Origin of the sequence: Pseudarthrobacter raffinosi, assembly GCF_023913735.1 — a bacterium.
Lineage (GTDB): Bacteria > Actinomycetota > Actinomycetes > Actinomycetales > Micrococcaceae > Arthrobacter > Arthrobacter raffinosi.
The window spans coordinates 1-57671 of sequence record NZ_JAMXBH010000024.1 but is presented as its reverse complement, the minus strand read 5'-3'; the positions used below and the strand labels follow the sequence as shown (position 1 = coordinate 57671).

The 57671-nt window shown below is 61.8% G+C and carries 55 protein-coding genes and 2 pseudogenes (1 of these 57 running past the window's edge); 28 read left to right on the top strand and 29 right to left on the bottom strand.

Annotation, left to right across the window (positions count from 1 at the left end):
* The 7 genes and pseudogenes from NG698_RS18885 to NG698_RS18855 all read right to left on the bottom strand — a co-directional run.
* Positions 1-532: the 5' portion of an SGNH/GDSL hydrolase family protein gene (locus tag NG698_RS18885; RefSeq protein WP_252611623.1), read on the bottom strand. 266 nt of this gene lie to the left of the window's left edge; only the first 532 of its 798 coding nucleotides appear in the window; it begins with the start codon at positions 530-532; the stop codon falls past the left edge of the window.
* A 317-nt stretch (positions 533-849) separates the two neighbouring features.
* Positions 850-2022: an acyltransferase family protein gene (locus NG698_RS18880; RefSeq protein ID WP_252611621.1), complete on the bottom strand. Its 1173-nt coding sequence runs from the start codon at positions 2020-2022 to the stop codon at positions 850-852.
* A 33-nt stretch (positions 2023-2055) separates the two neighbouring features.
* A pseudogene (locus tag NG698_RS18875) lies at positions 2056-2728 on the bottom strand (2-oxo acid dehydrogenase subunit E2).
* On the bottom strand, positions 2682-2780 hold the full coding sequence (locus NG698_RS18870; RefSeq protein ID WP_252611638.1) for a hypothetical protein: 99 nt from the start codon (positions 2778-2780) through the stop codon (positions 2682-2684). Before NG698_RS18870 ends, NG698_RS18875 begins: the two are co-directional and overlap by 47 nt.
* 118 nt (positions 2781-2898) lie before the next feature.
* Positions 2899-3210 (bottom strand): E3 binding domain-containing protein, encoded by a 312-nt coding sequence (locus NG698_RS21830; RefSeq protein WP_252611620.1) that lies wholly within the window; start codon positions 3208-3210, stop codon positions 2899-2901.
* 197 nt (positions 3211-3407) lie between these two features.
* Positions 3408-4820 (bottom strand): hypothetical protein, encoded by a 1413-nt coding sequence (locus NG698_RS18860; protein WP_252611618.1) that lies wholly within the window; start codon positions 4818-4820, stop codon positions 3408-3410.
* 624 nt (positions 4821-5444) lie between these two features.
* Positions 5445-6047, bottom strand: coding sequence for an acyltransferase (locus NG698_RS18855; protein ID WP_252611615.1), 603 nt, complete (start codon positions 6045-6047; stop codon positions 5445-5447).
* A 597-nt stretch (positions 6048-6644) separates the two neighbouring features.
* Here NG698_RS18855 and NG698_RS18850 point away from each other — a divergent pair.
* From NG698_RS18850 to NG698_RS18780, 15 genes are all read left to right on the top strand, one after another.
* The gene (locus tag NG698_RS18850; protein WP_374210105.1) at positions 6645-8177 is read left to right on the top strand and encodes a tyrosine-protein kinase domain-containing protein; all 1533 of its coding nucleotides are present in this window, start codon (positions 6645-6647) and stop codon (positions 8175-8177) included.
* Between the two features lie 74 nt (positions 8178-8251).
* On the top strand, positions 8252-9259 hold the full coding sequence (locus tag NG698_RS18845) for a glycosyltransferase family protein (protein WP_252611605.1): 1008 nt from the start codon (positions 8252-8254) through the stop codon (positions 9257-9259).
* Positions 9256-10539: a lipopolysaccharide biosynthesis protein gene (locus NG698_RS18840; RefSeq protein ID WP_256471252.1), complete on the top strand. Its 1284-nt coding sequence runs from the start codon at positions 9256-9258 to the stop codon at positions 10537-10539. The genes NG698_RS18845 and NG698_RS18840 overlap by 4 nt, the downstream gene beginning before the upstream one ends.
* A 182-nt stretch (positions 10540-10721) precedes the next feature.
* Positions 10722-11795 carry a glycosyltransferase family 4 protein gene (locus NG698_RS18835; RefSeq protein WP_252611601.1) on the top strand — a complete coding sequence of 358 codons (1074 nt, stop codon included), beginning with the start codon at positions 10722-10724 and terminating at the stop codon, positions 11793-11795.
* 20 nt (positions 11796-11815) lie between these two features.
* Positions 11816-12367, top strand: a complete 552-nt coding sequence (locus NG698_RS18830) for a DapH/DapD/GlmU-related protein (RefSeq protein ID WP_252611599.1) — start codon at positions 11816-11818, stop codon at positions 12365-12367.
* A complete protein-coding gene (locus NG698_RS18825; protein ID WP_252611597.1) occupies positions 12364-13500 on the top strand; it encodes a glycosyltransferase in 1137 nt (378 codons plus the stop codon). The genes NG698_RS18830 and NG698_RS18825 overlap by 4 nt, the downstream gene beginning before the upstream one ends.
* Complete coding sequence (locus NG698_RS18820) at positions 13481-14638, top strand: glycosyltransferase (RefSeq protein WP_252611595.1); 1158 nt, start codon at positions 13481-13483, stop codon at positions 14636-14638. Before NG698_RS18825 ends, NG698_RS18820 begins: the two co-directional genes overlap by 20 nt.
* 42 nt (positions 14639-14680) lie before the next feature.
* On the top strand, positions 14681-15922 hold the full coding sequence (locus NG698_RS18815; RefSeq protein ID WP_252611593.1) for a glycosyltransferase: 1242 nt from the start codon (positions 14681-14683) through the stop codon (positions 15920-15922).
* Positions 15923-15967: 45 nt separating this feature from the next.
* Entirely contained in the window at positions 15968-16996 is a 1029-nt protein-coding gene (gmd, locus tag NG698_RS18810; protein WP_252611591.1) for a GDP-mannose 4,6-dehydratase, read from the top strand.
* Entirely contained in the window at positions 16996-17970 is a 975-nt protein-coding gene (locus NG698_RS18805; RefSeq protein WP_252611589.1) for a GDP-L-fucose synthase family protein, read from the top strand. Before gmd ends, NG698_RS18805 begins: the two co-directional genes overlap by 1 nt.
* A gap of 14 nt (positions 17971-17984) precedes the next feature.
* Positions 17985-19433 carry a sugar transferase gene (locus NG698_RS18800; protein ID WP_509908527.1) on the top strand — a complete coding sequence of 483 codons (1449 nt, stop codon included), beginning with the start codon at positions 17985-17987 and terminating at the stop codon, positions 19431-19433.
* Between the two features lie 50 nt (positions 19434-19483).
* Entirely contained in the window at positions 19484-20797 is a 1314-nt protein-coding gene (locus NG698_RS18795; RefSeq protein WP_252611587.1) for a UDP-glucose dehydrogenase family protein, read from the top strand.
* 1 nt (position 20798) lies between these two features.
* The gene (locus NG698_RS18790; protein ID WP_252611585.1) at positions 20799-22670 is read left to right on the top strand and encodes a DUF4012 domain-containing protein; all 1872 of its coding nucleotides are present in this window, start codon (positions 20799-20801) and stop codon (positions 22668-22670) included.
* A 180-nt stretch (positions 22671-22850) separates the two neighbouring features.
* Entirely contained in the window at positions 22851-23465 is a 615-nt protein-coding gene (locus NG698_RS18785; protein ID WP_252611583.1) for an LPXTG cell wall anchor domain-containing protein, read from the top strand.
* Positions 23466-23758: 293 nt separating this feature from the next.
* Positions 23759-24163, top strand: a complete 405-nt coding sequence (locus NG698_RS18780; RefSeq protein WP_252611581.1) for a VanZ family protein — start codon at positions 23759-23761, stop codon at positions 24161-24163.
* Positions 24164-24185: 22 nt separating this feature from the next.
* On the opposite strand, the gene galU is transcribed toward NG698_RS18780, so the two are convergent.
* The 7 genes from galU to paaA form a co-directional block, all read right to left on the bottom strand.
* Complete coding sequence (gene galU, locus NG698_RS18775; protein WP_252611579.1) at positions 24186-25073, bottom strand: UTP--glucose-1-phosphate uridylyltransferase GalU; 888 nt, start codon at positions 25071-25073, stop codon at positions 24186-24188.
* A gap of 77 nt (positions 25074-25150) precedes the next feature.
* Positions 25151-25933, bottom strand: coding sequence for an enoyl-CoA hydratase/isomerase family protein (locus tag NG698_RS18770; protein WP_252611577.1), 783 nt, complete (start codon positions 25931-25933; stop codon positions 25151-25153).
* 7 nt (positions 25934-25940) lie between these two features.
* A complete protein-coding gene (gene paaE, locus NG698_RS18765) occupies positions 25941-27182 on the bottom strand; it encodes a 1,2-phenylacetyl-CoA epoxidase subunit PaaE (RefSeq protein ID WP_252611575.1) in 1242 nt (413 codons plus the stop codon).
* A gap of 9 nt (positions 27183-27191) precedes the next feature.
* The gene (gene paaD / locus NG698_RS18760; protein WP_252611573.1) at positions 27192-27725 is read right to left on the bottom strand and encodes a 1,2-phenylacetyl-CoA epoxidase subunit PaaD; all 534 of its coding nucleotides are present in this window, start codon (positions 27723-27725) and stop codon (positions 27192-27194) included.
* Positions 27722-28573 carry a 1,2-phenylacetyl-CoA epoxidase subunit PaaC gene (gene paaC, locus NG698_RS18755; RefSeq protein WP_252611571.1) on the bottom strand — a complete coding sequence of 284 codons (852 nt, stop codon included), beginning with the start codon at positions 28571-28573 and terminating at the stop codon, positions 27722-27724. Before paaC ends, paaD begins: the two co-directional genes overlap by 4 nt.
* A complete protein-coding gene (gene paaB, locus NG698_RS18750; RefSeq protein WP_252611569.1) occupies positions 28570-28887 on the bottom strand; it encodes a 1,2-phenylacetyl-CoA epoxidase subunit PaaB in 318 nt (105 codons plus the stop codon). Before paaB ends, paaC begins: the two co-directional genes overlap by 4 nt.
* Complete coding sequence (paaA, locus tag NG698_RS18745) at positions 28884-29891, bottom strand: 1,2-phenylacetyl-CoA epoxidase subunit PaaA (protein WP_252611561.1); 1008 nt, start codon at positions 29889-29891, stop codon at positions 28884-28886. Before paaA ends, paaB begins: the two co-directional genes overlap by 4 nt.
* A 324-nt stretch (positions 29892-30215) precedes the next feature.
* Here paaA and NG698_RS18740 point away from each other — a divergent pair, with 324 nt between their 5' ends.
* Positions 30216-31190, top strand: a complete 975-nt coding sequence (locus NG698_RS18740) for a hypothetical protein (protein WP_252611559.1) — start codon at positions 30216-30218, stop codon at positions 31188-31190.
* Between the two features lie 181 nt (positions 31191-31371).
* Here the strand turns inward: NG698_RS18740 and NG698_RS21825 are convergent, their stop codons facing one another.
* From NG698_RS21825 to NG698_RS18715, 5 genes are all read right to left on the bottom strand, one after another.
* Positions 31372-31812, bottom strand: a complete 441-nt coding sequence (locus NG698_RS21825) for a HepT-like ribonuclease domain-containing protein (RefSeq protein WP_252611557.1) — start codon at positions 31810-31812, stop codon at positions 31372-31374.
* Positions 31809-32255 (bottom strand): helix-turn-helix domain-containing protein, encoded by a 447-nt coding sequence (locus NG698_RS18730; protein WP_252611555.1) that lies wholly within the window; start codon positions 32253-32255, stop codon positions 31809-31811. The genes NG698_RS21825 and NG698_RS18730 overlap by 4 nt, the downstream gene beginning before the upstream one ends.
* Before the next feature lie 65 nt (positions 32256-32320).
* Positions 32321-34843, bottom strand: a complete 2523-nt coding sequence (locus tag NG698_RS18725; protein ID WP_252611552.1) for an AMP-binding protein — start codon at positions 34841-34843, stop codon at positions 32321-32323.
* Positions 34844-35284: 441 nt separating this feature from the next.
* The gene (locus tag NG698_RS18720) at positions 35285-36475 is read right to left on the bottom strand and encodes a type II toxin-antitoxin system HipA family toxin (RefSeq protein ID WP_252611550.1); all 1191 of its coding nucleotides are present in this window, start codon (positions 36473-36475) and stop codon (positions 35285-35287) included.
* Positions 36468-36671 carry a helix-turn-helix transcriptional regulator gene (locus NG698_RS18715; protein WP_252598615.1) on the bottom strand — a complete coding sequence of 68 codons (204 nt, stop codon included), beginning with the start codon at positions 36669-36671 and terminating at the stop codon, positions 36468-36470. The genes NG698_RS18720 and NG698_RS18715 overlap by 8 nt, the downstream gene beginning before the upstream one ends.
* Before the next feature lie 259 nt (positions 36672-36930).
* Here NG698_RS18715 and NG698_RS18710 point away from each other — a divergent pair, with 259 nt between their 5' ends.
* The 3 genes from NG698_RS18710 (at position 36931) to NG698_RS18700 (ending at position 38791) form a co-directional block, all read left to right on the top strand.
* Complete coding sequence (locus tag NG698_RS18710) at positions 36931-37356, top strand: helix-turn-helix transcriptional regulator (protein ID WP_252611548.1); 426 nt, start codon at positions 36931-36933, stop codon at positions 37354-37356.
* A 22-nt stretch (positions 37357-37378) separates the two neighbouring features.
* On the top strand, positions 37379-37786 hold the full coding sequence (locus tag NG698_RS18705; RefSeq protein WP_252611546.1) for a VOC family protein: 408 nt from the start codon (positions 37379-37381) through the stop codon (positions 37784-37786).
* Between the two features lie 222 nt (positions 37787-38008).
* Complete coding sequence (locus NG698_RS18700) at positions 38009-38791, top strand: hypothetical protein (protein WP_252611544.1); 783 nt, start codon at positions 38009-38011, stop codon at positions 38789-38791.
* Positions 38792-39150: 359 nt separating this feature from the next.
* On the opposite strand, the pseudogene NG698_RS18695 reads toward NG698_RS18700, so the two are convergent.
* The 6 genes and pseudogenes from NG698_RS18695 to NG698_RS18670 form a co-directional block, all read right to left on the bottom strand.
* Positions 39151-39240 (bottom strand): annotated as a pseudogene (locus NG698_RS18695) (low molecular weight phosphatase family protein); the annotation flags it as partial.
* A gap of 256 nt (positions 39241-39496) precedes the next feature.
* Positions 39497-39925, bottom strand: coding sequence for a pyridoxamine 5'-phosphate oxidase family protein (locus tag NG698_RS18690; protein WP_252611543.1), 429 nt, complete (start codon positions 39923-39925; stop codon positions 39497-39499).
* A gap of 248 nt (positions 39926-40173) precedes the next feature.
* Complete coding sequence (locus tag NG698_RS18685) at positions 40174-41394, bottom strand: NADP-dependent isocitrate dehydrogenase (protein WP_252611541.1); 1221 nt, start codon at positions 41392-41394, stop codon at positions 40174-40176.
* A gap of 123 nt (positions 41395-41517) precedes the next feature.
* The gene (locus NG698_RS18680) at positions 41518-43377 is read right to left on the bottom strand and encodes a phosphoenolpyruvate carboxykinase (GTP) (protein WP_252611539.1); all 1860 of its coding nucleotides are present in this window, start codon (positions 43375-43377) and stop codon (positions 41518-41520) included.
* Positions 43378-43722: 345 nt separating this feature from the next.
* Complete coding sequence (locus NG698_RS18675; RefSeq protein WP_252611537.1) at positions 43723-44154, bottom strand: DUF6278 family protein; 432 nt, start codon at positions 44152-44154, stop codon at positions 43723-43725.
* Complete coding sequence (locus NG698_RS18670; protein WP_252611535.1) at positions 44151-44609, bottom strand: hypothetical protein; 459 nt, start codon at positions 44607-44609, stop codon at positions 44151-44153. Before NG698_RS18670 ends, NG698_RS18675 begins: the two co-directional genes overlap by 4 nt.
* Before the next feature lie 258 nt (positions 44610-44867).
* On the opposite strand from NG698_RS18670, the gene NG698_RS18665 reads away from it, so the two are divergent.
* The 8 genes from NG698_RS18665 (at position 44868) to NG698_RS18630 (ending at position 51808) form a co-directional block, all read left to right on the top strand.
* Complete coding sequence (locus NG698_RS18665) at positions 44868-45245, top strand: ArsR/SmtB family transcription factor (RefSeq protein WP_252598623.1); 378 nt, start codon at positions 44868-44870, stop codon at positions 45243-45245.
* Positions 45245-46984, top strand: coding sequence for a SulP family inorganic anion transporter (locus NG698_RS18660; RefSeq protein ID WP_252611533.1), 1740 nt, complete (start codon positions 45245-45247; stop codon positions 46982-46984). The genes NG698_RS18665 and NG698_RS18660 overlap by 1 nt, the downstream gene beginning before the upstream one ends.
* A 17-nt stretch (positions 46985-47001) precedes the next feature.
* Positions 47002-47268 carry a hypothetical protein gene (locus NG698_RS18655; RefSeq protein ID WP_252611531.1) on the top strand — a complete coding sequence of 89 codons (267 nt, stop codon included), beginning with the start codon at positions 47002-47004 and terminating at the stop codon, positions 47266-47268.
* Positions 47265-48002, top strand: coding sequence for a class I SAM-dependent methyltransferase (locus NG698_RS18650; RefSeq protein ID WP_252611529.1), 738 nt, complete (start codon positions 47265-47267; stop codon positions 48000-48002). Before NG698_RS18655 ends, NG698_RS18650 begins: the two co-directional genes overlap by 4 nt.
* Positions 47999-49738: an aa3-type cytochrome oxidase subunit I gene (gene ctaD / locus NG698_RS18645; protein WP_252598627.1), complete on the top strand. Its 1740-nt coding sequence runs from the start codon at positions 47999-48001 to the stop codon at positions 49736-49738. The genes NG698_RS18650 and ctaD overlap by 4 nt, the downstream gene beginning before the upstream one ends.
* 48 nt (positions 49739-49786) lie before the next feature.
* A complete protein-coding gene (locus tag NG698_RS18640; protein ID WP_252598628.1) occupies positions 49787-50026 on the top strand; it encodes a hypothetical protein in 240 nt (79 codons plus the stop codon).
* Positions 50027-50265: 239 nt separating this feature from the next.
* Positions 50266-51285: a beta-ketoacyl-ACP synthase III gene (locus tag NG698_RS18635; RefSeq protein WP_252611527.1), complete on the top strand. Its 1020-nt coding sequence runs from the start codon at positions 50266-50268 to the stop codon at positions 51283-51285.
* Between the two features lie 106 nt (positions 51286-51391).
* Entirely contained in the window at positions 51392-51808 is a 417-nt protein-coding gene (locus NG698_RS18630; protein WP_252611525.1) for a hypothetical protein, read from the top strand.
* 29 nt (positions 51809-51837) lie between these two features.
* Here the strand turns inward: NG698_RS18630 and NG698_RS21820 are convergent, their stop codons facing one another.
* The 3 genes from NG698_RS21820 to NG698_RS18615 form a co-directional block, all read right to left on the bottom strand.
* The gene (locus NG698_RS21820) at positions 51838-51996 is read right to left on the bottom strand and encodes a hypothetical protein (protein ID WP_252611523.1); all 159 of its coding nucleotides are present in this window, start codon (positions 51994-51996) and stop codon (positions 51838-51840) included.
* Between the two features lie 432 nt (positions 51997-52428).
* Positions 52429-54828 carry a phosphoenolpyruvate synthase gene (ppsA, locus tag NG698_RS18620; RefSeq protein ID WP_252611521.1) on the bottom strand — a complete coding sequence of 800 codons (2400 nt, stop codon included), beginning with the start codon at positions 54826-54828 and terminating at the stop codon, positions 52429-52431.
* Between the two features lie 153 nt (positions 54829-54981).
* Positions 54982-55800 carry a pyruvate, water dikinase regulatory protein gene (locus NG698_RS18615; RefSeq protein WP_252611519.1) on the bottom strand — a complete coding sequence of 273 codons (819 nt, stop codon included), beginning with the start codon at positions 55798-55800 and terminating at the stop codon, positions 54982-54984.
* A 122-nt stretch (positions 55801-55922) separates the two neighbouring features.
* Between NG698_RS18615 and NG698_RS18610 the strand changes: the two genes are divergently transcribed.
* A complete protein-coding gene (locus NG698_RS18610) occupies positions 55923-56138 on the top strand; it encodes a hypothetical protein (protein WP_252598633.1) in 216 nt (71 codons plus the stop codon).
* A 28-nt stretch (positions 56139-56166) separates the two neighbouring features.
* Here the strand turns inward: NG698_RS18610 and NG698_RS18605 are convergent, their stop codons facing one another.
* Entirely contained in the window at positions 56167-57357 is a 1191-nt protein-coding gene (locus NG698_RS18605) for a DUF8462 domain-containing protein (protein WP_308293054.1), read from the bottom strand.
* Positions 57358-57671: the final 314 nt, after the last annotated feature.

Below are 57671 nucleotides of genomic sequence, written 5' to 3'. Positions count from 1 at the left end.
CCGCCTCGATTGTCTGCGCCGTGGCGGTTTGAATTTCATCAGGGCTGGTGATCAGGGCGTCGTTCTGGCCGCCTTGCAGTATGAGGACGTTGGGGACGAAGCGCGGATCCTCAGCGATTTCCCGCAACCGGACTTCGTACTCACGAGCCTGGTTGTCCTGCGGACCACCGCCCCACGCGAAGCCGGTTCCGCCCACACCGTCGATGTTGGTGGGGTATCCGAGCGAGCCGGCAACAAGGTACGCCCACCCCTGGCCCGGCTGGTCCGCGCCCACACCGACAGTGTACGAGTCGCCAAGAATCAGGAGGACGGGCTGGGCGGGAAGCTGAATTTTCAGCTGTTGGGCCGTTGCAGTGGCTGTGGGTGCCGGTGTCGCCGTAGCAGTCGGCGTGGCCACCGGAGAGCTTGCCGTCACTGGGCTTACGGCTTCGCCTGGGCCGCGCGGATTCGTCAGGGCGATTCCTGCTACCCCGAAGGCAACGGCGGCCAGCAGAAAGAGTGCACCGTACTTGATCCATTCCTGCTTGGTCATGTTAAGTCCACCACCGTTTCTCGTCACCCGGCACATCATACCGGCGGCGTCGCGGAGAACCTCAGCACGTTCAGGTAAGAGGTGATCCGTCTCGGCGGTGGCTGGCGCGATCCACGTGTGCGGGCACGATGTGCACGTCAGTATGCTGCTGGGCGCCACCAACCTGATGGCGGACATCCGCGGAGAATGGTCCGGGGGCAGGGGCCCGGGTAATGGTCGACGACGGCCTGGTCACCAAAGCGCCCGATCCCGACGGTGGCGCTGGCCTCCTCGATCGTGCTCAGGCTGCAGACCGTCGTGTCGGCGCGAAGGAGCGCCTAGGTCCGTCCGGCTAGCTCCAGCTCCCGGGCGGGCTGCGGGACGGGACGGACGACGGCGGGCTCCAACCTTCTGGAGGCCCATCGGCGGATGGGCCGCTCCACAAAACGGAATGATCCGTAAGCCATCAGCACGGTCAGGGCTGCGGTCAGCGGTACGCGGACGGCGAGCGATGGGACTAGGGGAATCAGCAGGATAAAGACCGGCAAGTGCCAGAGGTAGATTCCATAGGACAGGTCCCGGCCCGGGCGGGAAAGCCAGCGGTGGCCCAGGACCCTTGAGATGAGGCCATCCGGCAGCAGGACAAGCCATCCAATGACGAGCCCGGCCAATAGTGCCAAGAAAGTGGGACCGACGGTCCAGAAGATATCGAACCAGGCTCCGGGTGCGGTCGGCTCTTTGAGTGTGAACACGGTCAGCACCAGGGCGAGTCCCGCCAACGGACCGCTCCGGCGGACACCGGCCTGCAGTTGGACATGGAGCCGCGAGCCCGGGCTGATGGACGTCAACACCAGAGCCACGGCGCACCCCAGCAGCAACTCGTCAGCCCTTGTATCCGGCCCGTTGTACAGCCGGGCCAGCGATGCCCCGCCTGAGACCAGGAAGAACCGTGAAACGAGGAACGCCGCCGCCAGGACGGCGGTTATCCAGGCGACTGTGCGGACCTTCCAGAACCGCAGCATCAACAGAAGGAGCACTGGCCAGATCAGGTAGAACTGCTCCTCGACGGCGAGGGTCCACGTTGGGCTCAGAGCGCCGCCGCCGGTCGAGGAACCGAAGGCTCCGAAGTTGGACAGATTCATCACGTAGACAGCCGCCGGTATGGCATCGGCTGCCTGGCCGCCCCACCCCGACGACGGGAAGCCCAGACCACCGATAACGATGACAGCGCAAAGAACCAGCAGCGCAGGCCAGAGCCGCACGAGCCGTTTGGCGTAGAAAACTCCCACGCGCAGCCGGCCCGTGGAGCGGTACTCCTTCATGATCAGGAGAGTGATGACAAAGCCACTGAGCGTGAAGAAAACGTCCACGCCAATGGATCCACCGGGGGCGAACCCAGTGACGGTGTGGAAGAGAAATACCCCCGCTACCGCGACGGTTCGCAGGCCATCGAGTGCGTGCTGCCGACCGGACAGCAGCCCGGTTTCGGGCGCCAACGGGCGTTCCTTCATGTTCGGGATTCCACTACTTGACCAAAAATTCACTCAACAAGCATAGGGAAGAGTCCATAAGCCCAGCTGACTGCCGGCTGGGCGCCAGCTGGACGTGGCCAACAACGTGACTCGCTGCCCACGGGAGGACGGCACCGATCCCGGGTTCTCAATAGCATCAACTGCAAACCGAAGGAACCCGGCCGCCGTGCCGCCGTCGCATGCGCGGTGGTCGAAGGTCAGGGTCAGTTCGGTGACTTTGCGGACGGCGAGTTCGCCGTCCACCACCCACGGCTTGTCGATGATGCGGCCAACTCCGAGGATTGCCACCTCGGGGTGGTTGATGATGGCTGCGGAACCGTCCACCCCGAAGACGCCGTAGTTGTTCAGGGTGAAGGTGCCGCTGACCAGTTGCTCCGGCGTCGCTTTTCCGTCGCGCACGACGGCAGATCTCCGCGTACAGTTCGCGGGCGATGAGTTTGTCCGCGTTAGGGATGGACGGAACCATCAGTCCGTGGTCCGTCTGGGCCGCGATACCGAGGTTGATTCCGGCGAAGCCAATGATCTCCTGGGAGCCGTCGGCAGCAGTTTCGATGCTGGTGTTCAGGTCCGGGAATCGTTTGAACCCAGCGGTGACAAAACGTGCGATGAAGGCGAGCAGGCCCGGCGTATTATGCGGATCAGCCTTCTTGAGGCCTGCCAGGAATTCCACCAGAGCGGTTGGCATCAACGTCCACCCAGAGGGTGGCCTCAGGGATCTCCGAGCGGCTGCGCGACATGTTGGCGGCCACGGCTTTGCGGACACCCTTGACCGGTGTCCGGGCGGAAATGCCCAGACCTGTGCGGGAGTCAGTTCCTTCTGCGCCCGGCTTGGCCTTGGTGTTTGAGCCTGCCGGACTACTTAAGGTTCAGCGGTGAAGATTGAATCTGCCGTAGACGGCTCCGGACTGCCGATAGCCGCCCCCCACGTCCTTGCTCATGATCAGCCCGCCTGTCGCCGGACCCGTGCACCGCTCCGAGGTCAACGCCGTGTTCCCGGGCTATCCGCCGGACCAGCGGGGAGATAACCGCGCCCAGCTTCCCCGGGACCCTGGTGCGGAGCAGCAGCAGGTCATCGGCCGCCTTCTGGGCCTCCGGCTCCGGGGGGCGCTGTCGTTGGACGAGCCTGAAGCCACCCGGCGGGGCTCTCGTCCGCCCGGGTGGTGCCACTGCCGCCGGGAGTCCCGTAACCGATCAGCACGTTTCCTGACCCGGCCTTCCTCCTCGCGGTACGTTTCTGCCGCGGCTTCAGCCGCAGGAACCGGCGCCCCGACGGGGCCACAGAGATGAACGGCTTGCCCACTTCCAGGGTCTGCCCGGGTTCGCCGGTCACGCACCTGGCAGAGTCAATGAGCTCCCGCCCCAGCTCACCTAGCGGAACGCTGCAAGTGTGAGCTTCGCTGCGCCACGACGGCTGGAGCCTGCCTCTTACAGCGTCCTAGCCAGTGGTGGATCGAGACGAGAACCCGCCGCCCAACCTCGAGGATGAGGAGATAAACCAGGAGTCGAACGGCCGAGCGAAGGTTGTACTGAACCATTTGGAGAGCAAAGAGCCCGGAGAGCCCAAGCAGCAAAGACGCATAGACTTGGGCTCCGTTCACTACATGTCGGCGCACTGCCCTCTCTACCCAGCTCAGTACGAGGCCCATCGCGATTGAGAACAATGCCACAGGCAGCCATCCCACATTGGCTAGCTCCCCGATACCTGCCATGGGGGTGTTGCCGTTGAGGCGAAGTTTGTAGGCGATCTCGTACCATCCGGCGGACTCCCCACTGATTGGGTTCAACGAGACCCACAGGTCAGACACGTCCACCTGGGTGAGGCCGAAGGCTGACGCACCGATGATAGGAAAGGCCACCATGACGTTATTAAGAGTGGCCAGCCACTCCGCATCCGCTGGCGAAAACTGTGCCCACTGCGTTAGATATGGCAGAACGCCGTGATTGAGGGAGCTCCGGAACATCAGCGGGAGGGGAAGTAGTGCTGCTGTGAGTATGGCGCATACGCCTACTGCAAGGCGTGAGACTTTAGAGTTGTTTGCTAGGAACAGACCTACGCCGAACAGAATGGGGATGAGCGCGAACCTCCGAGAGCCGAACGAAAACAGCACAGCCGTATACCCGAGCAGCAGCATGAGCGAGGCGGCACGGGTGCCGCCTCTGCTGGAGCCGAAGAAATACCCCAAGACCACGATCATGGCCGTGGCCAGCGGCGTCCCGATTGCACTGATAACACTTCCCCTATCGGCGAAGAGGTATCTGTCTCTGGCTAGCAGATCAGGAAGACCCGCATTCCAGACGATGACCATCAGCGGGACAGCCGCCCCAAGAACTAGCCATGCGGGCGGCGATGCTGCTTGCCAAGTGAATTTGCGGAACTCGATTCCAGCGGCCTGCCGTGACTGTGTCATCCGCATGGCCATCCCGGCAGTCAGCATGGTGGTTGTAGCGACACCAGAGATGAGCCACAGGGTGGAAACGTTCTGTTCGTCCGAGAGCGCTAGGGCAATGCTTGTTCCGCGCCCGCCCAGGGCTGCTAGGGGTTGGCGGAGCGCATACCCAGCGATACCGATCAGGGTGAAGAAACCGCAGACGATAATCGTTGGTGACAGGTATGTTGCGTTGAAGACCTTCCGGTTCACGAACCAAGCCATCACAGGCATGGCCATCGCCCCGAATATAGCTATGCTGTCCCCCATGCTCATGGCGACCGCGATCAGGACGAACATAGCTACAAACATCAGCGGCAGAACGACCATGTCAGATTGCTTGAAAGTCATCAAAAGCTCCCCTTGCTTTTCGTCCTATCCTCGATAGGTTTTCTCATGCCGTCTACCTGACCAGAACCCTGGGACGAGTCCGCAGATGCAATCATTCAAGCGGCGTGTGCCAGTGGCGACGCAGATAGCATCCACGGCGAACATAACGGGCTTGATCGCCGTTCGATTCATCCGGTCATACTACCGGCACAAACGGGTGGCCTCGGATTGAACTCCAATGAGTCAGGTCGGACCGCGGCGGACGGGGTGGGTGGTGTATGGCGTATATAAGCGGCACCGCATAGCTCATAGACTTCGGCTGCCGCCACCATGTCCTTTTTCTCTAATTCCGCGTTCCGCGAGACGCTGTAAGCGGCCAGTTAAGCTCGCCGGAAGAAGTCTTCCAGCAGCCGCGCGCCAGAGCCGGGGCTTGGTTCTCGATCGGTTCCACAACGACCGTAAGGCCGACCTGCCATAGGCAACATCTGCCGGCCTCGTCGGCGGGAGCCCGCGCTTGAAGCAAGGCGCTATTGCCATGGACTTGGCCGTTTCAGCGCGCGGCTGTTCAGCTATTGAGGTGCGATTGGTCAACCACGTGCGTGCTGGCTCGCCGTTGGACTACATTGCACCGCGGACCCATCGCAGCTAGCCAGTAGGTGCGAGGTTCAGCTTCCGCACGGCGCGGGCTGGGTTTCCTGCCAAAACCGTGCCTGCCTCAAATTCGCCTTTCACTATGGATCCTGCACCAACTACGCAATGGTCGTGAAGGACGGTGCCCTTAAGGATGACCGCCCCGGTTCCAATGAAGACGTTGCGGCCAATCAGGACCATGTCCTTTGGATCCGATGGGGGTGTCGGTTGGTAACGCCTCCACTCGTGATCCACTGGATGGAAATCAGTGTCAGCAATTGTCACGTTTGCACCCAGCATTGTCCCGGCGCCAATCTCCACTCGGTGAGCGGCACAAATAGATCCACCACTGATGCCAACGTCGTCACTGATGATGAGCTGGGCAGTTGGCGACAGTGTCCGGAGCACAACCGGGTGATTGACGCCCAGCGCCGTACGCCTTGAGTCGGAGATCAGCCGGACGCGCGCACCGATAACCAGCTTCGACATCTGCTCGATCTGCACGATGGGCTTTCCAATGATCCGGGCCGTCGGCGCCAACATTGCACCCTGTCCACGCAGGACAAAAGCGTAGTACTCGGACTGAATTCTTTGTTTGATGACGAGCGGCGAGTGCATTCGCCAATTATAAGGTAAATGCTTTGGCACAAAATTCTTGCGGCCAAGCCCCCGCATGACCGGCCGAACAAGCTGGCAATCCAGAGGTGCAAGGTAGCAGTTCTTTTCCGTCGTTTTTGGTGCTGCGTATTGGCGGCCAGCGCGGCAGCCAAGGTCAACGACGCCAACGGCCTGTGGCAGCGATCGTACAGCCAGCGGATTTTCCCTTTGTTCACTAAAAAGCAGATCGAAGAGCAGGATCGGAGCGCCCCGCGCAATGACCCTGTCAGTCGGGACGTAACGCAACTAGACCTGATCAGCACGGGAGCACGGAGAACGCGGGAAGTAGTGACCGCGCTTGCACTTGCTCACACATTTGGGGCGTCCCCACAAGCAAAGCGCCAGCGCTAACAAGCCGGAACGCGACACAACCGTCAGACGCTGACGCCCCGCCCCTTCTCGGTTCTCTTCGACATCTAATGGCATCACTCGAAACGACGGCCATTTTGCAGAGTCGGGTGAGAAGAGTCGGGTGAGAGTAGCATCGGGAGTCCCGGTACAATTGCCAGGACAGCACGAATATTGCCGTTCTGGTGGCGTGCCCCGCGGCAGGTCCCAATGGCCGACTCAGGGGGACCAGGTTTGGACCTACGCGATTATTTGCGCATTCTGCGCAACAATGTAATTTTGATTGTTGCCGCCACGCTAATCGGGCTCCTGGGGGGTGGTGCGGCATCCGTCCTAGTTAAGCCGACATATACATCCGATACACAACTTTTTGTCGCCATTCAGAGTTCAGGTTCAGTAGCGGATCTTCAGCAAGGAAACACCTTTAGCCAAGCGCGGGTGCAGTCGTACGTTAAGACCGTGGCCACTCCGATAGTGCTGCAGCCAGCGATCGATGCTCTAGATCTGAATACGACCGCGGATGAGCTGTCCAAGCACCTCACTGCTACAACGGATCTGAATACAGTCTTGATCAAGATCTCTGTTGCAGATGGATCACCGGTTCGCGCTGCCGCAATTGCCCAAGCGGTAGCGGACAGTCTCATCAAAGTCGTGGACAACCTCGAGAGGCCCAAGACTGGAGGTTCTTCGCCCGTTAGTCTCTCCGTAGTCACTCCAGCCGAGGCACCCTCGGCGCCCTCGGCTCCAAACACCCGTCTAAATCTATTCTTGGGATTCGCCATTGGGTTGGCGTTCGGAATGGGCGCCGCCGTCTTGCGCTCCACGCTTGATAGCCGAATCAGAGGCGAAGCAGATCTCCGACATGTAACCCAGGCGCCGCTTCTAGGCGGTATTTCTTTCGATCAAGACGCCGTTAGGAAACCCCTCCTCACGCAAGCAGGGCCACAAAGCCAGCGGGCGGAAACCTTTAGACAACTTCGCACGAACCTTCAGTTCGCGAACTTTTCGGGCCGGGCTCGGGCAGTGTTGATCACTTCCTCACTTCCAGGTGAGGGGAAGAGCACGACTGCCACCAATTTGGCCATCTCCTTGGCCCAAGCGGGGCACTCCGTCTGCCTAGTCGACGCAGATCTTCGCAGGCCGATGATCGGCGAGTATCTGGGACTGGAAAGAAATGCAGGACTAACTACTGCACTTGTAGGCGTTGCAGACGTCAATGACCTCCTGCAGCCTTGGGGCGACGACAACCTCTACGTATTGACGTCCGGTGAGGTGCCCCCCAATCCCAGCGAGCTGTTGGGCTCAGACGAGATGAAGGACGTTATCTCTCGCTTGGAGTCCGTATTCGATTCGGTAATTATTGATGCACCGCCTTTGTTGCCCGTGACTGATGCTGCCGTCTTGTCGCAACATGTAGGGGGGGTGGTGATCGTTGTCGGGGCGCAGAAATTGAGGCAACAGGAGCTCAAGAAGTCATTGGACGCTTTGGAAATGGTCGGCGCGAATATCCTAGGAATGGTGCTAAACCGCCTCCCGATTAAGGGCCCCGATTCGTATGCCTATAGCTACTACAGCGCTACGGATAAGACTTCAGAATCGGAGATATCAGGGCATGCAATTAATAGGACCATGGCAGGCAGATCTGCCGTGCCCATACGAGATAGTCTCGGGGCAGATGACGTGGCGGCACAACAACAGATTCGGCCGGCATCAACCTTTCCGTCCAAAGGTCCAGGTGTATGAGAGCCGCGAACCCATCTAACGCACGCCGCATTCTCCTCGTGGAGGGGAACGCTGATGGCCATAGGTTGTACTACGTGTCACTGATGGCTGCCGTCGCAGAGCAAGCTGGGAATCGTGTATTTATAGGGACGACGGATGCTGCCCTTTCCAGCCCTGAATGGACTATGCATCTCGGAAACGTCGCTAGTTCAACAGAAGTTGCGATACTCGACGATTTTTCAGTGGAAACAATCGACCGTCTTTCCAGAGAGCTCAGGGTAGACCACGTCGTTGTCCCGGATGGTGATGCTTTCGCATTTGAACTATCGAGGGGGAAAAGCTGGACGACTTCGGCCACGGTGACGGCACTCGTGATGCGAGAAAAGGGCCAGCCGTCCAAGGTTCCCGGGGTTGCATACGCGAAGACTTTGATCAAGGGCGCTCTCTTGCAGTTGGCTAATCTCCGCCCCAGGGTGGAACTTCGTATACTTAAAAGTGCGGCATGGAATGGCTTCTCACTAATGCCGGTGTCGCGGGATCCGGTGAGCCTTACTTTCGATACGCATCGTCCTGGCTCCCGCTTATTGCCGACCGGATGCTTTTGGTTCGGAGTAGTCGGAAGCATCGGCCAGCGAAAGAATCTTCCACTCGTTGCTTCGTCCGTCGCGGCTTTGAATCTTCCGGATGTAGGCCTGGCGGTTGCCGGATGCATCGAGGATGAAGTTCTCCACCAGGCACAACCTTATCTTGAACAGATTCTTCGAAACGGTGGGCGGGTCGAAATTCTAAATCGACTGCTTGCAGATTCCGAGATGGATCAGGTGATAACGGAGCTCGATTGTGTTGTGCTCGCTCATTCAAACGAGGGGCCCAGCGGCGTACTGGGTAAGGCTGTTGCCGCCGGTACTACCGTAGTGGCCGCGGGAGCCTTAACCTTGCGCTCCGACTGCCGTCAGATCGGTTCCAGCGCGGAATGGGTTAGACTAAGCCAGGTCGAATTGACTCAAGCCTTTGTACGGGCGACTCAGAAACCTCATCCCGAACCGGAGTTTTTAGCTTCCCCAACAGATTTTGCTTCGGAGTTGCTAGGCGTTGAAGGATGATTCGCCCAAAGGTGGACGTGCGCCGTAGTATCGGCTTTCAGGCAATAGTACTAGCTGGTAGCACTGGAACCGCTCAGGTGATAATGGCCGTCCTATACATTGTCGCGGCAAGAACGACAAATCCTTCCGAATTTGGACTCGTCGTAACTGCCCTTGCCGTTGGTACGACCGCGGTTGGTTTCCTCGATTTTGGAACAAACTCCTACTGGACGAGAGAACTCGCCGCCGGTCGACTGAGCACTTCCCAACACGGCAAGAGACTCATCTCCAAACTTCTCTATTCTGCGATAGCGCTGAGCCTCTGGTCAGTAGCAACACTAGTTTTGGCCCAGTCCACCAGTCTATGGATGGCAGCCCCCGTTGCGATGTTTCTGCTCCTGAATCAGTCCTTTCAAGTACCGCTTCGTAGCATTGGGCGTGGCGATTTAATAGCAATTGCAGTCCTATTCGAAAAGGCTGTCGCCGGCGGAGTCTTTATCGCGTTGATTACACTTGGCATACCGCCGGTCTCCAGCCTTTGGCTGTCTCTCTCAACGGGCGGCCTTTTTTGTGCGCTGCTTTGCTGGTGGATGACGCCTCCGTCGAGCCGTCCGGCGTTGGCGCTGCTCCGGACGACAAATCCTTGGTCGAAGTCGGGCCATTATGGAATCGCAAACGTGGCGTTGACTGCGCAGTCGCTGGATATCCCGGCATTGTCAATGTTCGGAGGCGCGGCCTCCGCTGGTATCTACGCCGCCGTCAGTCGATGGATACAGCCCATGACGCTGTTGGCCAGCGCCTTTTCATCCGCATCGGCCCCTCATATCGCCAGAGCTCAGAATTCACAGGTAGCGTGGCGCGCCGCTCGAAAGTCCATTTGGCTTCTCTGGCTAGCTATTGGTCTCTGCATTATCATCGCAATATTTGCACCGGCCATCGTCGAGCTATTACTCGGTCCAGGCTATGCAGGTTCTGGACACGTCCTACGAGTACTTGCTCTCTCAACAGTCTTCGCTATCGCAAATCAGCCACTTTTTGTATTTCTTCAAGCACGGGGTTTCGACAAACCAATAGCGGCCATCACATTGTCATCAGTAATAGTGCAGCTCGGCTTGGTTGCCACTCTGTCCGGGAGTCTCCATGAAATGGGCGCGGCTTTGGCCTTCCTTTGCACGCAAGTTTTTCTTCTTACGTCCATGGGCATACTTCTTATTACAAAATTAGGTCAAATGCGCAATGAAATAGATGCAGAACAAGAAACCACGCTAAACAATCGTAGTTCCTATCACAGAGGGAATTAGTAGCCAAAGTGCGTATTTTTCGCCGATTCTCAAAGATCAACTTCATCGCTGGGCAGCGCCATGATTCGCAGCCCCCATCATTTGTCAATTCGGGCTTCATAAAGGAATCGAACCCAAGAGAGTGTGAGGTTCTATGGGTTACAAATCTTGCAGCTCCATATCGCATGCCTGTATGGCGGTCCTTGGCTGAAAATTATAAACTAACTATAGCTGTTTTAGAGTCTAATGAAAGCCTCAAGCACGATTCAGAAGCCAATCGAGGGACGGATTGGCTACACCGAGAAACTGCAGGTGTTCGATTTGAGGAGCTTCCGAGCTGGAAATTTAGTCGCGGAGAATCCCGGTATTATGTCTTAAAAAACGTCGCTTCCCTGCTGTCAGTACGCAAGTATGACCTTGTGCTATTTGGCGGATGGGAATCACCCGCCTACTGGAGTCTCTTAGCCTTCGCTCTTATGTTTCGAGTGCCTAGAGTGGCGTTCTATGAGAGCCCACTGAACACTATGGCGCACACTACTGGTCCGATCGCTTGGATGCGCTCGACATTCTTTCGGTTTATGGATCTTGTTGTGGTCCCAGGAGTAGCCGCTGCCGAGGCAGTACGACACCTAGGTGTCCAACCGGAAAAAGTCATCCAGGGCTTCAACGCCGTTGACGTTACCGAATTCCACAACGTTTCTCCTTCCCATGTGACCGACAACTCAGTGAGTAACGGAATGGGTCATCGCTACCTATATGTTGGCCAGCTAATCCAGCGCAAGCGGACGAAGGCCATCATTGAGGCATTTAACGAAATCGCAACAGCGGAAGACGAATTAACGATCATAGGGTCGGGGCCTCTCCGTGAGGAATTGCTCCTTATGGCGGGATCAAATGAGTCGCAAATAAGATTGCTTGAATACGTCGAGTACAGCGCCCTTCCCCGAGTGATGTCTTTTTATCACACCCTAATTTTAGCGTCGGAGCGTGAGGTTTGGGGACTGGTTGTCAATGAGGCACTAGCTTCCGGAATGCATGCAGTTGTCACTGAAAATTGCGGTGTTCTGCCATCGGTTCAAGGAATGGCAGGTGTTTATGCGGCGCAACTTGGCCTCCAGGATTTGGCTGTTCAGATGAAAAGGTCTGCGACCGACTGGAACGGCAGAATTGAGTCACCAGAAATACTCCAGTTCACCCCAGAACGCTTTGCCGAGGTTTTTGACCGCGCTTTTAAATCTAGTCTTGAGATACGAGGGCACGATAATTCCGATAAATAGGGAAGGAATGATCTACGAACATGGCAACACAATGGCATCTAGCTAGGTTTACTGGCGCTGGTTATGACAAGGGCCGGCCTATTTGGATCCAAGCTCTCTGGTTCGGGGCGTCCGCGCTTTTGATCGAACGCCTCTGGTGTCCATCTCGGGTTCGAGTGGCATTGCTGAGGCTTTTCGGGGCCCAGATTGGCAAAGGGGTCTTGATCCGCCACGGCGTCCGTATTCACCTCCCGTGGAAGTTGACTATTGCAGACGATGTTTGGATCGGCGTTGATGCGTGGCTGCTGAACCTCGAACCAATCACAATCGGATCGAACGTATGCATATCGCAGGGTGCTCTGCTCTGCACAGGTAGCCACAGCTCCGACTCGGAGAGTTTCGAGTTCGACAACGCCCCAATACACGTCGAAGAAGGCGTGTGGATTGCTGCGCGTTCTACAGTACTTCGGGGCGTCACGGTTGGAACCGGTGCCGTGATCGGTGCGACGGCCCTTGTAACCCAAGATGTTCCAGCGGGCGCGAGAGTTCTTGCCCCCAGAGGGTTGACGATAAAAGCAGGAGATGGGCATTGAGAATCATCCAGATCGCGACTCTGGTTACCCCCGACGGAGCGTACGGGGGCCCCGTGCGGGTTGCAGTAAACCAGGCGCGGGCGCTTTTGGCTGCCGGTCACGAAGTCGAACTTGCGGCTGCCGCCCGCGGGTTTGGCAGGACTCTGCCCACCCACTTCGACGGCGTTCCTGTGAGGCTTTTCCGAGCGCGGACCGTTCCGAAGTTGGGCTTCTCGGGAACCTTTTCGCCGGGATTACAGAGATGGCTGAGATCCGCAATTGGCTCTGCCGAAGTTGTGCACATACATATGGGACGAGATATGGTGACCTTGCCCAGCGCTCAGCTAGCGCGCCGTCGTCAAGTGCCTTATGTCTTACAGACCCATGGGATGATCACCCCTTCATCCCATCCGTTTGCCGGACTAGTGGATCGACGCTGGACTGTACCAGCTTTGGAAAACGCAAAAAAGGTACTCTTTCTAACCGCTCAAGAGTCGACAGACCTGAAGTCTGTGGCCCACGTGTCGCCACTACTCGAACCGCTCCGAAACGGCGTCCCCAATTCTGCGTCGTCTTCGGCAAAGAAGACGACAGGACTAGAGGTTCTATTTCTTGCCCGTCTTCACGAGCGAAAACGACCATTAATGTTTGTGGAACTAGCCAAGCGACTCCATCCAATATTTCCCGACGTCAAATTCGTCCTAGCAGGTCCTGATGGCGGCCTAGGAACGGAGATCAAGAAGGCAATTCTTGCGTCCGGAATAAGCAAAGTTCTGAACTGGGAGGGAGCAATCGCACCGGATAGAACGACCGATCGAATCAGCAGATGCGACGTCTACGTCCTGCCTTCGATCAACGAACCATACCCCATGTCCGTGCTCGAGGCTTTGTCCCTGGGTAAGCCAACAGTAATCACCGAGACGTGCGGTCTTGCTGAGGCCATCATCAAAGGGAAAGCAGGTTTCGTTGTGGATGCCACTATCGGTTCATTATTGAAGTCAGTTACGCAGCTCCTGTCCGATGATGTCCTTCGGGAGCAAATGGGTCGAAATGCACGCGATTTGGCTCAGAATGATTTCGGCATGAAACAAATTGTCGAACGCTTGGAGTACATCTACGGGGGTGCATTAGATATTGTCGATCAACGCAGGTGAATCACTTGATTATCGAAAATCGATCCTCATCGTCCAGCCTTACGTCCCCACTTACCGCAAGGCCTTTTTCTCCCAATTGATTGAACAGTTGGCCATGCGAGGTATTAGGTGTCGTATTGCCGCCGCATCTCCTCAGCCTGGACAATTAGAGAGAGGTGATGCTGTCGAAGCAGATTGGATTATTAGCTACTCGCCACGACAGTTGCGCGTCATGGACAAGACGATCGGACTAGGGGGAGCCCGCCGCCTCTGGGCTCAGGAAGATGGCGTCATTGTTGGGCATTTGGGGTCCTCCCTAGATTCATGCAGGGCCATCCTCGACGCAAAGCGAAACCGCCTCAGGGTCGGCCTGTGGGGGCACATCAAGTCGTATGTCAATGACGGCAACCCACTGGATCTGGCCATCGAAAACTGGCAGCTAAGAAATTCCGATCATGTCTTCGCATACACACCGGGAGGTCGCGACCATGCGATCTCCAAAGGCGTCGACGAGTGGCGGGTGACGACGGTAATGAACGCTACCGACACGTCAAGCTTGGTATTGGCGCGAGATTTGGTTTCGACCCAAGAAGTGGGCTCCTTCATGGAAGCTCACAACCTCAAAACTGGGCGAACATTAGGTTACATTGGCGGCCTCGACTCAAGCAAAAGAATTGACTTTCTGGCCGCCACTCTCGACCGCCTCTGGTTATCCGACCCGGACATAAGAGTCGTGATCGGTGGCAGGGGTAGCGACGCACACTTATTGGACGCAGCACGCTCCCGGGGACAAGTTGCCATGCTGGGTTACGTTTCTGCGGACGAACAGGCTTTGATCGCCCGAGCGGCCTCTGCCCTGGTGATGCCAGGACGAATCGGTCTTGTGGCGGTAGATGCTCTGGTTCTCGGAATACCCATTCTCACAACGGATTGGCCGTATCACGCGCCCGAGTATGAGTACCTGGCTGATTCCAAGTCCCGCTTTACGTCGTCCGATGATGTAGAATCATACGCTTCATTAATCCGGCGCTTTTTGAGTTACGAAATAGATAGTCAAGGCTCGCTAGGGCCTGGACTATGGAGCTTTCCTACTATAGATGCAATGGTGGAAAATTTTCAGTCGGGAATTCTCCGCATGTTGGCTCCCGAAGAAGATTGAGTTTTTCCTTCCAACCGAAATCAACCTGAGGTTATCTTTGCAATGACCAAGAAGCTTAGAATCACAATATTGGGTATCAATTATTCTCCTGAAACAACCGGGAACGCCCCTTATACGTCCAGCTTGGCCGAAGGACTTTCCAAAGCCGGACACTCCGTCCACGTTGTAGCCGGCTATCCACACTATCCAGAGTGGAACCTTCGCGACGGCTACTCCGGCTGGAGACGTGAGGAAGTGATCAACGGCGTAACAGTAACGCGGCTTCGACACTATATACCTCGAAATCCTTCAGCACTCGCTCGCATTCATATGGAACTTAGCTTCGGGTTTCGCCTGATTTTTACTCGCTGGCACAAGCCTGACGTTGTTCTCGTCGTCAGCCCTGCGCTATTTTCCTGTGCGCTTGCGCTATTGCGCATTCGTCTCCGGCCCCACCGTCCCGCCGTGGGAATCTGGATACAGGATCTATATAGCCGAGGTGTCGTGGAAACGCGTGCTGGCGGCGGCAAGCTGGGCCGCTTGGCTAGTAAACTCGAGTCAAGAATCCTCCGCTCCACGGATGGAGTTGCGGCAATACACGACCGCTTCAAGCAGCACATGGTGACATCGCTAGACATGCCAGAAGACCGAGTGAAGGTTATTCGTAACTGGACTCACTTGCCTGCATCACCGGTCTCAGGCATTGCCGAGATGCGAAACAGGCTTGGGTGGGCTCCAAACGAGGTTGTTGTGCTGCACGCCGGAAACATGGGCAAGAAACAAGGCTTGGAGAACGTCATCGAAGCTGCCCGAATTGCCGAATCCCGACAGAGCGCCGTGCGTTTCGTCCTTATGGGTGACGGCAACCAACGGCAGCACCTGGAGGCCAAAGCAATAGGTGTTTCCCGAATATGCTTCGTAAGCTCACTCCCTGAATCTGACTTCCAGCTCGCTCTCGCTGCAGCTGACGTCCTTTTGGTCAACGAGTTACCGGGGGTCAAGGACATGGCCGTCCCGAGCAAATTGACCTCATACTTCAACGCCGGGGTGCCAGTTATAGCAGCCACCGACGAAGGCAGTGTCACTGCCTTCGAAATCGAAAATTCTGGAGGAGGCGTGAGGGTGGACGCAGCGGACCCAGCTGCCATCGTAGAGACAGCAGAGACCCTCTCTAAGGAACCTTCGCTACGAGCGCGCTTGGCAGGGAATGCGCTTCGGTTCCGGCACGAAAAATTGTCGGAGGCAGTCGCAGTTGCCCACTATGATGATTTCATCACGAGTCTGGCATCGTCGCGCGGCCGATAGGCCGAGCGACACTTTTTTGCCTAGCAACTATTTACTGGGGGTAACATGACCAAGCGCGCATTGATAACCGGGATCACAGGCCAAGACGGTTCCTACCTGGCGGAACTTTTGCTTTCCAAGGGATATGAGGTGCATGGGCTCATTCGCCGGGCTTCAACTTTCAATACGGCACGGGTTGATCACCTGTATGTCGACCCGCACGATCCGAAAGCAAAGCTCTTTCTCCACTACGGCGACTTGAGCGACGGGGCGCGTTTGGTGACGCTTTTGGCAGAGATAAAACCAGACGAAGTTTACAACCTGGCGGCGCAGTCTCACGTCCGCGTTTCTTTTGATGAACCCGAGCACACCGCCGATACGACGGGTGTGGGCACTATTCGGCTTTTGGAAGCTGTCCGCATGTCCGGCATCGAGACGAAGTTTTACCAGGCGTCATCCTCTGAAATGTTCGGCGCTACGCCTCCCCCACAAAATGAGGAGACGCCGTTTTATCCGCGGTCACCTTACGGTGCCGCCAAGGTGTACAGCTACTGGATTACTAAGAACTACCGCGAGGCTTACGGAATGTTTGCCGTCAACGGCATCCTCTTCAACCACGAGTCACCTCGCCGCGGCGAAACATTTGTAACTAGGAAGATCACACGTGCTGTAGCCGCTATCAAAGCCGGCAAGCAGGACCTGCTGTACATGGGCAACCTAGATGCTGTTCGCGACTGGGGATATGCAGCCGAGTACGTCGAAGGCATGTGGCGAATGCTCCAGGCTGACGAGCCTGATGACTTTGTACTTGCAACCGGCGGCAACTATACAGTCCGAGATTTCCTCCAGATTTCGTTTGAGCACGCAGGCCTGAACTGGGAGAACCACGTCAGGTTCGACGAACGTTACCTTCGGCCCACGGAAGTCGACGCCCTTGTTGGAGACGCATCGAAAGCACAGGAAAAGCTTGGGTGGAAGGCTTCTGTTCATACTCCGGAATTGGCCCGCATCATGGTGGACGCTGACATCGAAGCCCTTAAGCATGCAGGAAACCACTGGATCGACACAGTCGAGCTCGAAAGCTGGCAGAAGTAGTGTCTGAAGACGTCGCCTTCGCGCCAAATCCACTTGACCGCTCTTCGACTTTCTACGTTGCTGGTCACCGTGGACTTGTCGGCTCAGCTATTTGGCGGAATTTGGAGGCCGAAGGATTCACAAATCTTATTGGGCGCACATCTTTCGACCTCGACCTCAAGGATCGCGACGCGGTTTTTGCTTTCTTCGCAAAGTCGAAACCCCGCTATGTCGTGCTCGCTGCGGCTAAGGTTGGGGGAATTCTTGCAAACAGCACTTATCCAGTTGATTTCCTCAGCGACAACCTCAGGATCCAAGTCAACGTTCTCGATGCAGCGCGCGAACACGGTGTGGAGCGTCTCCTATTCCTGGGGTCGTCGTGCATCTATCCGAAATTCGCCGAGCAGCCTATACGGGAAGACTCGCTGCTCACAGGGCATCTGGAACCAACCAACGATGCGTATGCAATTGCCAAGATCGCCGGAATTATGCAGATCCAAGCAATTCGGCGTCAATATGGACTTCCTTGGATCTCTGCCATGCCGACGAATTTGTACGGCCCTGGCGACAATTTCTCGCCGACGGGTTCCCACGTCTTGCCTGCCCTTATACGGCGCTATGACGAAGCCGCGAAATCCGGAGCCCACGTGGTCACGAACTGGGGGACAGGATCACCGCGGAGGGAATTCCTGCATGTAGACGACATGGCGGCTGCATGCCTGCACCTGCTGGAGAACTATGACGGGCCTTCACAAGTTAATGTGGGAACAGGCAACGATGTAACTATCCGTGAGCTTGCCTCGCTAGTGGCATCGGCCGTCGGCTACCAAGGCGAAATCGCTTGGGACACCACCAAGCCTGACGGCACCCCAAGGAAGCTACTCGATGTTTCCAAACTGACCGAGGCCGGATGGTCTGCGTCAATCGGACTCGAAGACGGAGTCCGAAGTACAGTCGAATGGTTCAGAGAAAATTCTCTCTCTGTTCGCAGCTAGAGAGTAATAGCGAGATGGGGAACTCGGTGAATGAGGACGCCAACTGGCGCAGGCGTTCTTCGCGGCGTTTACGGATAGTCGATGCCTTCGTGGTCACTTGGGCAGTCGTGGGTGCGTTCCTTATCCGCTTCGGCCTGGACCCGGAATTCAATTCCGTAGGTCAAGACGTACCTTACGTTTGGTTTTCAGTAGTCCTCGCTACCGCGTGGTGGTTAATGCTGGGAGCTTGGAACAGTCGCCAGAGCCGCATCCTCGGGTCCGGACCGGACGAATACAAGCGCGTGGCCGCAGCCTCCCTGTGGTTGTTTGGAATCGTGGCCATAGTCTCCTATGTCTTCCGAATTGACACTGCACGTGGGTACGTGGGGTTGGCGCTTCCCGTCGGACTCCTAGGACTCTTGCTTGGTCGATGGCTGATCAGGCAACACCTCAGCATCAAGCGCGGGCAAGGTCGGAGTATGTCTCGGCTTCTCTTGCTCGGAGGTCCCGGTGCCGTTGCACACTTGGCCGCGTCTTTGCACGGAGCGAAGCACGCCGGCTACCTTCCCGTCGCTGCATACATTCCTGGACAGGAAGCAGGCACTGGGGTAGAGCCCAACTCGGGACTAAAGATCGTGGGACACAAACCCGATCCGCAATCCATAGTCAACGCCTTGGAGGCATGTGGCGCCGATGCGGTAGCAATATCCGCCGGTGTTCAATTGCACCCTCAAACGCTGCGTCACTTAGGCTGGGAGCTGGCGGCTCGGAACATCGGCCTAATAATGGCGCCCGCGCTCACAGACATTGCTGGGCCTCGGATACACACACAGCAGGTCGCAGGTTTACCTCTGATCCATGTCACGACGCCGACACTTGAAGCAGGCCAACGTGTCGCCAAGCGGCTATTTGATCTCTTCGCGGCAGGCTTTCTGCTCCTGCTGGCATCACCCGCAATGATCCTCGTAGCCGCCATGATAAAGCTCGATAGTGCGGGGCCCGTCTTTTTCCGTCAGGAACGAGTTGGAATGGAGGGGAACCATTTTTATATGCTGAAGTTCCGTTCCATGGCCGTCGACGCCGAAGCCCGTCTTGCCGAACTGGCCCGGCAGAACGAAGGCAGTGGTCCGCTCTTTAAGATGAAGAACGACCCACGTGTGACCCGCATAGGCGGGGTCCTGAGGCGATTCAGCGTCGATGAATTGCCTCAACTGTTTAACGTCCTCAGTGGATCAATGAGTCTAGTTGGCCCACGTCCTCCTCTTCCGAAAGAAGTCGAGGCCTATGAAAGCGACGTACGGCGTCGCCTCCTAGTCAAGCCAGGGCTCACAGGCCTGTGGCAGGTCAGCGGGCGATCGAATCTGTCCTGGCAGGACTCAGTCCGCCTGGACTTGTACTACGTAGAAAACTGGTCATTAGCCGGCGACCTGGTCATCATCCTACGGACCGTTCGCGCTGTCTTCGGCAGCACAGGCGCCTATTAATCTCGCTGATCGACACGAACAGCTGACCCCTTGGGGAAGGAATCATCACAATGCGGATATCTGTAATCGGCTGCGGCTATCTGGGCGCTGTTCATGCTGCATGCATGGCGAAGTTGGGCCACGAAGTGGTCGGTATTGACGTGGACGCCCGGAAGATCGAGGAACTGTCCGCAGCGCGTGCTCCGTTTTACGAGCCCGGACTCGACGTTCTCCTTAAGGAGGTCCAAGAAACAGGGCGGCTGTCCTTCACCACGGATGTCTCCGCTGCTGAGGGGAGCGCGGTCCACTTCATCTGTGTGGGCACACCCCAAAAGAAGGGCGAGAACGGCGCTGATCTTACGTATGTAGATGCTGCCACAACAGGCCTCCTTCCGTACCTGTCCGCAGGAGATGTCGTAGTTGGAAAGTCCACAGTGCCGGTGGGTACGGCATCTCGGCTAGCAGTCCTAGTTCAGGCAGAACAGCCAGACGCGCATTTGGTTTGGAATCCTGAATTCCTCCGTGAGGGGCACGCCGTTGACGATACGCTCCGCCCGGACCGCTTCGTGTACGGAGTCAGCGATGGTTCTGAGGAGCATCCTGCTGTATCCGTCCTGGACGAGGTCTACTCGACTCCCCTCGCAGCGGGCACAGCCCGAATTGTCGCCGACCATCCGACCGCGGAACTAGTTAAGGCGGCTGCAAACTCGTTCCTTGCTACCAAAATTTCCTTCATCAACGCGATGGCTGAAGTCTGCGAAGCAACGGGCGCGGACGTTACCCAACTCGCTGATGCCATTGGCATGGACGATCGTATCGGTAGGAAGTTCCTCAACGCGGGCATCGGTTTTGGCGGAGGCTGCCTGCCCAAGGACATCCGTGGTTTCATGGCGCGAGCGGGAGAACTGGGAGCGGATCAGGCACTCACATTCCTTCGCGAGGTCGATGCAATCAATATGCGAAGGAGAACTCGTGTTGTGGAACTTGCACGCGACTTGTGTGGCGGTTCCCTGCTGGGCAAACGAGTGACGGTGCTAGGCGCTGCATTCAAACCCGAGAGTGATGATGTTCGGGATTCCCCGGCCCTGAGCATCGCGGCTCAGCTTCAATTGCAGGGGGCGGTTGTGACAGTGACAGACCCCAAAGCCCTTTCAAACGCTGCGCGTAGATTCCCTGAACTGCAATACGAAGTGGATACGTCAGCTGCCGTGCTAAAGGCGGATGCTCTCCTTTTACTTACAGAGTGGCAGGAATACCGCGATCTGGACCCCTATGACTTAGGTAGCGCCGTTTCTTCACGTCGTATCCTCGACGGACGTAATGTCCTAGACCCCGCCAAATGGCGTGCAGCAGGGTGGATCTACCGAGGCCTGGGACGGCCCTGACGTGACGGATATTCAAGAAAACAGAGGCAACGTTCGGTCCAATGCGGCGCAGGGCGTTTCGAAGTACCGCAAAGCGAGTCGCCGCCGGCCTGTCCTCCTTACGCTGTTTGCCCTTGGAGCCCTAATATTCCTAGCAGCGGCCGGGACAGCTTGGCTGGCGAGCAAAGCTGCGGCAATAAATTCTGAACTCGATGCGGCGAATCTCTTGATTGGGACGCTGAAACAAGACATCACGAGCGACAACGCTAGTGGCGCTTCTGGGACAGTTCAACAACTTCGCGCCCACACCAGTGCAGCGAAAGAAGCCGCCAATGATCCTCTGTGGACCTTGGCGTCAAGCCTGCCCGGGTTTGGTGCGAACTTCAGCGCCGTAGCGGAGGTATCACGCTCAGCGGACGACGTAGTCGGCCTCGGCCTCGAACCACTCGTTGAGGTCTACGGCTCTCTTGATTGGGAAGCACTGCTCCCTGGCAATTCACGCACCGATCTGGCACCACTGGAGGCGGCCTCGCCAAGTATCTCGGCAGCTGCGCATGCTGTTCGGCTGTCAGCGGATAGGCTCAATCAGATTGATGCCAGCAGGCTGTACCCTCAAGTGGCGGACCCGTTGACTCGCGCAAGAGACCAGTTGAACGAAGTAACTGGAGCCCTCGATGCGGCCGCTAACGCGTCGAACATTGCGCCGGGCATGCTCGGTGCAGAGGGTCCACGCAATTACCTCCTCATCATCCAAAACAATGCCGAGTCTCGAGCTTCCGGCGGCATACCTGGTGCACTCGCTGTCCTGAGTCTCGACAAGGGAAAGCTGACGCTCGGGGCTCAGAGCAGCGCCGGCGCAGTGGGGGTGATGTCGCCGATCGTGCCGATTGACCTGGAGCAGCAACGTATCTACTCCACGCGCGTCGGCAAGTTCATGCAGGACGTGAACCTGACACCCGACTTTCCAACGGCAGCCAGCACGGCTCAGACTATGTGGGAGAGGAAGACCGGTCAGCGTGTTGACGGCGTAATTTCCATCGACCCCGTCGCACTGAGCTACATTCTGGATGCCACAGGCCCCGTGAACATCAGGCGGCCCGAACTGGTGGCCCTGGCAGCCGTGGGCTTGCCAACAGAGTTGACCGGCAAGAATGTCGTCCAAACTTTGCTCTCTGACGTTTACGCCAAAATCGAGCAGCCGAGCCTCCAAGATGCATACTTCGCCGGCGTGGCACAAGAGATTTTTACAGCATTGGCCGACGGCAAAGGAAACTCAAAGGGCCTAATCGATGGGCTAACGCTCGGGACGGCCGAGGGCCGTGTATTGGTCTGGTCTGGGTCGCCCGCCGAACAATCCGTCATAGCAAAGTACGCCCTGAGCGGTTCCATTTCTGGACCCAGCGTTTCCCCCGCCCAGTTCGGTGTTTACTTCAACGACGGCACTGGCGCGAAGATGGACTACTACGTCAAGCGGACAGTCCAACTAATAAAGGAATGTTCCAAGGACGGTTACGAGCAAACAACCGTGCGCATCACGAGTACCAACTCCGTCCCGGCCAATTCGGTCACCTCACTCCCGGCCTACGTAACCGGTGACGGCATCTTCGGAGTACCCCCGGGTTCTGTCCAAACGAATATTGCGGCCTATGGGCCGGTTCAAGCCAACGCAGAGACGGCGAAATTGGACGGAGAGCGGACCGACTTTGCTCCGTTCGTTCACAGCAGCAGGCCTGTGGGTCTTTTGGCTATCAGACTAGCGCCGGGCGAAAGCAAAACAGTGGAGTTCACTTTCGGGAAGATTGTGCAACATACGGAACCTAACGTCGTTGTCACTCCGACTGTCCAGGCGGTCAATGATGTGATCTTGCCCACAAAAATTCCTACATGTGAGTAAGCGTTATAGACAGCGCGTTAACACTGTGTAAACCGACTGGATTGAGATTGCTGGCTGCTCGATATGAATGGTAAAGTCGTTGTGGGATATCTATCCGGGATTTCTGCACTGGTCTCGTGCGGAGAGGAAACCTCCTCAATTCGGGTACATCAAAACTTAAACGTCTCCGGGGGGACAATAATGAAAAAAACGCTCGCAGTACTCGCACTTGCAGGATCACTCGCGCTCGTCGGCACTGCGCCGGCCATCGCTGCCAACTACCCGCCCATCCCGCCGCAGGCAGCCGTTTCTGACGGCACGGTTGGCCCCGGGGAACAGTTTGTCTTCCGTGGCCGCGGACCCTTTGCTGGTGAGTCACTCACCATCCAGGTAACTCCAGGCAACCCGCCCGCCGCTTCCGGCGCCGCAGTCGGCAACCGTTCCATTAGCACCCGAATCAATGTTGTTGTCGAGGCTCAGACCTTGGCTGCTCAGGCAGACGCTGACGGAAACTTCTCCGTGCCGATCACCATCGCAGAAGCCGGCACCTACCTCATCACTGCAACGGGTAACAGCACCGGCAACACTGTCGGTCCTGTGACTGTTGTCGTGGATCCAGCATTCGCTAGCAACGGTGCGCCGCTGTCCAACACCGGCGGTGGCGCTGCACTCGCAAACACCGGAACTGGCCTGGCCAACACGGGCGCTGACTCTGGCCTGATCCTCTGGACCCTGGTTGGAGCTGGTGCACTTGCAGCCGGCGCAGCCTCCGTTGTTGTAGTACGCCGCCGCGCCAAGACCGAGGCAGCAGCGTAACGGCAGCACCCACAAGCACCAAAGAGGGTGGGTGGTTCTCCGTTTCCCGGAGAACCACCCACCCGCCTCATTTAAGCATGTGGTATTTATTAGAGCTATGGGGAGACATTGGCGCAGAACACCGTGGCAGTTCGACTTCTCCGTTCCCCTCCCCCGCCCGCAGGCGCTCCCCTACCTACTCGTGGGAGTGCTGGCCATAGCCGCGCTGGGAACGGCCGTTCTGGCCCTGCTGAGAACCGCCTGAGTGCCCCTTGAAACGCCCAGGCAACCCGAAGATCTGGCGCACTGTCCTGGTGGCCCTGCTCGTGCCGCTGGCACTGATCGCCTTCTGGCCCAGCCCTGTCGATCAACCCGTGCAGGGCCAGCTCGCCAGCGTCCTGAAATTCCTCCACACCCACGGAATTCCCGTCTGGTTCAATTACCAATTCGTCGAAGCGTCCGCAAATGTGGCGCTCTTCATTCCGCTCGGCACGGTGGCCGCCCTGGCGTATCCGAAAAAACACCCCTGGCAGATCGGAATTTTCGGGTTGACAGTCTCGGGCTGCATGGAACTGGGCCAGTTGCTGTATCTTCACAATCGGTTCGCGAGCCCGCAGGATCTTGTCACAAACACCGGAGGGGCTGTCATTGGCGCCCTACTGGCCGCTGCGGCCCTAAAACGCCTACAGGCCCGCCGCTGGTCAGCGGCAGGCCTGTAGAGCGTCACAGAAGCATCAGCAGCTAGCCAACGAAGGCCTTCAGCCAGGTCTTCAATTCCTCGCCAAACTCCACACGCTCGGAAGCCAGGGTGATGACGGCCTTGAGGTAGCTCAGCTTGTCGCCGGTATCGTAACGGCGGCCCTTGAACACCACGCCGTACACGCCCGAGCCCTCACCCTCGCCGGCCGCCATAGTCTGGAGCGCATCGGTCAGCTGGATCTCCCCGCCGCGACCCGGCTCCGTGTTCTCCAGGACGCCGAACACCGACGGGTGCAGCACGTACCGGCCGATGACTGCCAGGTTGGACGGAGCCTCGCCCGCAGCAGGCTTCTCCACCAAGTTGTTGACGCGAACAAAGTCCTCGCCCTCAATGGCCGTGATGTCCGCACAGCCATACGCGCTGATCTCCGAGGGGTCCACCTCGATCAGCGCGATGACCGAACCCCCGGTCTTCTGCTGCACGTCCATCATGGTGGTGAGCAGGGTCTCGGCCTCGTCGATGAGGTCGTCACCCAGCAACACGGCGAAGGGCTCGTTGCCCACATGCTGGCTAGCGCACAGGACAGCGTGGCCCAGGCCCTTGGGCTCGCCCTGGCGGACGTAGTGGATAGGACCCAGCTCGGACGCCTGCTGCACCAGGTCCAGGCGGCCTTGATCGCCCTTCAGCTCCAGCGCGCGCTCCAGGCCCGGCTCGCGGTCAAAGTGGTCCTCAAGGGAGCGCTTGTTGCGCCCCGTGATCATCAGGAGGTCGGTAAGGCCGGCGTTGACCGCTTCCTCGACGACGTACTGGATGGCCGGCCGGTCGACGACCGGCAGCATTTCCTTCGGCATTGCCTTAGTGGCGGGAAGGAAGCGAGTCCCCAGGCCGGCAGCAGGAATGACGGCTTTAGTAATTTTCCCCATTGTCATAGGTGAACCTTACAAATCGATTGCCAAAACAAGCAATTGGTTTCGCGGGTCTCGTCAAGCTCGACCACCGGGCCGGCTCAACCACCGGTGAACTGCGGCTCGCGCTTCTCTTGGAACGCACGGAAGCCCTCCGCGTAGTCCGCGGTCTTGCACAGGCGGGCCTGTTCGGCATTTTCCTCGGCCATAGCGTCCCACAGGCCCAGCCGTTGGTCGCGGATGTGAGCCACCAGCTCCTTGCTCGCCGTGAAGGCACCTGTGGCCCCGGCGGCAACCTTCGACACAATTTCCTGGGTGTTGGCCAACAGTCCGTCGGCTGGCATCGCCCGGCTGAACATCCCCTGCGCCACGGCCTCCGTCCCTGTCATGAGCTCGGCCGTGTAGATCAGGTCCAGCGTCCGGTGCATGCCCAGCCGCTCCGTGAAGTACCAGTGCCCGCCAGAATCAAGGGTGGCGCCCAGCTTGGCGAACGGCGACCCGAACTTCGCGTTCTCCGCCACGTACACCACGTCCGTGGCCAGCAGCAGGCCCAGCCCCACGCCCAGGCACGCACCATGCGCCGCCGCGAACGTCGGGGCAGGGAATTCGCTCATCTTTTTCAGCAGCGGCTGCACCAGCCCACCCAGGTATGCCTCGGCGTCGTCCGTCTCCGGTGTCACGGCCGAAATATCCCGGCCCGCGCAGAAGGCGCGGCCCTCTCCCCTGAGCAGCAGCGCCCGCACCTCACCGCGCGAGGCGGCGGCAGCGGCGTCGTCGTACGCCTGTGTTAAATCAGCGAGCGCCTGCTCGTCGAGGGAGTTCAGCTTGTAGGGCGCGTCCAGGACCACTTCGGCGACGTTGTTGGCGATGGAGAGGGAGATCATGGGTTCCTTAGACGTCGAAGTCGACTGTTACTTCTTTGCTGGTGGGGTGGCTCTGGCAGGTCAGGACGTACCCCTTGTCCAGTTCATCCTGCTCCAGCGCGTAGTTTTCGTCCATGGTCACGGTGCCGGTGACCAGTTTGGCGCGGCACGTGCCGCACACTCCCCCGGCGCATGCGAACGGCACATCCGCGCGGACCCGCAGCGCGGCGTTCAGGATGGACTCGCGGGCGTGCGTGGGGCTGGCCACCTCGCCCTGCAGGCCGTCCAGCTTGAACGTGATCCTGTACGTCTCCTGGGACTCGTCCACCACCACGGGACGGCCGGCGTGGCCCTCCGGGCGGTCCGGCTTTCCGCTCGTGAACAGTTCGAACCGCACGTGCTCCGGCTTCACCCCGCGCTCGGCCAGGGTGTCCCGGCACAGCTGCACCAGCTCGAACGGCCCGCACAGGAACCACTCGTCCACATCGTCCGCGTGGATGGCGGTGCCCAAGAGCTGCTGGAGCTTTTCGGCGTCGATCCGTCCGCTGAGCAGCGGCGCGATCCGCTGCTCGCGGGACAGCACGTGGTGGATGGCCAGCCGCTGCGGGTACTTGTCCTTCAGGTCCGCCAGCTCCTCCAGGAACATCACGTCCATGGCGGCCTTGTTGGCGTAGATCAGGTCAAAGCGCGTCTCCGGGTTGGCGGCCAGCAGCGTGCGGGCGATCGCGATCACCGGGGTGATGCCGCTCCCCGCCGCGATGGCCACAAAGGTGCCCGCCCCCTGGGCAGCTGCCTCCCCCGCGAGCTCTTCCGGGTGGTTCATGGAGTTCATGACGTTCTGCTCCACGGCCTTGCCGTCCCGGCCGTGCTTGGACACAAACGCGCCCATGGGGCTCATGACGTCCAGGGTGTCCCCGGCCTTCAGCTCCGCGTTGGCCCACGTGGAGAACAGCCCGCCCAGGTCCTGCTTCACGGCCACCCGGATCTCGCTGCTGCCGTCCGGGAACGTGCGAGGCTCGGCGCAGATGGAGTAGCTGCGGCGCACCTCATGCGACTCGCCGTTCTCATCCTGCAGCGTGGCGCGCAGGGCCACATACTGGCCGGGCAGGTAGTCGAACTGGCCGGCGAGCTCTTTGGGTACTCCGAACGTGACCTCGATGGCATCCTCGGTCAGCCGCCGCACCTCCGCCACGGCGAGCGTATGGAAGGACGGACGACGGCGGCCGCTGGCTAGCGCCGATTCGGCGGCGGTCTGGCGCACAACAGGCATGGGGCTTCCTTACAGGACTTTGAAGTAGTCGAACGGTTCCAAGCAGTCCTTGCACACGTACAACGCCTTGCAGGACGTGGAGCCGAACCGGGTGAGCTCCTTGGTGTTCAGGCTGGAGCACTGCGGGCATTTGACGGCCATTTTGAGCCTGATGGGGCCGCTGTGGCCGCCGGCTGCTGCCATGCCCGACGGCGGCGCGATGCCGTACTCCTGCAGCTTCGCCTTCCCCGCGTCCGTCATCCAGTCCGTGGTCCAGGCCGGGGCGAGCACCAGGTCCACTTCTGTGTCTTTGTAGCCCTCCCTGGCGAACGCTGCCTTCAGGTCGTCGCGGATGGCGTCCATGGCCGGGCAGCCCGAGTACGTGGGCGTGATGGTGACTTTGACTTGTTCTTCTGTCACCTGCACGTCGCGGAGGATCCCGAGGTCCGCGATGGTGAGCACGGGGATTTCCGGATCGCAGACCGTGGCGGCGATGTCCCACGCCTGCTGCTGTTGTGTCTGCTGCCGTGTCGGGTGCGGCGCAGCGGTGGCCACGGCGGTCACCAGCTTGCTCCGGGATGCTCCCGGGCGAGCACCTGCATCTCCGCGAGGAGGTAACCCAGGTTCTCGGAGTGCCGGCCGTGCCGACCGCCGCCGGGGGCAGCCGGCCCGTCCGGCACCTCCAACTCCGCTTCGGCGAGGATCTCCCCCGTCAGGCGGTCAAAGTCGGCTTTCAGGCTGGAAGGCTCGACGGCGGCGCCCGTTTCAGCCAGGCGTGTGGTCAGCTCGTCGTCCTGGAAGAGCTCGGCGACGTAGGGCCACATCTGCTTCAGGCCTTGGATCATCCGGGTGCGGGATTCCTCGGTGCCGCCGGCCAGGCGGAGGACCCACTGGGCGCTGTGGTCCCGGTGGTAGTCCACTTCCTTCACGGCCTTGGCGGCGATGGCGGCGAGTGTGGCGTCGCTCGACTCTGTGAGCCTGCGGTACAGCTCGAACTGGTAGTAGCTCACGATGAACTGGCGGGCGATGGTGGCCGCGAAGTCGCCGTTTGGCTGCTCAAAGATGGCGGCCGACCGGAACTCGTGCTCGCGCCTGAAGTACGCCAGATCGTCCTCGGTCTTGTCCCAGGCACCGCCGGCATAGGTGAGGAAGCTACGGGCATGGCCCAGCTGGTCCAGGGCGATGTTGCCCAGGGCCACGTCCTCTTCCAGCTCGGGGCCGCGGGAGATCCAGTGGCCCAGCCGCTGCGCGAGGATCAGGCCGTCGTCTCCGAGGCGCAGCGCGTACTCGGCCACGTCCTCGGTGGGCTTGGCCAGGCCGGTGCGGACCTCCAGGGCGATGTCCTCGGGGCGGAGGGCGTTGCCGGGGGTGATGCGGGTGGCTGACTCGTTGCCCATTGGAACAGCGTTCATAGGTGCTTCACCCCTTCGCTCTTGGTGTAGTACGTGGCATGCCGGTAGTCCTTGCCCTGCGGGGACTCGAAGAACGACCCCTTGGAGTCGGGATCGCTGGCGGCGATGGCGTCGGCCGGGACCACCCAGATGGACACACCCTCGTTGCGGCGGGTGTAGAGGTCTCGGGCGTTGCGCAGGGCCATGGCGGCATCCGGTGCGTGCAGGGACCCGGCGTGGACGTGGGACAGGCCGCGGCTGGACCGGACAAAGACCTCCCACAGGCCCCAGGCGTTGCGGTCGGTGGTTGCCTCCGGGCCTTTTGACTCGTTCATGCTGCGTATTCCTTTGTCTTCAGTGACTGTTTTGCTGCATACGCCGCGGCTGCTTCGCGGACCCAGGCGCCGTCGTCGTGCGCTTCCCTCCGGCGCTCAAGGCGCTGGGCGTTGCAGGGGCCGCGGCCGGCGAGGACTTCGTGGAACTCGTTCCAGTCCAGCGGGCCGTGCTCCCACTTTTTGGTGTCCTCGTTGAAGCGGATCTCGCTGTCCGGGAGGGTGAGGCCCAGCACGCGGACCTGCTCCACCATCATTCCCACGAAGCGGCTGCGGAGTTCGTCGTTGCTGAAGCGCTTGATGTTCCAGGCCATGGACTGGCGGGAGTTGGGCGAATCGTCGTCCGGCGGGCCGAACATCATCAGCGCCGGGGCGTACCAGCGGTTCACGGCGTCCTGGGCCAAATGCTTCTGTTCGGGGGTGCCGTGGGCGAGTTCCAGCAGGATCTCGAAGCCCTGGCGCTGGTGGAACGACTCCTCCTTGCAGACGCGCACCATGGCGCGGCCGTAGGGGCCGTAGGAGGCGCGGCACAGCGGCACCTGGTTGCAGATGGCGGCGCCGTCCACCAGCCAGCCGATGGCACCCATGTCCGCCCAGGTCAGGGCCGGGTAGTTGAAGATGCTGGAGTAGCGGGCCTTGCCGGCGATGAGATCGGCCATCATCTTGTCTCTTGTTTGACCGAGCGTCTCGGCGGCGGAGTACAGGTAGAGCCCGTGGCCGGCCTCGTCCTGGACCTTGGCCATCAGGATGGCCTTACGCTTCAGGCTCGGGGCCCGGGAAATCCAGTTGGCTTCCGGCTGCATCCCGATGATCTCCGAGTGGGCGTGCTGGGAGATCTGGCGCAGGAGGGTCTTGCGGTAGGCGTCCGGCATCCAGTCTTTTGGTTCAATGCGGGAGTCTTCGGCGATCACGCGGTCAAAGTTGGCCTGGCCGTCCGCGTCTTGGCGGTCCTTGGCCTGGCTGTCCGCGGCTTGGCGGTCCGCGTTATGCGGGGCGTTGGCTTCCATGGTTGCTCCTATGCACCTGCCTGGATTGGTTCGATTTATTTACCGACCGTTCGTTCAGGATATGCGCAGGGCGCGGAGGGCGTCAAGGAGGGGCCCGATGGGTGAGCTTGCCGAAACCGGGTCTCGACAGGCTCGATTACCGGGCGGCGGCGACGCGCATATCCCTTGTCGACGCGCATATTCCCTGACGCGGCCCGTATTCCGTGAGCGTCAGAGCGGATGCGCGTCGATTGCGACCGTGCGCGTCGACCGTGGTGCAGGTAGTTTTCCACATGGCGGCAGCCTGATCTGTCGCACAGGGCGCGCAACTGGCATCTTCGGTACATGACCGACCTTCCACCGCTCCTTTTGGCCCGCGACCGCATCCAGCACGGACTGACCGCCAAGGACCTCGCCAAGGGAGTCAATGCCGGTTCGCTTGTCCGGATCCGGCACGGCGTCTACACCGACGGCCCCGCGTGGAAGCGACTGAAGCCCTGGGAACAGTACAGGCTCCGCATCAGCGCGGCGGCGGAAACCTTCGAACGTCCTACTGTGTTTGCCCGACATTCCGCCGCGTCTGTCTGGAGCATTCCCACCATTGGCCTGCACCATCCTGTCCACGCCCTGACGATGAAGAACGACGGCGGCCGGTCCCGTGCCGGGGTTGTTCGCCACTTCGCTGATCCGGCGGGTCTGACAGTGGTCCAGCGGGAGGGCCTGCTCGTCACCGGCCGCCTCCGCACTGTGCTGGATCTGGCCGCGTTTACGCCGTTTACGGAGGCGGCCACCCCGTTGGACCACGTGCTGAAACCGGACCGCGCTCTGCGACTGAGGGCCCTGACCAAGGATGAGTTGGTGACGGGCATCGGCGCGAACTACTCGGCGGCGGCCGGGCGAAGGATACTGGCCGCCTTGGCTTTCGCGGATCCAATGTCCGGTTCGGCGGGAGAGTCCTACAGCCGCGCGCTGATCCAGGTTGCCGGTTTCGAAACGCCGGTCCTGCAGCAAGCCATCCACGACAAGGACGGGCTTGTAGGCTATGCCGACTTCTACTGGAAGCTGGCCAAGGTGGTGGGAGAATTCGATGGCGTGGAGAAGTACGTCAAACCGGAGTTCCTCAAGGGCCGAACAGTATCGCAGGTGGTGGTGGAGGAAAAGAAGCGCGAGAACAGAATCCGGGCCACGGGATTCAACGTGGTGAGGTGGGACTGGGCCGATCTAAAGGAGCCGGGGAAGCTGGAAGGCATGCTGGCAGCGGCCGGCGTGCCCCGCCGTCGTGCGCGTTCTGCGGAACTCGACGCGCGAAAGACCCTATGACGCGCACACGCCCTGTCGCTACCGGTATTGCGTTCGCGACAGGTCATATGAGCAGCGCCACGCAACCTCCACGCTGTCGCACATATGCAACGTGAATCACGATATTGCGTATAAGCAAGATCGGTTCGGCGGTTTTTGGACAGCAACCGGGCAGGAGCGTCCCGGGTTGAAGGGTGACAGCCTAGGGCCAGCGTTCGACGTCGGCACGCATGTGGGCAAGCTGTGCCCTGAGCTCCGGCAGACTGCGGGCCGCCGTTTGCCACACGGTGTCGTTGCGAATGGCCGCGTAATCGTGTGAGAGCACATTCCGGAGGCCGCGCATCTGACGCCAGGGTATCGCGGGGTACTGCTCACGTACCGGCTCGGGGATCCGATCCGCGGCAGTGTTCAGGTCAATAAGGATGGACTTCATTGCCTCGCGCGACCGCCAATTTCCCGGATCGTTGAAGGCAGGCTCACCGTCATCCACGATCTGCTGCGCCCAGCCCAGCCGCTCCTCCATGTCTCCGATCAGCTGGAGGACCCTGCCCTCCGGGGCCGTAGCGAGGGAGAAGCTCGGATCCTTCCGCTCACGGGGCACGAACTGACCGCCCACGGGGACATCTTCGGGGTCCCCGCTCACAGGGGGATTGCTTCGCTGAGGATGCGCTCCATGATAGGGCCCCCTGAACCCGATGGGACGATGTCCACTTCCACGCCGAGCAGATCAATCATGTCCAGGCGGAAGCCGGACAGGTCGAAAAGTGTTGCGCCCGGTTCGAGGTCAACCAGAAGATCGACGTCGGATTCCGGTGTGTCCTCGCCTCTTGCCAACGATCCGAAAACGCGGACATTATGTGCTTTGTATCTGTGGGCGATCGCCAGTGTCTCGCCGCGGTGTTCAGCGAGGATCTCCGATGGCCGGCGCCTTAATACTTTCATGATCCTGTCAAGGGTTTCGGGCCGAGGGATGCGCTTCCCGGATTCATATGCCGACAGATTTGGCTGGCTGACATGCGAGAGCTCTGCTAGCCGTTTCTGGCTCAGCCCGGCACGAACCCTCTTCGCGGCGATCTCGCTGGTCATAGGTCAACTATATCGGGGCGATATAAGTCTGGCGGGGAGCATCTGGGCAGGAGGGCCAACCCGGCTCACCGGTCGGACAGGATCCGGCTCTTGGCACGGCCGATAACCGTTGGCGCATAGCTGCAGAGTGCCCAGTACGCCGAGCCTGCGGCCAGTGAGGCCACGACGGCGAGGGCGGGGCTGAGCTCAACTACCAGCGGGTAAACCAGCCAATGCACCAGATAGATGTGCAGGGACGCGCTGGCCAGCAGAACGGTGAGGCGCCGGAGCCCGGCCGGGACGGGAATGCTGGGCAGCCACAGGAGCAGGAGTATCCCGGCCAGGACAGTCAGTTCACGGACGGGGTTGTCGAAGAACCCCGGGATGGTCAAAGCGGCCACCAGGCTCACGGCGCCTCGCTGAAGGATATGGCGGGCCCGGGCAACCGCCCATCCCAGCGCGAAAAGCCAGAATATGGGCGGCGTGTGCGGAATTCCCGGCTCAAAAAGCTCATAGCGTGTAAGGAGTCCGGCGGCGAGGAGTACCAGCGGAAAAAGGAACGGGAGGCGCTTTTCGGCCCGGCTGACCCAGGGCAGGGCGAGCAACGCCGTCATGCTGACCAGCAGGTAGACGAGCACCTCGATGAACCAGAAATGCGACCGGGTGGTCACCTCTTCGGGTCCGATGATGGCGTTGAGGAGGAAGATATTCGCCAGGCTGTATCTGTCGGTGATCAGGTAGGCGAAGCCGATGAACGCCATGCTGGGGATGATGACCCTGGCCAGGCTGGCGGCTTGTTTCCGCAGCCGCGGCACACCTTCCCCGGAGAGCTGGAACCGGGCGAAGTTGAACCCCGCCACTGCCATGAGCACGTGGGCGGCACCCTGCCAGTGCAGGAATCCAATATGGGTACTGACAATCAGGAAAATCGAGACAGCCCGCAGCACGATGCTGGTTTCAAGCCGGGCGAACGGGCGGCGCTTCCGCGTCCGCGGCTGTTCAAGGCGGGCCCCCAGCACCCCCACCGGGGTGATGTGCCAGTCCGGGGGCAAATGCCCCAACGCCTGCTCAAGCCGCACGGACGCTGCCACATACGAAAGCGAGTCCCCGCCGAGCGTAACGAACGTGTCGTCGTCGGAAATGTCATCCAGCTCCAGCGTGTCCTCAAAAATGCGCACCACACTGTCCCGCGGCTTAGCTCCGGAGTTCGCGCTGGACGGCGCGCCTTGACCTGTGGGTTTGGCGAGCGCCAGGACGGCCGGGTAGTCCAGCTTGCCGGACGCCAGACGCGGGAGCTCCGGCACCGCGTGCACGTGCAGGGCAGCTCGGGGCAGGCCTATGCCCTGGGCGAGGAGCTTGCCCAGCAGCGCCGGGTCGTGTTCACCCTCGACGGCGACGACGAGTCCCTGGTCCGTGCCGGCGCTCGCGGCCTGAATACCAAGGTCGGCAAGGATCCGTTCCACTTGTCCAAGGTCGACGCGGAGGCCGACGATCTTGACGAACCGGCTGCGCCTTCCCACGACCTCGTACAGTCCGTCAGCGTTCTTGCGCGCCAGGTCGCCGGTGCGGAGTTCATCCACCGTCCGTCCGAGGCCGAGGTCCTCCGGCGTCTGGGCGTAACCCAGCATCACGTTGGGCCCGGAATAGACCAGCTCCCCATGCTCCAGTCCGGGGACCGGGTCTATCCGGAAGGCGCCGCCGGGGACAGGGATTCCGATGGCCCCTGGCGACGTACCTGCCAGCCGGGGCGGGAGGTATGCCATGCGTGCGGTGGCCTCCGTCTGGCCGTACATCACATAGAGATCCCAGCCGCTCCTTGCGCCCAGTCCGGCGTAGCGCCGGACCAGGTCAGGGCCGAGCCTGCCGCCAGCCTGGGTCACATACCTGAGCGTGGGCAGCTTCATCGCGGCGAACCCCACCCGCTCGAGCAACTCGAAGGTGTAGGGAACGGCTGCGAACGATGTGGCCCCCTCGCTGCGGAACAGATCCCAGAAGCAGGGGTCCACCACGGACAGATCCGTCAGGACCAGGCTGGCACCACGCAGCAGGTGGCTGTTGATCACTGACAGTCCATAGCAGTAGGACATGGGCAGCGTGGTCATAGCCCGGTCATACTCCGTGATGCCGAGGTATCCCGCGATGGACTCTGCGTTCGCCTGGAGGTTTTCATAGGACAGCCGCACAAGCTTGGGTGAACCGGTGGAGCCTGAGGTGCTCAACAGAAGGGCCAGGTCCGGGTGCAGAGAGTGTACGGTGCCAGGCCGCCGCTCCTCCAGCACTGTCCGGCCGTTCGCCGAACTCAGGATAACGTCCGGATCATAGGCCTCGACCAGGGACTCCAGGGCGGCAGGCTTGTCCGCGGGCAGGAGGATCAGCGGATGACCGGCCGCCATGGCCGCCAAGTACCCCACCAATGAGTCAACATCGTTACCGGCCGTCAGTGCCACCAGGCGTCGTTCGGTACCGAGGCGCCGGCCCAGCTCCTCAACACGGTCGGCCAGTTCCCGGTACGTTAAGACACCCTTGCTCGTGGCAATGGCAGTCCTGTCACCGTTGCTCGCGAGGTTCGAGGCAAACGACAGGCGTTGAAGGTCAAGTTGGGTGCTCATAGCGTGTGGTCCATAGGTGTCTTCGGCGATTTAGGGAAGCCTAACCTTGGAAGAGTACACCGGGCGTTGGTGAATTAAGAAACCAAAACGTACCCTATTTCTCCAGCCGCTGGCGTAATGCCGGGGTCTCGACAGGCTCGACCACCGGGGACGTACGACGTCGGCACCCTCGCCGAGTGCCGCCGTCGGACGTTCCTCCCCACTTCCTCCACGACGCGCACATTCCCTTAGGACGCGCACCCGCGCTGTCGACACCCGTATTCGGGGGTCCCCGGCGCGTTTGCGTAGCGCCAGACCGTTTGCGCGTCGCCACGACCGGCGCGCGGCAGGTACTAAATTATCGGCCTGGATAAGTTCAAGAGGGCCCGGTTCCGGCGGGATGGGAATTGCTCATCGAGGCGTCATGATTTCGACAGGCTCGATCACCGGGAGGACATCCGATCAGCCCTTTAGCTCGGCGCGGCGGAAGCGGAGTTCCTGCAGCGCCCCGTTCAAAGGTGACCCCGCGAAGGGAAGGACTTCCAGATCGATAGCGGTGGCTGCCGCCAACGCGATATTGTTGGCGGCAGTGGCCGCGCGTGGGGGCAACCCGATGCTGGCCGCAAACTCCTGCCAATGCCGGGCCTTGAGGTTCTTGACGCGGCCGGAGACGGTCAGGGCCATGGTGTCATCGCCATAGAGCAGCGTGCAGGGGATGTCGTAGACCGGCGCCACTACCCAGCCGCCGTACAGGCCCTCCAGGACCGACGCGTTCTTGGCATGCAGGTCACCGTTTCCGGTCAGCCACGCGAAGACGAACTGCAGGTAGAGGTTCCTGACGGCAACAGCTTTGGCTTTGCACAGCCCAGCCAACGCCTCCACTACTTCCTCGGAGCTCACGGCATATTTTGATGCCGGAGGGAGGTTCAGGACCTGTGCGGCATCCTCCAGGGCCAGGCGCAGCAGCCCGTGGTCCTGCGTGCGGTCGAACCGCTCCACGAGGAGTCCGGGCAGGCCATTCCGGTCCGAGACAACGCTGTGCTTGGCCACCGGGATTTTCAGCGCCTTAGCCCCCGTGAGGTGCGCTGCTTCATTTAGGACCAGATGAGGGTGCCGCGGCGGATCCAGTTTGAGCAGGTACCGCCGGCTGGCCAAGGCGACCGGGGTGGTCAGCATCGAAGCGCTGGCTTTGGCCTGGACTCCCGGTAGCCCGTGAGGGTCCACTGCGTCGGCGAGGACAGCGAAGTCCAGGTCCTCCGGACGCGACGTGTCCGCCAGCGGCAGTGGCTCCCCCGGCACTTTTCCGGCGGGTACGATCTGCACGTCACCGGGAACGTCGGCACCGACGGCAAGCAGAAGGCTGAGCTCATCGCCAAGGCTGGTCTTCACGGCGTCCTTCAGGACCGTGAGGCGGTGGCCTTCGGGTAAGAGGCCTGAGTAAAAGGACGGCAGCGCGCCACTGGGTGCTTCCACCGGCTCCGCGACAACAGGCAGGGTGGTCGCGATAGGGCGGCCGGCGGTGCTGAGGTAGTCGGGCGTGTAGGAAAAGACGACACTGCCGCGGCTGGTCCGGTTCAAACGTCCCGCCAGGACACCTGCCTTGTACACATCCGCGCTGCGGACGAATCTCAGTCGCCCCAGGTCGTCAGGCATCGGTAGCCTTGAGGTGCAGCCCCACAGCGTTGGCCGCGGCGGCCACCGTGACCAGGGATGGATTGCCGGTCCCGGTTTCGATGGCGTGAACGGTCCGGGAGGACGTACCGATCAGGTCGGCCAGCGTGCCCTGGGTGATACCAGCCTCCTTTCGGGCGCGCCGAATGCTCGCCCCGATGGCTGCGACGTCCTCCACTGCGGCTCCTTCTGAAGTATATTGCTGATTCCTCTGGTTTCACCGCCCACTTTTCCCTATTGGATACAAATCTGCAACATATTTCTGAAAATACGTTGTGGCCCTTCATGATCACGGGCAAACGCTTGAATCAGAAGGATATTTCCGATCATCCACTGCCTGGGGCGGCTGCCGCCGTCGGACGTTCCTCCCCAGCCCCTCCGCCCAGGACACGCAAAAGCCCGGCGTGTCAGGGGCTTTGTGAAACTAGACTTGCCTCATGACACCGCAGGAGCTGGCCAACCTGGCACATTTGCGCCGGGCGCGGGACCTGATCGACCGCGAGTACGCCCGGCCGCTCGATGTGCCCACCATGGCCGCCGGGGCCCTCATGTCAGCGGCGCACTTCTCCCGCCAGTTCAAGGCCGCCTACGGTGAGACGCCGTACAACTACCTAATGACGCGGCGGATCGAACGCGCCATGGCCCTGCTGCGCGCCGGCGCCAGCGTGACCGATGCGTGCATGGAGGTGGGTTCCACGTCCCTGGGTTCCTTCAGCTCGCGGTTCACCGAGATCGTCGGCATGACGCCCAGCGCCTACCGGGCCCGCGAACACCACGCCGTGAAGGCGATGCCCACGTGCATCGCCCGCCAGCACACCCGGCCCGCGCGCAAACCGAGCAGGTTTGAAGAAGCCTCTTCCTAGCCGCTCCCCTAGCGTGGGAGACATGAACATTTCATTGAAGTACGCACACGTCACCGTCAACGATCTCGATGAGTCCCTCGCCTTCTACCGCTACGCCCTTGGCCTGGAAGTCCGGAACGACGTCGGCTCGGACGGACAGCGCTGGGTCACCCTTGGCAGTGCCGCCCAGCCCGACCTTGAGATCGTCCTCTCCCCTCCCCACGCCGGCCGCTCCCAGGCCGACGGGGACTCCATCCAGGAGCTCCTCACCAAAGGCGTTATGCCCATGCTCGTGTTCAACACGGACGATCTCGACGCCACCTTCGAAACCCTCCGGGCGTCAGGCGCCGAGGTTCTCCAGGAACCCATCGTCCAGCCGTGGGGCCCGCGCGACTGCGCCTTCCGCGACCCGTCCGGCAACATGATCCGCATCAACCAGGGCTGCCATTAACGTTCGACGTCGGCACCCAACCCGGGGGCCGACGTCGTGCGTTCCTCCCCGGTTCTGTGACGCGCAAATTCGTTTTCGACCCGGATATTCCACTACGCAGTCCATATTCCGGGTGCGCCCGTGGAGGTGCGGGTCGGAAACGCACAAGCGCGTCGCCAGGACTTCTCCACATAGCGGCACCTACCCCTCGCGCCGAGGGCGCGCAGCTGGCATCTTCGCTACATGACCGACCTTCCACCGCTTCTCTTGGCCCGCGACCGCGTCCTTCACGGGCTGACCCCGAATGACCTCGCCAAGCGCGTAAAGGCCGGTTCCCTGGTCCGCGTCCAGGCAGCTGCGGAAACGTTCGAGAAACCCACGGTCTTCGCCAGGCAATCCGCCGCCAGCGTGTGGGGAATTCCCACCATCGGCCTGAACTACCCGGTCCAGGCCCTCACCATGAAGAACGACGGCGGCCGGTCACGTGCTGGAGTCCGCCGCCACTTTGCTGCACCGGCGGGTCTGATGGTGGTCCGGAGGGAGGGCCTGCTCGTCACCGGCCGCATCCGCACTGTCCTGGACCTGGCGGCGTTCACGCCTTTTACCGAGGCTGCCGCACCTCTGGACCATGTGCTTCGACGAGACCGGACCCTGCGGCTGCCTGCCTTGACGAAGGCTGAACTGGAGTCAGGTATCGGATCAATGTATTCCGCTGCTGCGGGGCGAAGGGTGCTGACCGCCGTGGCTTTCGCGGACCCTTTGTCCGGTTCCGCAGGGGAGTCCTACAGCCGCGCGCTGATCCATGTGGCCGGCTTCGAAGCCCCGGTCCTGCAGCAAGCCATCCACGACAGGGACGGCCTGGTGGGCTACACCGACTTCTACTGGAAGCTGGCCAAGGTGGTTGGCGAATCGATGGCGAGGAGAAGTACGTCAAACCGGAGTTCCTCAAGGGCCGGACCGCGTCGCAAGTGGTGGAGGAAAAGAAGCGCGAGAACAGAATCCGGGCCACGGGGTTCAACGTGGTGAGGTGGGATTGGGCCGATCTGATGAGGCCCGGGAAGCTGGAACGCAAGCTCGCAGCGACCGGCGCGCCCCGCCGTCGTACGCGTTCTGCGGTTTTCGACGCGCAAACCCGACCGTGACCCGCATATTCCTTGGCGCCGGTGATATTCAGGTGTCGACACGGAATATGCGTAACAAACCGGCGTGACCGCTTCCTGGCCGCGCTGATGAAATTCTCCACAGAGCTGGATGCTGCGCACGCCGTGAATCGTTCCCTGATGGCAGAGCTGAACCGTCAGGAACGGAACCGGCCCCACACGTGGACGGCCCAGTGCCCGCCGGCGTGATGCGAACGGGCCCTTGGATTGATGAAGCCAGTTCGTGCTGAGTTCCGCATAAAGCTTTTGGACCCGGGCCTGAATGTCGTCGCGCACGAGGCGAATGCGCTCCATTCCTTCGCTGTCGCGTTCGGAGGCAGCCGGAGCCCTAAGGGCCGCAAAGTACTCTGAGGGGACAGGCAAACCGCCTGCCTGCCCGGCTGCAGGATCTGAGCCCGTTCCGGCACTCCGCGGCGATGCCCGTCGAGCCGTTTGATCCGGCAGCTGCCTAGATCATGTCCGCTATTGCCCTCACCGGGGCAGGGATCGCCACCTACCTGTTCCGGTGGGTACTACATCCGCAACCCGGCAGGTGCAGGGGGGAGCTCGGATGTTACCCGGCCCTCCTCTCTTACTCCTGTGCGTCCATCTGGGTGTCGACCGGACGCCGCCGGCCGGTGATCCCGGTCGGGACAATCTCCACGTAGGACCCTTTCGCGGTCGGCGTCCAGGGGCGCTGGGCCTTCTGCTGAGCGGCGTCGATTTCCGACCAGTTCTGCAGTTCGCGGGCCGTCCCTTGAACGACAACGATCCAGGCGGACGCTTCCGACCGGCCGTTCGCTTCAAAGGCCACCGAAGGGTTGATGGTCAGTTCCACAAGCATTTCGCCCTGCGGCGTTCGCACAAGTATTTTTCCGTCCCGGGCGTGGAATTCCACGGGAAAAATATCAGGCTTATTACGCACACTCACGGCCAGCCGGCCCTCTGTCGTACCGGCCAGCAGTTCCCAGCATTCATCCGGGGCCAGGTTCGCCGCGGGATACTGCGCGTCAGAGAGCATGATCGTCCTTCCATGGCCCCGGACACGCCGTTTGGCCTTGTTGTCTGCCTCATCCGGCGCTCTTGCGCCGAAGAGATACCGCCCAGCCTAACGCCGGGTTTGGACCCCTTGGCCCTCCACGACCCGACCCGGGCTCGGCCCAGGAGGACACGGAAGCGGCCGATCCGACCAAGCTAGAACAGCGCTGAGCACGTTCGGCGTTTTCTGGAACCTGCGCGTGGATCGCCGGGACGGGTCGGGCGGGGGGACTAGCCCAGGCGTGCCTGAAGATTGTCGTCCAGTGCTGCGAGGAACTCCTCTGTGGTGAGCCATTCCTGGTCCGGCCCCACCAAAAGGGCCAGGTCCTTGGTCATCTGGCCGGATTCGACCGTCTTGATGACGACGTCTTCGAGAGTCACAGCAAAGTCAATGACGGCAGGGGTGTTGTCCAGTTTCCCGCGGTGCATGATGCCCCTGGTCCACGCGAAGATCGAGGCGATCGGGTTGGTCGAGGTCGGCTTGCCCAACTGGTGCTGGCGGTAGTGGCGCGTCACGGTGCCGTGTGCGGCTTCAGCCTCGACGGTCTTGCCGTCCGGGGTCATCAGCACGGAGGTCATGAGGCCGAGCGAGCCGTAGCCCTGGGCGATGGTGTCGGACTGGACGTCGCCGTCGTAGTTCTTGCAGGCCCAGACGTAGCCGCCGTCCCACTTCATCGCCGAAGCGACCATGTCATCGATCAGCCGGTGCTCGTAGCTGAGGCCTGCCGCTTCGAACTGGTCCTTGAACTCGGCGTCGAATACTTCCTGGAAGAGATCCTTGAACTGGCCGTCGTAGGCCTTCAGGATGGTGTTCTTGGTAGAGAGGTACACGGGGTAGTTTCGCTGCAGTCCGTAGGCGAAGGAGGCGCGGGCGAAGTCCCGGATGGAGTCGTTGAAGTTATACATGCCCATGGCAACCCCTCCCCCGTCCGGGTAGGTGACCACCGTCTGCTTGATCTCTTCGCCTCCGTCGGAGGGGGTGAAGGTCATGGTCAGCGTGCCGGGACCCGGGACCTTGAAGTTGGTCGCCATGTACTGGTCGCCGAAGGCGTGACGGCCGATGATGATCGGCTTGTTCCAGCCCGGAACCAGGCGCGGGATATTGGAAATGATGATGGGCTCGCGGAAAACGACGCCGCCCAGGATGTTACGGACGGTTCCGTTCGGGGACGGCCACATCTTCTTCAAGCCGAACTCCTCAACGCGCGCCTCGTCAGGGGTAATCGTGGCGCACTTAACGCCGACGTTGTATTCCTTGATGGCGTTCGCGGCGTCGATCGTGACCTGGTCATCGGTTGCGTCACGGTTCTGGATGGACAAATCGAAGTATTTCAGGTCCACATCCAGATACGGGACGATCAGGCGGTCCTTGATGAACTGCCAGATGATGCGGGTCATCTCGTCGCCGTCAAGCTCCACAATGGAGCCAACAACCTTGATCTTTTCGTTCATACCGTCTCCTTGATTCATGGGCACATTGACCCACACCGATGGTGGTCTCTGACATCTGAAGCCCTGGCGGTGGGTCTGACGTCGCGGGCCGGCGCGGATGACGCCGGGCACCACGTCTGGCACCTATCGGGAGCTGATGCGCGGCGTCCCCCGGCGGGCAGCGAAGCGGTTCTTGAGATGTTGCAGCTCGGCCGGCAACTGGGCGGGCAGCGAGTCACCGAACCGGGCGTACCACTGATCGATGCTGTCGATTTCCTGGGCCCATTCGTGTGAATCGACCGCCAATGCGGCACTGAGGTGTCCGGGGGTGACGTTAAGGCCTTCGATGTCGAGGGACTCCGGTGCGGGGACGAAGCCGATGGGGGTTTCGATGGCAGCCGCTGTCCCTTCGAGCCGTTCGATGGCCCATTTGAGGACGCGGGAGTTGTCTCCGAATCCGGGCCAGAGGAAACTTCCGTCGGCGCCGCGGCGGAACCAGTTGACCAGGAAGATCCGGGGCAGTTTTGCGGGATCGGCGCTCCGGCCGGTCACCAGCCAGTGGTTGAGGTAGTCCCCGGCGTTGTAGCCGATGAAGGGCAGCATGGCCATCGGATCGCGGCGGACGACCCCGACCTGACCGGCGGCTGCCGCTGTCGTCTCGGAAGACAGCGTTGATCCCATGAAGACACCGCCCGCCCAATCTCTGGACTCGGTGACCAGCGGGATGGTTGTCTTCCGGCGGCCACCGAAGAAGATGGCGGCGAGCGGCACGCCCTCGGGTTGGTAGTATTCCTCGGCCAGGATACTGACCTGGCTGATGGGGGTGCAGAACCGTGAGTTGGGGTGCGCTGCGGGCCGGCCGGAGGCGGGGGTCCAGTCCTGTCCGGTCCAGTCGGTCAGGTGCTCCGGGGTCTCCCGGGTCATGCCTTCCCACCAGACGCCGCCGTCATCGGTGAGGGCGACGTTGGTGAAGATGGTGTTGCCCTTGGCGATGGCGTCCATCGCGTTGGGGTTGGTGTGCCAGCCGGTGCCCGGTGCGACGCCGAAGAGACCCGCTTCCGGGTTGGTGGCGCGCAGTTCCCCGTCCTTGCCCGGACGTATCCAGGCGATGTCATCCCCGAGGGTTTCCACCGTCCAGTCCTCCACGGTGGGGTTGAGCAGGGCGAGGTTGGTTTTACCGCAGGCCGAGGGGAAGGCGGCGGAGATGTAGTAGACCTTCTGTGCCGGGCTGGTGAGTTTGAGGATGAGCATGTGTTCCGCGAGCCAGCCCTCCTGCCGGGACATCGCGGAGGCGATGCGCAGTGAGTAACACTTCTTACCCAACAGCGCGTTGCCTCCGTAGCCGGAGCCGTATGACCAGATGGACTTCTCTTCGGGGAAGTGAACGATCCATTTCTCTTCGTTACAGGGCCAGCTGACATCCTGCTGGCCTGGCTCCAGCGGTGCGCCGACCGAGTGCAGCGCCGGGACGAAATCCGCGTCCAGCTCGACCATTCTGGCCAGCACGCCCGCACCGGTGTGCGCCATGATCCGCATTGACGCCACGACGTAGGCGCTGTCAGTGATCTCAACCCCGAATTTGGGGTCCTCCGCGTCGAGGTGGCCCATCACGAACGGAATCACGTACATGGTGCGCCCGCGCATTGCACCGGCAAAGAGCTTATGCAGTTTTTCCTTCATCTGCGCGGGTTCCATCCAGTTATTGGTGAAACCTGCGTCCCGTTCGTCTTCGGAGCAGATGAACGTCCGCTCTTCGACCCGGGCGACGTCCTTGGGGTCGGAGAAGGCGGCAAAGGAGTTGGGGAACTTGTCCTCGGCCAGGCGCGTCAGCGTACCGGCGGCGACGAGCCCGTCGGTGAGCGCACGGTATTCGGCCTCTGATCCGTCGACCCAGTGGATGCGGTCCGGTCCGGTCAGGGCGGCTACTTCGCCGACCCAGTCCAGAAGTCGGGGGGAGGCAATGGGGGCGGTGTCCAGGAGGCTGGAGTATGTGGTGTTGTGCACGGTTCTCTTCCTTCCCCCGCACTGACGGCGGGCGGGGCGGTCTTAGAAAGCTCATGGGGAATGGTTCGTGAAGCCGCGGCCAAGCGGCCCGGGACAGGCAGTGCCCGCCGGCATCGCGGTAAAGAAAACTGGCCGCAGGTTTACTGTTTGATGGATACATCATCTAATATAACAGGTAGTCGCGGACCTGCGCTGCCCTGCCCTGCCCTGCCCTGCCCCTGAGATCGTGATGCTCGGACGTCCCCGTGAGGCGGCCCTTCGGCCGGGCAACGGCAGGGATTGGGCGGTGCGCCGGCAGGTGCTAAGGTCCCGGCGTCAGGCTTTCGGCGTAGGGCAGGACGGCCCTCAGGTCCGGGGCCCCGATTTCCAGGCGGGCGCGGGCGAGGGCGATGACGTCCAGGTCTTTGTTTTCCGCAAGGTGGACGACGGGGTGGCCGTTGGGCAGCAGGAGCCACCGCACCGCGGGGAGTTCCGGACCAGGACGGTTCCGATGAAGAGTCCGGCTTCTACCTTCAGGCGCCACGGCGCCAGCTCGATCCTCTCCGGCCCGGTGAGGAGTCCTCCGAGTACTTCGATCCCCTGCGCGGCGTCAGCGAGCGTTGCGCCGCGGGCCGCTGCCCATTGACGGAGGCTGCTGCACTGCCCCAGATGGGCATCGAGTTGTTTTTCGACGGCAGCAACGCCGCCGGCCAGTTCCCGGGTGAAGAAGATTGCGTAGTCCCGGGCGGTGCCGGTACCTGGGCCGTGCCGGGAAAAATCCGCGGGCTGTCCGCTCATAGCCTGAGGCCTCCGGTCGCCATCCGGGTGAGGGGAATCCCTGTTTGGAGTTCCTGTCCGTTGAGGGAGCTGTACGCGGTGATATCGCGATCTTCCCCCAGCCCGGTCAGGGATGCCCGCGGGAAGAGCGCCGTGACGGACGCACCCGCGCAGGTCGCGCCGCCTCGAGGGTGCACCGTGCGGGTGACGGTCCCGAAATCGTAGGTGGACTGGCCTGTGACGCGGCCGTCCCGGAGGCTGACTGTGAGGTGCCTGATCGTGCTCCGGTCCGCGTCGCCGGCACGGAGCCCTACCAGGTAGCTTCCCCCGGCTGGGGGCCTGTTCAGTTCAAATTCCACGCGCACGTCCGGTCCGGAGGTGTCCACCGAGACCCCGGTGATGATCGGAGCCGGAGGCGTGGGGGCAGGAACGGGCGCTGGCCGCTCGACCCCCGACGTCGTCAGCGGGTCCCTCATGCCGCACCCGCCCCGGCCCGGCGATGGGGCTTTGACGCGCGGCGGGCCGTGGGGGCCGGCTGGGGCTTTACTGCCATGGGCATGGTGAGGGATCTCATTCCGGCCGGCCAACGTCCGTGACGGTGCCCACCCATATGGGCTGTGTCCGGGCCCGCGCCAGCGGGCCCGGCGGGGGCAACTGCCTTACCCCCTGTTATATTGGATGATAGAAGGATAAAATAGTCAAGCAAGGTTTTGCTGTGAAGCCGGGAGGCAGGCATGGACGATTTTTCGGATTTCCGGGCGCCCTTATATGAGGTAAAGGCCAACCTGTTCAAAGGTCTGGCGCATCCGGTGCGGATCAGGGTGCTGGAGATGTTGTCCGCGGCACCGGAAGTGTCGGTGACCGACATGCTCGCCGCGACCGGGCTGGAGGCCTCGCATCTGTCCCAGCACCTGTCCGTGCTGCGCCGCTACCACCTGGTGACGGCTGAACGCCGGGCCCTGCAGATGTTCTATTCCCTGGCGTACCCCCAGGTCGCGGACCTCCTCGCGGTGGCCAAGCTGCTGCTGAACGACATGCTCCGCAACACCCGTGACCAGCTCGAATATTCGGCGGCAAGCTCTCCTGCGGCTGCCCCTGCAGGCAGCGTCTGATGAGCGCTCTGGACACGGCCCGTGCGCTGTTGCCGACCTGGCGGGATTATGGTGAACTGCCCCGCAGTTGGAAAGGGGACCTGGTCGCGGGCATCACGGTCGGTATCGTCGCGCTGCCACTGGCGCTGGCCTTTGGTGTCAGCTCCGGCGCCGGTGCGGCCAGCGGACTGATCACTGCGGTGATCGCGGGGGTGATCGCGGCTGTTTTTGGCGGCTCGAACATCCAGGTTTCCGGGCCGACCGGGGCGATGGTCGTCGTCCTGGGCCCGGTCATTGCCACCCAGGGCATCGGTGCGCTGGCCGCGGTCTCGGTCCTGGCCGGGGTGATCGTCATCGTTGCCGGGGTACTCAAACTGGGCCGGGTCGTTACCCTCCTGCCGTGGCCGGTGATCGAAGGATTCACCCTGGGGATCGCGATGATCATCTTCCTCCAACAGGTCCCGGCGGCCTTCGGCGTTAAAGCCGGACCGAGCAGCAACGCCGCCGTTTCTGCCGTCCAGGGACTCACCACAGCGTCCCCCGCCGCTCTCCTGGCCCCCGTGGCCCTGGTGGCCGTGGTCGCGCTGATCATGATCGCGGCCCCCCGGATCCACCCGCAGATCCCCGGGTCGCTCATTGCCATCATCGTCGCCAGCATCGCCGCCCAGGTCCTGGACCTTCCTGTGGCCCGGATAGGTGCCCTGCCGGACACCCTGCCCGCCCCGGTGATCCCCGCCCTGGACTGGGGCGCAGTTGCTGCGCTGGCCGCCCCGGCGGCCACGATCGCGGCGCTGGCCGCGATCGAGTCGCTGCTCTCCGCACGGGTCGCCGCCTCGATCTCTGACACCGGCCCTTATGACGCGGACCGCGAACTCCTCGGCCAGGGACTGGCTTCGGTCTGCTCCGGGTTCTTCGGCGGCATGCCTGCCACCGGTGCCATCGCCCGCACCGCGGTAAACATCCGCTCCGGCGGCAGGACCAGGCTTGCCGCGATCATCCACGCCCTGGTCCTGCTGGCCGTGGTCTACTTGGCCACCGGCCCGGTCTCCCGGATCCCGCTCGCGGCCCTCGCCGGTGTCCTGATGGTCACCGCTACGCGCATGGTGTCCCTCGCCACGCTGCGCAGCGTGATCGGCTCCACCAGGGCAGACACGGTCGTTTTCTTCATCACCGCCCTGATCACTGTGTCCTTCGACCTGATCCAGGCCGTTGCGATCGGCATCGCCGTCGCGTCCTTCTTCGCCCTGCGCACCCTGGTCAACTCCAGCGGCGTGCACCGCGAAGAAATCCCGGGACCGGTCCAGGACGGGGACGAACACATTGCCGTGTTCCGGCTCGACGGGGCCCTGTTCTTCGCCGCCGCCGAACGCGTCCTGGACCGGGTCAGCGCGATCCGCAACGTCGACGTGGTCATTATCCGCATGTCCCAGCTCCAGGTCCTGGACGCGACCGGGGCAAGGGTCATCACCGACATCGTCAACGCCCTCGAACGCCGCGGAATTACCGTGCTGATCAAAGGCATCCAGGAACGCCACCTGGCCCTGGTCACCCGGGTAGGTGTGCTGGAGTCCCTGCGCCACCACAAACACCTGTTCGAAGATCTGCCCCCGGCTGTGGAACACGCCCGCAGCCACGTCGCCCGGGCCAGGGCCACCCGTGCCACCGAACATCCCCCACAGGACAAGGCACCCGACGCAGGCCAGGACCCCGTCCGTGGCCGGGCTGCGGGAACTACTCCCGGAAACACCACGGTCCGATGAATGTTCAGGAGCATCCATTGCCACCGACAGCCACCGCGGAATCCAGGCCGCAACGGGATCACGTGCCGCACTACCTCCTGGGTTTCGGACTCGCGGCCCTTCTGCTGTTCGACCTCCCGGCACTTCTCGCAGGGCCCACGAACCCGGCCTGGCTGGCCGCGGTGGTACTGACCGGCCCGACCGTCGGCATCCCCGCCGGGATCGCCGCGTTCCAACGCCGCAATGCCTCATCCGGCGGTCCTGCGGGAGCTGGCGCGCCGTACCCTGGCAGGAGCCGGCGATGAGCGTGGACGGCATGCCGCTGCCGGCGTGGAAGCACTCCAGACCCGGCGGAACCGGGTACCCCGCGGACGCGCAAGCCTGGGACCGGTGGTACGCCAGCGCCGCCTATGGCTGGTCCCCCGCCAGCTCGACTGTGCGCTCAGCACTGAACGGGCTCACGCCCGGGCGGGCACTGGACCTCGGGTCCGGGGACGGCCGGCACGCGGTCTGGCTGGCCGGGCGCGGCTGGCACGTCCAGGCCCTGGACTTTTCCGCAGAAGCCCTGGCCCTCGGGCGGGAGCGTGCCTTCGCCGAAGGAGTCACCGGCCTGGTCACCTGGACAGTCGCCGAAGTAACGGTGCACACTCAGGACCCGGCGAGCCTGGACCTGGTCCTGGCCGCCTTCCTGGACCTGCCCGGACCGGACCTCGAACGGGTCATCGCCCGCGCCGCCCTGGCCCTCGCCCCCGGGGGAATCTTCCTCTTCATCGGCCATGATCCGGAAGACCCGCGCGAAGGCACCACAGGCCCGCGGGACCAATCCATGCTGCATGGCAGCACCGAAGTCGCCGCGTGGGCTCGGCGGTCCGGCCTGGAAGTCGAATCAGCCGAGACCCACTCCCGGCCCGTTCCCGGGGACCGGCGCCCCGCCTTGGACTGCGTCCTCCTGGCCCGCAAACCTGCCCGGGCCCCGGATGTACCGGCCTTCAACACACCCTTGTCCACCAGGAACACCGATCATAAGGTCCCGTCATGACCGCTAGCACAACCCTCGCCGCTGCCCCCGCCGCCGTGGTCCCCCGGTCCAAGGGACGCATCGTGGTCAGCTGGATTACCACCACCGACCACAAAATTATCGGGTACATGTACCTGATCGCATCGTTCACGTTCTTCTGCCTCGGCGGGGTCATGGCGCTGCTCATCCGGGCCGAGCTGTTCGAGCCAGGCATGCAGATCCTGCAAACCAAGGAACAGTACAACCAGCTGTTCACCATGCACGGAACCATCATGCTGCTGATGTTCGCCACCCCGCTCTTCGCCGGGTTCGCGAACGTCATGATGCCCCTGCAGATCGGCGCCCCGGACGTTGCTTTCCCTCGGCTTAATGCCCTGGCGTTCTGGTTCTTCCTCTTCGGCTCCCTCATCGCTGTCTCCGGGTTCATCACCCCCCAGGGAGCCGCGTCGTTCGGTTGGTTCGCGTACGCGCCGCTCTCCAACACCACCTTCACCCCGGGGGTCGGCGGGGACCTGTGGGTCTTCGGCCTGGCCCTGTCCGGTTTCGGCACCATCCTGGGCGCGGTGAACTTCATCACCACCATCATCTGCATGCGCGCCCCGGGCCTGACCATGTGGCGGATGTCGATCTTCACGTGGAACACCCTGGTCACGGCCATCCTGATCCTTATGGCGTTCCCGCCGCTCGCCGCGGCCCTCTTCGCCCTCGGCGCTGACCGGAAATTCGGCGCCCACATCTTCGACCCCGAAAACGGTGGCCCGGTCCTGTGGCAGCACCTGTTCTGGTTCTTCGGCCACCCCGAGGTGTACATCATTGCCCTGCCGTTCTTCGGCATCGTCTCGGAGATCTTCCCGGTCTTCAGCCGCAAACCGATCTTCGGCTACAAGGGCATTGTCTACGCAACCATCTCCATCGCCGCATTATCCGTGACCGTGTGGGCACACCACATGTACGTCACCGGCTCCGTGCTGCTGCCGTTCTTCGCGTTCATGACGATGCTCATCGCCGTGCCCACCGGCGTGAAGTTCTTCAACTGGATCGGCACCATGTGGGGCGGGTCCCTGACCTTCGAAACTCCGATGCTCTGGAGCCTGGGTTTCATCGTCACGTTCCTCTTCGGCGGCCTGACTGGGATCATCCTTTCCTCCCCGCCGCTGAACTTCCACGTCTCCGACACCTACTTCGTGGTCGCCCACTTCCACTACACCGTCTTCGGCACCGTGGTGTTCGCGATGTTCGCCGGGTTCTACTTCTGGTGGCCGAAATGGACCGGCAAGATGCTCAACGAACGCCTGGGCAAAATCCACTTCTGGCTCCTGTTCCTGGGCTTCCACGGCACCTTCCTCATCCAGCACTGGCTCGGCGTCGAAGGCATGCCCCGCCGCTACGCCGACTACCTGCCCGAGGACAACTTCGCCTGGATGAACCAGTTCTCCACCGTCTCCTCCTTCCTCCTCGGCGCTTCCCTGGTTCCGTTCTTCTGGAACATCTTCATCACCGCCCGCAATGCGCAGAAGGTCGAAGTGGATGATCCGTGGGGGTTCGGGGCCTCGCTCGAATGGGCCACGTCCTGCCCGCCGCCGCGCCACAACTTCACGTCCCTGCCCCGGATCCGTTCAGAGCGTCCCGCCCTGGACCTCCACCACCCTGAATTGGCACAACGGAGCCATGACACCACGCACGGCCCGGCGGCCGCTGCCCTCGGAGCCGCCGAGATCGGAGAAGGTGATGTCCGCTCCCCGGATCCCAATGACTGACCTCGCCGCGCTCCTTACAGTCCGCCCCTCACGGAAAGCAGGACCATCATGGACCGGTACCTGACCAGCATCTGGGCCGCGTCCGCCGAACTGGAAATGCTCCAGGTGCAGATCGACCAGGCCCATGAAGCCCTCGTGCATGCCCTGTGCACGGCCATGGCGGCCCAGATACCCCCGGAAGAGGTCGCGGCGGCTGCCAACATGGACTTGCCTGAACTCTTCGACACGCTCCGCCGGCCCAGGATCGCCCCAACCCCGGGAAACCGCGATGCGGTACGCGACCTGTAAGCCCCGTCCCGTCGCAGGGACCGACAACGAAGCCCGGTCCGGTCCACCGGCCCGGGACGCCACCCGTGCGCGGGGGCGGCCTGGCCACCAATACACCAAGAACTCATCCGGCTCACGGCCCGCATCGATCACCTCAATTCCCCCCTCCCCGGGGGGCATGCCGGCGCCGAACACGTCCCCACCCACCCCGCGCTGACGGGCCCCGTCATGCCATACCGCACCCAGACCAGGAGCCCCCCATGAACCCGTCCCCGCCCCGCAGCCTGCCGGATGCTCTCGTCCGCGGATCCCGTGTCGTCGGCGTCGGATCCTACCAACCGGCCAGGATCCTCACCAACAGTGAGCTGAGCCTGATGGTGGACACCAGTGACGAATGGATCCGCAGCAGAGTCGGCATCGAATCGCGCCACATTGCCGACACCGAATCCGTAGCCGACATGGCCATCCGAGCCGGACAGGACGCCCTTCAGAACGCCGGGATGGACGCCCGGGACCTGGACCTGATCATCGTTGCCACCGTCACGGCCAAGGACCGCTCCCCCAGCACCGCAGGCCGGGTCTCGGCCAGCATCGGCGCCGCCTCGCCAGCCGTTTTCGACGTCAACGCCGCCTGTTCCGGCTTCACCCATGCGATGGCCATCGCCGATCAGGCAATCAGGGCCGGGTCCGCGACCACAGCCCTAGTCATCGGAGCGGAAAAACTCAGCGACTTCACCGACTGGGCCGACCGGAGCACCTGCGTCCTGGTCGGAGACGGTGCCGGCGCGGCACTCCTGACTGCCACCGACGAACCCGGGGTCGGGCCCGTCCACTGGGGCTCAGTACCGGCCCTCGCACAGGCAGTCAGAATCGAAGAGCCTTCCCTGCACCTGGAACAGGAGGGCCTCACCGTCTACCGCTGGGCAATCACACAGGCAGCGCAACTGGCACGCCGGACCTGCGAACTGGCGGGAATCCGCCCCGAGGACCTCGCCGCGTTCATTCCGCACCAGGCGAATCTGCGCATCATCGAACCCCTCGCCGACCAGCTGGGTATCCCCCGGGCAATCACCGCCCGCGACGTGATCCACTCCGGAAACACCTCATCAGCCAGCATCCCGATCGCACTGGCCAAACTCGTCCGCACCGGGGAAGTCCCCCCGGACAGCCCCGCCCTGCTCTTCGGATTCGGCGGCGGTTTTGCCTTCGCCGGCCAGGTCATCCGCACCCCCCGGAACACCGCAGCTATTCTCCCGGCAGGTGACCCGGCCCTCTCCTGACCGCCTCGCGCGGTGCCGGGGCACGACCATCGGCACTTACGGGGCCGCGAACGAAGTACCGAAACCTAAATACGCTCTGTCACCGAAAAGAAGCAGGAGCACCGAAATGAAAAATAAGCTCGTATTCGTATCAGGTATAGCAGTCGGCTATGTCCTTGGCACCCGGGCAGGCAGGGACAGCTACGAGAAACTCAAACTAAAAGTCCGCGGTTTCCGGGAGGGCCCGACACACAGGGACAAAGTCTCCGACACCGCCAGGAACACACCTGAAGTTCAGGAACAGGCAAGCCAGGCGGGGAAGAAAACGAAGGAAGAAATCACCGGCGCACCCGCGCACGACACCACACGGCCCAAGGACGGGGCGGCATCCGGCACCCCGAAACGCGACCACCCGAAGGCCTACGCGCCACCAGAAAGCGACTTCTACGGCATAGGCGGACCGGCCTCGCATGAGTCCCTGGACGCGGACACCCCACAGCAGGCGCACCGCGATGAAACCGGCGGCCACAACCGCTCGGACTAAGATTCACGTCCGGCGGAACTACGGACAAATCAGAGCCAAGACAGCTTTCCCGCACCCAGGACGCGACCGGAACCCATGTCATGCTTGAGCTCGAGGCGCTGGGACTCGGCCGCGCACACACCGAACTGTCCGTGCAGTACGTCAACCACAACGTTTTGCAGGCCGACCGCAGGAACGCGGAGGACCATGATTTTCTCCCCTCCCCCTCCCGCCGCTTCGGTCTGTGGTTCTCGAAGGCCGGGATACATCAAACCGGAGTTCCTCCAGGGCCGGACCGCGTCGCAGTCAGTGGCGGAGGAAACGAAGCGCGAGAACAGAATCCAGGCCACGGGGTTCAACGTGGTGAGGTGGGACTCGGCCGATCTGATGGAACCCGGGAAGCTGGAACGCAAAATGGCAGCGGCCGGCGCACCCCGCCGTCGTACGCGTTCTGCGGTTTTCGACGCGCAAACCCGACCGTGACCCGCATATTTCCTGGCGCCGGTGATATTCAGATAGCGCCACGGAATATGCGCAGCGACAAGCCGCTTCCGTGTCGAGGAGTACATCCTCGACCACCGGGAACGGACGACGTCGGCACCCAACCCGGGTGCCGGCGTCGTCCGTTCAGTTCGCGCTAGTTACCGGATTTCGACAGGCTCAATCACCGGGGTGCCGGCGAGCCGGAGCCAGGTGTCCACCACGGTGTCGGGGTTCAGGGAGACGGAATCGATGCCCTCCCCGACCAGCCACTCGGCGAAGTCGGCGTGGTCGCTGGGACCCTGGCCGCAGATGCCGACATACTTGCCGCGCGCCTTGCAGGCCTTGATGGCCATGCTCAGGAGCTTCTTGACGGCAGGATCGCGTTCGTCGAAGCCGCCCGAGACAATCGCGGAATCCCGGTCCAGGCCCAGGGCCAGCTGGGTCATGTCGTTGGAGCCGATGGAGAAGCCGTCGAAGTAGTCCAGGAATTCGTCGGCGAGCAGCGCGTTGGAGGGGATCTCACACATCATGATCACCTCGAGGCCGTTCTCGCCACGGACCAGGCCGTTCTCCGCCAGCAGCTCGATCACGCCGCGGGCCTCGTCCAGGGTCCGCACGAACGGGATCATCAGCTTGACGTTGGTCAGCCCCATCTCGTTGCGGACGAAGGACAGGGCCTCGCACTCGAGGTCGAAGCAGTCCCGGAAGGACGGCTCCAGGTACCGGGAGGCGCCGCGGAAGCCGAGCATCGGGTTCTCTTCGTGCGGCTCGTAGGCCGGTCCGCCGATGAGGTTGGCGTACTCGTTGGACTTGAAGTCGGACATGCGCACAATCACCGGCTCCGGCGCGAAAGCCGCCGCGATGGTGGACACCCCTTCGGCCAGGCGCTTGATGTAGTAGTCGCGCGGGCTGCTGTACGCGGCAATCCGTTCCCGGATTTCCGCGGCCACGTCCGCCGGCTGGCTGTCCAGGTTCAGGAGCGCCTTGGGGTGGATGCCGATCTGGCGGTTGATGATGAATTCCAGCCGGGCCAGGCCCACGCCGTGGTTCGGTAGCTGGGCGAAAGTGAACGCCTGCTCCGGGGTTCCGACGTTCATCATGACCTTGACCGGGGCCTCCGGAAGCTCGGTGATGGCGGTTTCCTCGACGCTGAAGTCCAGGAGGCCTTCGTAGATGGTGCCGGTCTCGCCGTCGGCGCAGGAGACGGTCACCTCGAGGCCGTCGGTAAGGGAATCCGTCGCACTTCCGGTGCCGACGACGGCGGGGATCCCCAGTTCGCGGGCGATGATGGCCGCGTGGCAGGTGCGTCCGCCGCGGTTGGTGACGATGGCCGAGGCGCGCTTCATGATCGGTTCCCAGTCCGGGTCGGTCATGTCCGCGACGAGGACATCGCCGGTCTTGAAGGCGGCCATCTGGTCGATCGATGTGAGGATGCGGACGCTGCCGGCACCGATGCGCTGGCCGATCGCGCGGCCCTCGGCCAGGACCCGGCCGGTCGCGTTGAGGCGGAAACGGCTGAGGCTGCCGGCGGCCCGGCGGGACTGCACCGTCTCCGGGCGTGCCTGCAGGATGTACAGGCCGCCGTCGGTCCCGTCCTTGCCCCATTCGATGTCCATGGGACGGCCGTAGTGGTTCTCGATGGCGACGGCGTGCCGGGCGAGCTGCTCGACGTCGGCGTCGCTGAGGCTGAAGCGGCTCCGCAAGGAGGCCTCGACCGGCACGAAGTCGATGGTCCGGCCGATCTCCTGGCTGTTGGTGTAGGTCATCTGGAGGGCCTTCTCGCCCAGTCCGCGCTTGAGGATGGCGGGCCGCCCGGCCTGCAGCGCGGGCTTGTAGACGTAGAACTCATCAGGGTTCACGGCGCCCTGGACCACGGCCTCGCCCAGGCCGTAGGAGGACGTGACGAACACGGCGTCCTGGAACCCGGACTCGGTGTCCATGGTGAACATCACGCCGGAGGCCCCGACGTCGGAGCGCACCATCCGCTGGATGCCCGCCGAGAGTGCCACCTCGGCGTGTTCAAACTTGTGGTGCACGCGGTAGGCGATGGCCCGGTCGTTGTAGAGGGACGCGAACACGTCCTTGATGGCGATCAGGATGTTCTCGATGCCGCGGACGTTCAGGAAGGTTTCCTGCTGCCCGGCGAAGGAGGCATCCGGGAGGTCTTCCGCCGTGGCGCTGGAACGGACGGCCCAGGAGAGGTCCTCGGAGCCCGCGTGCTTGTCCACCAGCTGCTGGTAGGCGTTCCGGATCTGCGCCTCGAAGTCCTGCAGGAAGGGCGTCTCGCGCATCAGCGCCCGGATCTCCTTGCCCGCAGCTGCCAGGGCCGTCACGTCATCGGTGTCCAGTCCCACAAGCCGGTCCGCGATCTTCTGGTCCAGGCCCGAATCAGCCAGGAAGCTGCGGTAGGCGTCCGCCGTCGTGGCAAAGCCGTCAGGGACCTGGACGCCGGCGGAGGTGAGGTTCTGCACCATCTCACCGAGGGAGGCGTTCTTGCCCCCTACCCGGTCCAGGTCCTTGAGTCCGAGTTCTGAGAACCACAGGATGTCTGTTGTCATAATTGCTGCTCCTTTGCAGGGATGATGGCATGCCGGGGCGCCGCCCGCTCGCGGCTGTGGCCGGTTGGTGGGCGCGGATCCTGTCTACAGTGACAGGTCCGGAGCGTTCTTTCCAACATGATGTGCGCCACACGGGGCTTGTGAAATTTTTCCCTAATGTTTGAGGTTCATCCGCTGCAGGATGGTGGCCGCCATTTCCTCCACGGACACCGTCGCCGAATTCAAGTACGGGATCCGGTGGGAGACGTACAACTGCTCGGCACTGCGCAGCTCGAAGCCGCACTGCCGTAGCGACGCGTAGGGTGAGCCGCGGCGCCGCTCAGTGCGGATCTGGCTCAGCCGCAGGGGGTTGGAGGACAGTCCGAAACACTTCTCAACAAAAGGCCGCAGCGGCTTGGGCAGCCCTTCCCGTTGAAAATCCTCGTCCACCAGCGGGAAGTTCGCGGCGAAGATGCCGTGCTGCAGCGCCAGGTACATGGTGGTGGGCGTTTTTCCGCAGCGGGACGGTGCCACCAGGATGACCTGCGCCTTTTCCAGCGCCCGCAGGCTCTGGCCGTCGTCGTGTTCCATGGCGTACTCGACGGCGGCCATCCGGGATTGATACCGCTCCGCGTTGCCGAGGCCGTGGGCCCTGCCGGGTTCAGCGCTGGCCGGGGAGCCGAGGGCTTCCTCCAGCTGTCCCACATGCGTCCCGATGAGATCCACTATTATCCCTTGGCACGTTGCAATGGCCTGTCTGATGTCGCTGCTGACGGCTGTGGAAAAGACGATGGGCCGCGGGCCGGTGGCGACCAGTTTGTCGATGGTGCCCACCACGGTTCTGGCCTGTTCGGCGGTGGTAATGAACGGGATCGTAATGCGGTCAAAGTTGTTCGCGGGGAACTGCGTCAACAAGGTGTTGCCGAGCGTTTCCGCGGTGATGCCGGTGCTGTCCGAAAGGAAGTAGACAGGCCGAATCTCGTCATTGGTCATGAAGGCATTCCACCATCCGGTGGTTGAGCTTGTCGAAACCCGGGCTTTTACCCGGCAGAAACACTGCGGCAACCTGGCCGGGGCATGCTGGGCTTACGGGGACAACCAGCAGGGGGCACAGCATGATCACTGACAAGGTGCAGACGGAACGAATCCAACTCGGCGACCACATCGAGGCGTGGCACAACGGCAAGCTCTTCCACAAAGGCCGGGTGACCGACGTCGTACGTTCACTGGAACTGATCTGGATCCTGGACGCGAGGACCGGCACGCGGAAGCTGCTGGACCCGGACGCTCTGGAGATCATCAAAGTGGCGGCCCCGCATGTGGCCGGGTAGGTTAAAAGGCGCACTGTGCGGAGTGTCGTTATGTCCAGATCGAACGGGACTTGCGCCGAATCAGGTACTCGTGAAACTTGGGGGCCGTGTATTCGTAGAGGCCCTTTTGCAGCCGATAGACCACTCCCTGGTCCGCCAGCCTGCCCATCAGGACGTTGACGTTGCCTTGTTTGCGGGAAGTGACGTTGTGTATGTCAGCCGTCCGCAGCGGCGGATAGTCGCAGTCGCCGGTGAGCAGGAGGAGGTCCTGCTCGGCAGGGGTTAAGGAGTCGAGCCGGGGAGAGTAGAAATCGTGGTCCAGGCGTTTGAAGATCGCCTCGCGGAGACCTTTCAGCAGGTCAAGGGTCAGGACGTTCGATGATGTGTCGACCGCATCATCCCAGAGCTCCGCACCCCACAGCTGCACGAAGTACGGATACCCTTCCACGTCGTCCATCACGGCACTCAGAAGGTCTTCGCTGGCCTCTTTGCCGGTGCCATCCAGCGGACGAAGGAACGCTTCACGCGTCTGGTCCCGCGTCAGGCGCCCTACCTCTTCCCCGCGGAACATCCGCTCGCTATACGTTCGAGCCTTGAGCAGGTTCGCGATCAAAGTCGGCAGTCCACAAAGCACGAGGGCAACAGGCACCTGCTGCTCCTGGAGTGTGTTGACCGCGGCGATGAGCAGCGACAGCGGATGCTGCCCGTCCCGATCCTTGTCGTCCACGAGTACCTGCGCCTCGTCGAGCATCAGGACAAGGCCGGCCCTCCCGGACTTCACCGCGATGCGAGCCGTTTCCAGAAGGTCTGATGCAAGGTTGGATTCCTTGGAGTTGGCTGAGCCGCCCAAAGAGACGGTGACATCTTCAAATGTCATGGTCGCCAGCGATCGCGCACCACTAATGACGGCCTCCGTCTTCTGGCGAAGACTTTCAGTCCGTGATACTTGGGCCTGAACGTCCAAGAGAAGGTCATGGAGCACCCCGACGATGGCGTCTTCACGATTGTGTCGAGGCTCTAACTGGAGCCTGCCGACGGCCCAGTTAAGCTCCCCCTTCGTCACTTCTTCGAAATGCTTGAGCAACACTGTCTTCCCCACGCCCCGGAGCCCGGTAATGCGATAGTTGGCCGGGATCTCGGGGGCTCCCCTGAGTATTGCCCGCAGGATTCGTTCCTGACTTTCACGTCCCGCAAGAAAAAGGGGCGTGTTGGCCGCTCCGGGACGATATGGGTTTTTGATGGGAACTCCCCGGCTACTCAGTACTTACAAAATATTGTTATTATTCATGATTCTAACAGAAATCTTTTAGAACCGAACCGCCGGGCTTCGGCCGCTTAGCTTGTGAGCACTCTGGGTTCGGCCTAGATTTGGACATGACCAATTCGCCCGAACATGAGCTGCTCATTGAGCTGCAGGACCTGATTATCGGCACGGGATCGGTGGCGGACTTCCTAGGACTGCGCTGAACTAAGCGCCATTTGATTGGCCGGTTCGGGTATGGCCGCCCGAACCGGCCCCTCAACCTTTTTCAGTGGGCATCCGACGATCCGGTT

What these genes read in the sequence shown, in the direction of transcription:
- NG698_RS18880 (WP_252611621.1), bottom strand. Translation starts at nt 2,022, where the DNA reads ATGAAGGAACGCCCGTTGGCGCCCGAAACCGGGCTGCTGTCCGGTCGG.
- NG698_RS18870 (WP_252611638.1), bottom strand. Translation starts at nt 2,780, where the DNA reads ATGTCGCGCAGCCGCTCGGAGATCCCTGAGGCCACCCTCTGGGTGGAC.
- NG698_RS18860 (WP_252611618.1), bottom strand. Translation starts at nt 4,820, where the DNA reads ATGACTTTCAAGCAATCTGACATGGTCGTTCTGCCGCTGATGTTTGTA.
- NG698_RS18855 (WP_252611615.1), bottom strand. Translation starts at nt 6,047, where the DNA reads ATGCACTCGCCGCTCGTCATCAAACAAAGAATTCAGTCCGAGTACTAC.
- NG698_RS18850 (WP_374210105.1), top strand. Translation starts at nt 6,645, where the DNA reads ATGGCCGACTCAGGGGGACCAGGTTTGGACCTACGCGATTATTTGCGC.
- NG698_RS18840 (WP_256471252.1), top strand. Translation starts at nt 9,256, where the DNA reads ATGATTCGCCCAAAGGTGGACGTGCGCCGTAGTATCGGCTTTCAGGCA.
- NG698_RS18830 (WP_252611599.1), top strand. Translation starts at nt 11,816, where the DNA reads ATGGCAACACAATGGCATCTAGCTAGGTTTACTGGCGCTGGTTATGAC.
- NG698_RS18815 (WP_252611593.1), top strand. Translation starts at nt 14,681, where the DNA reads ATGACCAAGAAGCTTAGAATCACAATATTGGGTATCAATTATTCTCCT.
- gmd (WP_252611591.1), top strand. Translation starts at nt 15,968, where the DNA reads ATGACCAAGCGCGCATTGATAACCGGGATCACAGGCCAAGACGGTTCC.
- NG698_RS18800 (WP_509908527.1), top strand. Translation starts at nt 17,985, where the DNA reads ATGGGGAACTCGGTGAATGAGGACGCCAACTGGCGCAGGCGTTCTTCG.
- NG698_RS18795 (WP_252611587.1), top strand. Translation starts at nt 19,484, where the DNA reads ATGCGGATATCTGTAATCGGCTGCGGCTATCTGGGCGCTGTTCATGCT.
- NG698_RS18785 (WP_252611583.1), top strand. Translation starts at nt 22,851, where the DNA reads ATGAAAAAAACGCTCGCAGTACTCGCACTTGCAGGATCACTCGCGCTC.
- galU (WP_252611579.1), bottom strand. Translation starts at nt 25,073, where the DNA reads ATGACAATGGGGAAAATTACTAAAGCCGTCATTCCTGCTGCCGGCCTG.
- NG698_RS18770 (WP_252611577.1), bottom strand. Translation starts at nt 25,933, where the DNA reads ATGATCTCCCTCTCCATCGCCAACAACGTCGCCGAAGTGGTCCTGGAC.
- paaE (WP_252611575.1), bottom strand. Translation starts at nt 27,182, where the DNA reads ATGCCTGTTGTGCGCCAGACCGCCGCCGAATCGGCGCTAGCCAGCGGC.
- paaC (WP_252611571.1), bottom strand. Translation starts at nt 28,573, where the DNA reads ATGAACGCTGTTCCAATGGGCAACGAGTCAGCCACCCGCATCACCCCC.
- paaB (WP_252611569.1), bottom strand. Translation starts at nt 28,887, where the DNA reads ATGAACGAGTCAAAAGGCCCGGAGGCAACCACCGACCGCAACGCCTGG.
- paaA (WP_252611561.1), bottom strand. Translation starts at nt 29,891, where the DNA reads ATGGAAGCCAACGCCCCGCATAACGCGGACCGCCAAGCCGCGGACAGC.
- NG698_RS18740 (WP_252611559.1), top strand. Translation starts at nt 30,216, where the DNA reads ATGACCGACCTTCCACCGCTCCTTTTGGCCCGCGACCGCATCCAGCAC.
- NG698_RS18730 (WP_252611555.1), bottom strand. Translation starts at nt 32,255, where the DNA reads ATGACCAGCGAGATCGCCGCGAAGAGGGTTCGTGCCGGGCTGAGCCAG.
- NG698_RS18725 (WP_252611552.1), bottom strand. Translation starts at nt 34,843, where the DNA reads ATGAGCACCCAACTTGACCTTCAACGCCTGTCGTTTGCCTCGAACCTC.
- NG698_RS18720 (WP_252611550.1), bottom strand. Translation starts at nt 36,475, where the DNA reads ATGCCTGACGACCTGGGGCGACTGAGATTCGTCCGCAGCGCGGATGTG.
- NG698_RS18710 (WP_252611548.1), top strand. Translation starts at nt 36,931, where the DNA reads ATGACACCGCAGGAGCTGGCCAACCTGGCACATTTGCGCCGGGCGCGG.
- NG698_RS18705 (WP_252611546.1), top strand. Translation starts at nt 37,379, where the DNA reads ATGAACATTTCATTGAAGTACGCACACGTCACCGTCAACGATCTCGAT.
- NG698_RS18700 (WP_252611544.1), top strand. Translation starts at nt 38,009, where the DNA reads ATGACCGACCTTCCACCGCTTCTCTTGGCCCGCGACCGCGTCCTTCAC.
- NG698_RS18690 (WP_252611543.1), bottom strand. Translation starts at nt 39,925, where the DNA reads ATGCTCTCTGACGCGCAGTATCCCGCGGCGAACCTGGCCCCGGATGAA.
- NG698_RS18685 (WP_252611541.1), bottom strand. Translation starts at nt 41,394, where the DNA reads ATGAACGAAAAGATCAAGGTTGTTGGCTCCATTGTGGAGCTTGACGGC.
- NG698_RS18675 (WP_252611537.1), bottom strand. Translation starts at nt 44,154, where the DNA reads ATGAGCGGACAGCCCGCGGATTTTTCCCGGCACGGCCCAGGTACCGGC.
- NG698_RS18670 (WP_252611535.1), bottom strand. Translation starts at nt 44,609, where the DNA reads ATGAGGGACCCGCTGACGACGTCGGGGGTCGAGCGGCCAGCGCCCGTT.
- NG698_RS18665 (WP_252598623.1), top strand. Translation starts at nt 44,868, where the DNA reads ATGGACGATTTTTCGGATTTCCGGGCGCCCTTATATGAGGTAAAGGCC.
- NG698_RS18660 (WP_252611533.1), top strand. Translation starts at nt 45,245, where the DNA reads ATGAGCGCTCTGGACACGGCCCGTGCGCTGTTGCCGACCTGGCGGGAT.
- NG698_RS18650 (WP_252611529.1), top strand. Translation starts at nt 47,265, where the DNA reads ATGAGCGTGGACGGCATGCCGCTGCCGGCGTGGAAGCACTCCAGACCC.
- ctaD (WP_252598627.1), top strand. Translation starts at nt 47,999, where the DNA reads ATGACCGCTAGCACAACCCTCGCCGCTGCCCCCGCCGCCGTGGTCCCC.
- NG698_RS18640 (WP_252598628.1), top strand. Translation starts at nt 49,787, where the DNA reads ATGGACCGGTACCTGACCAGCATCTGGGCCGCGTCCGCCGAACTGGAA.
- NG698_RS18635 (WP_252611527.1), top strand. Translation starts at nt 50,266, where the DNA reads ATGAACCCGTCCCCGCCCCGCAGCCTGCCGGATGCTCTCGTCCGCGGA.
- NG698_RS18630 (WP_252611525.1), top strand. Translation starts at nt 51,392, where the DNA reads ATGAAAAATAAGCTCGTATTCGTATCAGGTATAGCAGTCGGCTATGTC.
- NG698_RS21820 (WP_252611523.1), bottom strand. Translation starts at nt 51,996, where the DNA reads ATGGTCCTCCGCGTTCCTGCGGTCGGCCTGCAAAACGTTGTGGTTGAC.
- ppsA (WP_252611521.1), bottom strand. Translation starts at nt 54,828, where the DNA reads ATGACAACAGACATCCTGTGGTTCTCAGAACTCGGACTCAAGGACCTG.
- NG698_RS18615 (WP_252611519.1), bottom strand. Translation starts at nt 55,800, where the DNA reads ATGACCAATGACGAGATTCGGCCTGTCTACTTCCTTTCGGACAGCACC.
- NG698_RS18610 (WP_252598633.1), top strand. Translation starts at nt 55,923, where the DNA reads ATGATCACTGACAAGGTGCAGACGGAACGAATCCAACTCGGCGACCAC.